Below are 57,050 nucleotides of genomic sequence, written 5' to 3' on the forward strand. Positions count from 1 at the left end.
GGTCCGCCCACAGCGCGTCGACCTCGGCCAACACCCGGTCAGGCGTGCCGGAGTTGTCGAGCCAGACATCAGCCACCCGCCGGCGCTGCCCGTCGTCCGCCTGCTTGGCCATCCGACTGCGCGCGTCCTGCTCGTCCAGACCCCGCCCTTTGAGCCGTTCGACGCGCTGCTCGACCTCGGCGTGGACGATCACGACCAGGTGGTACATCGGGGCGAGCCCGCCTTCCACCAGCAACGGGACGTCGTGGACGACGATCGCGTCCTCCGGCGCGGCGGCAATCAACTCGGCAGTGCGCGCGCCGATCTTCGGATGCGTGATGCCGTTGAGCGCGGCACGGGCTTGGTCGTCACTGAAGACCTTCGCCGCAAGCGCGGCCCTGTTCAGAGCGCCCGACTCGTCCAGAACCTCAGACCCGAACGCCTCTTCGATCTCACGAAGCCCTTGCGACCCAGGCTCGACCACCTCACGGGCCAGCCGATCAGCGTCGATGACTATCGCGCCATGCTCAGCCAGCCTGCCGGCAACCGTCGACTTACCCGACCCGATGCCCCCGGAGAGGCCCACGCGCAACATGGCCAACAGTCTGCCCGTGATCACCCGAGGTACGCGACGCCTGCGCGAGCACACCGACCGACCGGAAGCCTGCGCGAGCACACAAGAGGGGCCTCGTGTTCTCCCCGTATGGCCTGCCCGCAGGGCTACCGCGCTTGTCCAGGGAGCGCAAGCACGCTTTTCGCTTGCGCTCCCTGGACAAGGGTGGTGGTCTTTGACCAGGTCATGCGGGGAGAACACGACGCCTTGCCCTTCCCTCCCCGGAGGCCTGCCCAGCGGCGAGCGTCGCTTTTGATCTTTTAAGACGAAGAGCGGTCGCGACCGCTTCAAGACCACAAGCTACAAGCGTCCTCGCCGGACAGGCAGGCCGCCAAGGATGATCACAAAAGCAGGACCAGGGCGTCGTGCCATCCCCGCATGGCCTGGTCAAAGACCACCACCCTTGGGTGGGGAGCGCAAGCGAAAAGCGTGCTTGCACTCCCCACCCAAGCGCGGTTCCCTGCGGGCAGGCCATACGGGGATGACACGCAGCCCACCGACCGGAGTGCGCGCTGCGCGCGCCGACTGCGAAGAGCGTGAAGCGCGCCACGGCTGAGAGCGCGGAGCGCGCCGGGGTGAAGAGCGCGGAGCGCGCCGGGTGACGAGCGCGGAGCGCGCCAAGGGCAAGAGCGCGAAGCGCGCAACTGCGAAGAGCGCGGAGCGCGCTTCGGCGTTGGGTGCGTGGGGGCGTTGGGTGGTGCTTGGGCTGACGAGGTTCTCAGATGCCTTCGATGGGGGTCATCGATTGGGCGGCGAGGGTGGTCAGGAAGGCGCTCATCTTGTCGTCCGGTACGAAGCCGGTCTTTGCCCTGGCCACGAACGTCGTCTTGCCCAGGGAGCCGATGACCAGGCGCTCTGCGTTGGTGCTGACCAGTTGGCCCTTCTGCTTGCCGACGTCGACCTCGGCCACCGACGCGCCTTCCTGGCGTTCGGCGTTCACGCTGTCCGCTACCCGGTTCTTGGCGGTGGGCTCGTCCACGTAGGTGGCCAGGCCGATGATCAAGGGCGCGGCGGTGAGGGGTTGGCGTTCGGGGACCTCGTAGTAGCAGTCGATCTTCTTGGTACGGCCCAGGGACGGTTCCGGGACGCCGATGATGTGCTTCAGTTCGCCCTGAAGCTCTCGGCCCAGGTGTTGGTTGACCAGTTCGACCGGGAGGATCAGCTCGCAGTCGTCCAGCAGTTCCCGGTCGGTCATCACGGGGGTTCGGGAGGCCGACGTGGGCGCCACGATGGTCGGGATCTGAGGTGGCGGGGCGGCCGGGTCCTGCTCGGGTTGCGACGAGCAGCCCGATAGGGCCGCCGACGCGGCCAACACCATTGTCACCAGCCGAGTCCGCGTGCCCATAGGACACTCAATTTAGCGCGCGAACGACGGCCCCGCACCGGAATCGGTGCGGGGCCGTCGGCCTGGCTGTCTGCTATCGGTCCCGAGGGACCTCTGCTGTCAGGCGCCGCCCGACAGCTTCTCGCGGAGCGCAGCGAGCTGCTCGTCGCTGGCCAGGGTGCCGCCGGCCTGGGCCGGGGCGCCGCCGCCGGTGCCGGCTGCCGGTGCCGGGGCCTCGCCGCCGGAGGAGTAGTTGGTCTCCCCCGCCGCCTCTTCCTCGGCCGCCGCCGCCTTCGCGACCTGCTTCATGTGGGCCTCGTAGCGCGTGTGGGCCTCGGCGTACTGCCGCTCCCACTCCTCGCGCTGCTTGTCGAAGCCTTCCTGCCACTCCTGGGTCTCCGGGTCGAAGCCCTCGGGGTAGATGTAGTTGCCCTGGTCGTCGTACTCGGCCGCCATGCCGTACTGGGTCGGGTCGAACTCCGAGTCGACCGTGAAGCCCTCGTTGGCCTGCTTGAGCGACAGCGAGATCCGGCGACGGTCCAGGTCGATGTCGATGACCTTGACCATCACGTCGTCGCCGACCTGGACGACCTGCTCCGGGATCTCCACGTGGCGCTCGGCCAGCTCGGAGATGTGGACCAGGCCCTCGATGCCCTCGTCCACCCGGACGAACGCGCCGAACGGAACCAGCTTGGTGACCTTGCCCGGCACGATCTGGCCGATCGCGTGGGTCCGGGCGAACTGGCGCCACGGGTCTTCCTGGGTCGCCTTCAGGGACAGCGAGACGCGCTCGCGCTCCATGTCGACGTCCAGGACCTCGACCGTGACCTCCTGGCCGACCTCGACCACCTCGGACGGGTGGTCGATGTGCTTCCAGGACAGCTCCGAGACGTGCACGAGGCCGTCCACGCCACCCAGGTCCACGAAGGCACCGAAGTTGACGATGGAGGACACGACGCCCTTGCGGACCTGCCCCTTCTGGAGCTGGTTGAGGAACTCGCTGCGGACCTCGGACTGCGTCTGCTCCAGCCACGCACGGCGGGACAGGACCACGTTGTTGCGGTTCTTGTCCAGCTCGATGATCTTCGCCTCTAGCTCGCGGCCCACGTAGGGCTGGAGGTCGCGGACGCGCCGCATCTCCACGAGCGAGGCGGGCAGGAAGCCGCGCAGGCCGATGTCCAGGATGAGGCCGCCCTTGACGACCTCGATGACGGTGCCCTTGACCGGCTCGTCCTTCTCCTTGAGGGCCTCGATGGTGCCCCACGCGCGCTCGTACTGGGCGCGCTTCTTGGAGAGGATCAGCCGCCCTTCCTTGTCCTCCTTCTGGAGAACCAGGGCTTCGACCTCGTCACCGACCTTCACAACCTCGTTGGGGTCGACGTCGTGCTTGATCGACAACTCGCGCGAGGGGATGACGCCCTCGGTCTTGTAGCCGATGTCGAGCAGGACCTCGTCCCGGTCGACCTTGACGATGGTGCCCTCGACGATATCGCCATCGTTGAAGTACTTGATGGTCTTGTCGATGGCGGCGAGGAAGTCCTCCTCCGTCCCGATATCGTTGATAGCGATCTGCTTCGGCGCGGTAGCAGCCGGGACAGTGGTGGTGTCGGTGGACATTAGGTAGGTGGCTCCGGTACGGATTGGGGTTGTCTGGCCTTGGGTGCAACGCTGCGCGGGAGGCAAGGCTTCCCCCGACGACCGATCCCGTGACGTGCATACCGATCCTGGGCAGCGCGAACCCACTACGCGGGCGGTATCGTACGCGGATTCACGACCGGCGGGCAAACCGGTCCCCCCGCGGGTAACCCTGAAGGAGCAGTGTGTCCGACCAGCACGCGAGCGCCGAACTGGCTCTCGGCACGACCGGCATCGCGAAACGGGGCGCCGACGCGGCCGAGTCGAGGGCGGCGAACCGGATCTGGTGGGACGCCGACGCGGACGACTACCACGTCGCGCACGGCGCGTTCCTGGGTGCGGCGGACTTCGTCTGGTGCCCGGAGGGGGTGCGCGAGGAAGAGGCCCGCTACCTGGGCGAAGTGCGCGGCCGGCGGGTCCTGGAGGTGGGCTGCGGGTCGGCCCCGTGCGCCCGGTGGCTGAAGTCGCGGGGCGCCGACGCGGTGGCCTTCGACATCTCCGCCGGGATGCTCCGGCACGCCGTGGCGGGCAACACCGGGACCGGGATCGACGTGCCGCTGGTGCAGGCGAGCGCGGACCAGCTCCCGTTCGCGGACGCGAGCTTCGACGCCGCGTGCTCGGCGTTCGGCGGGGTGCCGTTCGTGGCGGACGTGGGCGAGGTGTTCCGCGAAGTGGCCCGCGTATTGCGGCCCGGCGCGCCGTGGGTGTTCTCCGTGACTCACCCGATCCGGTGGATCTTTCCGGACGATCCTGGGCCGAACGGCCTGACCGTGACGCAGTCCTACTTCGACCGCACGCCCTACGTCGAGGTGGACGACAGCGGGCGGGCGACCTACGTCGAGCACCACCGGACCATGGGCGATTACGTCCGCGCGCTGGTCGGGGCGGGGTTGGAACTGGTGGACGTGGTGGAGCCGGAGTGGCCCGCCGGGCACACCCGGACGTGGGGCCAGTGGAGCCCGCTGCGCGGCCGGCTATTCCCCGGCACCGCGATTCTGCGGACACGAAAGCCGTAACCTGCGGGCATGACCGTCAGTCGGGGACTGGTGGAGGCTCAGAGCACCCGCTTCGCGTGTGTCGACCCGTTGCTGCCGGCGGTGGCCGCGCCGCCGGACGGGGACGTGATCACCGCCGCGCTGCCGGACGGCTCGCGGGTCGCGGGGGTGCTCCAGCGGCAGGTGCACGACCGGACGTCGGCCGCGCGGCTGTGGTCGGCGACCGAGGTGTGGGAGCTGACGCCGTTGTTGGGCAGCGCGGGTGCGGCCGGGATGGACGCTCTGCTGCGCGCGTGGCGGCGGCGGATGGACCGGGCGGGGCCCGCCGAGCGGGACTCGGCGTGCGTGCTGACCTGGCCGAGCCGGGACGCGGAGGCGACCCAGGCCCTGCTGGACCACGGCCTGGTGCCGCTGTCGGTGATCGCGGTGCGCCCGAACACGCCCGCGACTCCCCCGGCCGGCCGCTCGTCATCCGGGACCACTCCGTCGGGCTCGAACACGCCGACGGGTAGGAACACGCCGACAAACGCGAACACGCCCCTGAACCGCAACACGCCGAGCGCCGACAGGCCGTCAGGCTCGAACACACCGCCGGGTAGGAACACACCGACGGGCGCGGACACGCCGACCGGCAGGAACACGCCGTCGAACGCGAACACACCGACGGGCAGGAACGCACCGTCGAGTGCAGACGCACCGGCCGGCGCGAACATGCTGGCCGGTGCGAACACGCCGCTGCGCGCGAACACGCCGTTGGTCCCAGGCTCGTTGGTGATCCGCCGGGCCACGCCCGCCGACCTGGAGACGGTGCTCAACCTGGCGCTGTCGGAGCTGCGCTACTCGGCCATGGTCGGCTCCACCGTCAACCGGCCGGAGGCGGTCGAGCTGAAGCGCCGCACGCTGGCCGAACGGCTGGCCGCGGGCGGTCCGGCGTGGTTGGCCGAGCGGGACGGGATCGCGGTCGCGTTGGCCGAGTGCGCGCTGGTGACGTCGGAGCCGGGCAACTGGACGTCGACCCGCTTACCGGTCGGCCGCTGGGGTTACGTGAACTGCGTGTCCGTGCTGCCGGGCGCGCGTGGGAGCGGCATCGGGCAGCGGTTGATGGCTCACGCGCACCGTGAGTTGCAGCGGCTCGGCACGGTTGGCAGCTACCTCTACTACAACCCGCCGAACCCGCTGTCTTCGGTGTTCTGGCCGCGACAGGGCTACCGTCCGTTGTGGACGGTCTGGGAGGTCCGCCCGGCGGGAGCGTTGCGCTAAGTCACAACCGCTCCGGTTGCGAGCCACTCCCGGCCGCGCCACTATTTGAACTGACCGGTCAGTTCAAAGGAGGGGTTCCGCCGTGGAGATCCGCGCCCTGCGCGTCGGCGTCGTCGGACCGCACGGTCCGCTGCTCAAGCCGACCAGCCTGCGCGTGCCGCCGGGCGAACTCGTGCTGGTGGCGGGTCCGCCGGGAGCGGGGCACACGGCACTCGGGCTGGTGCTGTCCGGGCGGCTGCGGCCGAGCACCGGGACCGTCACGCCGAATCCGGTCCTGCTGCGCAAGCACGTCGTGGTGGTGGACGCGCCGGATGTGAACGAGCCGGAGGCGTCCTGGTCGCTGGCCGTGGTGGTCGGCGAGGAGCTGGCCATGAACGGGCGGCGCGTCGGGCGCAAGGCGGTGGCCGACTGGCTGGTCGACCGCGGGGCGGGCGAGCACATCGACACGCGGTTCGAGTACGTGCCCGCCGACGTGCGGTGCCGGCTGATGCTGGAGCTGGCCGCGGGCCGGCCCGATGTCCGCGCGCTGGTCCTGGACACCCCCGACCGCTACCACGGCGACCCGAAGGGCTGGTGGCAGCTCGCACGGAAGCGCGTGAGGCCCGACCTGTCCGTGGTCGTGCTGTGCACCGAGACGTCCGCCGCGGTGCTGGGTGTGCCCGCCGCGCGGCTCGGCGAGGACAACACCGCCGTCGGAGACACCGCTGTCGGAGACGGAGACGACACCGCCGTCGAGCACGCCGTCGTGTGGCCCACCGAGCCGATCGCCACCGAGCCGGCCACCGAGCCGGCCGGCACGCGGTCGATGGTCGACAGCTCCGGTTCGACCGCTGTGTGGTCGGCGGCCGACTCGACCGGTCGGGTCAAGTCCGCCGAGTCCACCGTCGTGCTCCCGGCCGACTCCGAAAACTCCGAGGAGACCTCGTGACCGCCCTGCGGATGGCGTTCAACGAACTGCGCCGCATCACGGCCGGGAAGCTGCCCAAGCTCGCCGTGGTGGCGCTGGCCCTGGTGCCGCTGTTGTACGCGGCCCTCTACCTGTACGCCAACAAGGACCCGTACGGGAACCTCAACCAGGTCCCCGCCGCGCTCGTCGTGGAGGACAAGGGCGCGACCGCGAGCGACGGCACCGTCAAGCACGCCGGCGAGGACGTCGCCACCGAGCTGATCTCCGGCCACCGGTTCGACTGGCAGCGGGTCGACGCCCGGCAGGCCGAGGAGGGCGTGCGCAACGGCACGTACACGTTCGCGCTGACCCTGCCCGAGGACTTCTCCCAGGCCCTGCTGTCCTCCGGCGAGTTCAAGCCCCGGCAGGGCGTGATCATGCTGACCACCAACGACGCCAACAACTACCTCGGCTCCACCATCGCCAACCAGGTGGTCACCGAGGTGCGGCGCTCGGTGTCGGTGAAGGTCGGCGCGGAGGCGGCGGACAAGCTGCTGCTCGGGTTCTCCACGATCCGCCAGAAGACCGTGGAGGCCGCCGACGGGGCCACCAAGCTCGCCACCGGCCAGCAGGACGCCCTGAACGGCAGCCAGCGGCTGGTGGACGGCGCCGGACCGCTGGCCGACGGCTCGGCGCAGGTGTCCGACGGGCTGCGGCAGCTACGCGACCAGACCAAGGACCTGCCGGTCAAGTCGCAGCAGCTCGCCGACGGCGCGAAGCAGGTCGCCGACGGCAACGAGACCGTCGCGCAGACCGCCGAGAACTACGCGGCCAAGGCCCAGGCCCTCATCACGCGGCTCGACCAGATCAACGGCGACGTCGCCAACCGTTTGCGCGCCGCCGGTTTCACCGAGGAGCAGGTGCAGCACGTGATGAGCGCGCTGAAGGACGTCCGCACACCGCTCGACGACGCCAACGGCCGGGTGCAGGGCACCACGGGCCAGCTTCGGACCCTCGCGAACGGCGCGCACCAGGTCGCCGACGGCGCGGCGCAGCTCGCCGCGTCGACGCCCGCGCTGACCGACGCGATCATCAGGCTCAACGACGGCGCGCAGCAGGTCGCGGACGGCAACGCCCAGCTCCGCGACGGGGCGACCGCGTTGCGGGACGGCGAGCAGGAACTCGTGACCGGCGCGAACCAGCTCCGGGACGGCCTCAACGCGGGCGTACAGCAGATCCCGAACCCGGACGACCCGACCCGCGAGTCCACCGCCAACACGATCGGCGACCCGGTGAACGTGCGCGGCGTCAGCCAGACCTCGGCGGGCAGCTACGGGGCGGGGCTCGCGCCGTTCTTCCTCGGCCTGGCCACCTGGATCGGCGCGTTCGTGCTGTTCCTGCTGCTCAAGCCGTTGTCCCGGCGCGGCCTCGCGGGCGGGCAGAACGCGCTGCGGGTCGCGCTGGGCGGCTGGCTGCCGGGTGTGCTGCTGGGCGCGGCGCAGGTGGTGATCATGTTCGCGGTGGTGGCGCTGGTGGTCGACATCCGGCCCACCCACACCTGGGGCACGGTCGGCTTCCTGCTGCTGACCTCGGCGACGTTCGTGGCGGTGCTGCACGCGCTGAACGCCCTGTTCGGCGCGGTCGGCAAGTTCATCGGCCTGGTGCTGCTCATCCTCCAGCTCGTCAGCGCGGGCGGCACGTTCCCGTGGCAGACCATCCCGCAGCCGCTGTACCCGCTGCACTACGGCCTGCCCATGGGGTACGCGGTCGACGGGCTGCGGCACCTGATGTACGGCGGGCCGCTGGGCAGCGTCGGGAAGGACGCGCTGATCCTGCTCGCCTACCTCGTCGGGGCCCTTGCCTTGTCGACGTTCGCCGCGTACAAGCAGCGGGTGTGGACCCCGTCTCGTCTCAAGCCAGAGCTGGTGCTGTGACACCCCCTGTGTCAACCTCACGATCGAAATCAGGCCGCGGCAGGTGTGGCAGTGGCGTTCTGACGGGCTCCGCCGTGGAGTTCAGGGTCGTAGGGCGTGTTGTTCTGCCAGCAGCGCCAGATGACGCGGGTCCAGGCGCGGGCCAGGATGCGGATCGCGTGGGCATGGTCCTTCCCGGAGGCGCGGGCCCGGGTGTAGATGTCGGCGGCCCAGGGGCTGGCACGGCGGCTGTTGTCGGCGAACGTGGTCAGGGCCTGGCGCAGGCGTTTGTTGCAGGCCCAACGGAAGGACACGCCGCGTTGCCTGCCGGACTCCTTGGTCACGGGGGTGATGCCGGCCAGCGCCGCGACGGCGTCGGGATGGGTGTAGGCGGCGCGGGCGTCGCCCCACTCGGCCAGGACCTGGGCGGCGTTGACGGTCCCGGCACGGGGCAGGGACCGGAAGACGGCCCCGTCGGGGTGGGTGTCCATCTTCTCGCCGATCGAGCGGTCCAACGCCTTGATCGCGGTGTTGAGTGCGGTCAGGACGCCGACCTGGGCGAGCACGGCGTCACGGACGCCCTCGGACAGTGCCGGGTCGGTGACCCCGGCCGGGGCTTGACGCAGACGGGTGAGCAGGTCGGCGGCCGGTTTCTTCCCGGAGTAGTGCTGCCGCCGCAGGAACGCGGCCAAGCGTTTCTCGGTCAGTCCGGCGGCGGAGGCGGCGGTGGGGTACTCGGTCAGGAACGCCAGGGCGATGCCCGAGGTGAGACGCGCGAAGATTTTTCCGGCGCCGGGCCAGTGGGCATCCAGCAGGGCGGCGAGCTGGTTGGTCGCGGCGACGCGGGCGTGGACCAGGTCGGTGCGGGTGCGCACCACCGCCCGCAGCGCCTTGGTCGCGCCGGTGTAGGGGGTCGCGGGTCGCAGTCGGTGGTGACGAACGCGCAGGTAGTCCGCGATCACGGCGGCGTCACCGCGGTCGGACTTGGCCCCGGAGAGCACCTCGGACTCGCGCCAGGTCTTGATCGCGTTGGGTTTGACCGGCATCACCGGGTGCCCGGCGGTCAGCAGCGCGTCGACCAGGCGGCCGTCCGGGCGCTCGATGGCCACCGCGACATGTTCGGGCTCGGCGAGCCGGCCCAGCCTGTCCGCCAACGACCCGAACCCGGCGGCGGTGTGGCCGACCGTGAACGCCGTCACCCGCCTGCCTGCCCGGTCCAGGACGCACACGGCGTGCTCGGCCGTGGCCCAGTCGATCCCGACGAAGAACAACGGCTCGTTCTGCAGCGACACCCCGGTCGCCTTCCTGCTCGCAGCGCGAGGCGGTCACCAGGCGGAGGCGAGGGAACCGACAGTCGAGTGGTCACTAACCGGCGCTCTGCGGCGCGTCCCTCTGTCATCGATCAACGGTTCCGGGGAAGCCGGGGGCGGCAGTGTCACAGAGGCCCTCGAAGGGCGACCGACATGGGCCGTCACCCCGACTTCCGCCTGGTTCCTACCACAAACGCCATCCAGGCGCCTGCATGGAAGAGGGTGCACTAGTGACCAACACCCGCCCCGCCCGCACCGCGGCCACCAAGCAGAAGCTGTTCGACGCCGCGCTGAAGCTGGTCGGCGAACGCGGCGCGGCGAGCGTGACGGTGGACGAGATCGCCGCCGAGGCCGGGGTGGCGAAGGGCACCGTGTACTACAACTTCGCCAGCAAGGACGCCCTGGTGGACGCGCTGCTGCGGCACGGCGTGGAACTGCTGGCGGGACGGCTGCGGGTGGCCGAGGGCGAGGCGGAGACCGGGCGGGCGATGGAGTCGCTGGTCGACGGGATGCTGGGGTTCTTCGCCGAGTACCCGGCGTTCGGACAGCTACTGGTCAGCGAGCTGTGGCGGACGCCCGGACAGTGGCACGGCACGCTGAGCCTGTTGCGCGACGACATCGTGTCCATCGTGCGCGGGCAGATGCAGCGGCTGTCCGACGAGGGCAAGCTGCCGGCGGGCGTGCAGGTCGGGACGGCGTCGGCGGCGTTGTTCGGCACCCTGCTGGTGATCGCGCTGGACTGGCAGGTGTTCCAGCCCGAACGGACCTTGGCCGACGTGCGGGAAGCGGTGTTGCTGCTGGTCCGGGGACTGCGGGTCTAAGGCCGCACGGCCCAGGTGTCGATCTCGCCGACCTGGTGCACGGACGACTGCCGGCCCGCCAGCGCCCGGTGCACGGCCTCCAGCACGCCGACGGAGGTCTCCTCGTGGCTGAGCCAGCGGGTGGCCCCGCCGTGCCGGACGAGGCCCAGCACCACCTGCTGGGTGGGGTGGCCGGGCAGGACCGGGTCGGGGACGCCCTCCCGCGAGTTGATGCCGCAGCTATCGTGCACCTCCACCACGGGGGCGTGCGGCGCGAGCAGCGGCGCGACGGCCCGCAGCACCGGCGCGCGGTAGCTGAGGTGCACCCAGGCCACGAGCAGGTCGGCCGGCGCGGTCAGGACGTCGCCGACGAGTCCGGCCAGCTCCTCCGGGTGGGCCCAGTCGGCTCTGACCCAGATCGCGCCGTCCCGCGGGGCAGTCCCGGACGCGCCGCGCGAGCCGGCCGGGGCCGCGGTTCGCGATACGTTCCGCGACTCGTCCTGCGGCAGTTCCGAGGGTGCGGTCTGCGGCACGTGGCCGCGGCGGCCCAGGGCCGCGCGGGCCGCCATACCCGCTCTCGGGGGCCTGCGGGACGGCAGCACCACTCGCCAGCCCTGCGCCAGCAGGTCGTCCGCGCAGCCCTTCAACATGCCGGTGCCACCGAGCACCAGCGCCGTCCGCCCACTCATCGCACCGACTCCTCGCCGCGCTCCGCCGCACGCCGGAGGGGACCGGCGCGCCACTGGTCCACTTCACGCTGCCCGCGCAGCCGCACCACCGCCAGTCGGGCCCCGTGCTCGCCGGCCAGCACCGCCGTGATCCGGTCGCGGGTGCGGCCGTGCGACTTCCACGCCCACCGCAGCAGGTGCTCGCGGTCGGTGAACACGGTGTGCAGGGGTGGCTCGGTGTTGCCGTTCCACAGCTCCTGCCGGCGCACCCGCCGCACCACCGTCCGCACCGCGACCCTGCGCAGCACCGTGTGCTTGGCGTGGTCCAGCCAGACCAACGTGTCCGCCCTGGCCAGCAGCAGCGGACGGGCCAGCGTGTACTGCCATTCGGTCGCCCACGCGTCGCGCTTCACCAGTTCGCGCACGTCGGCCTCGAACCCGTCGCGTGGAGTCCACTGTGGACCCTGGAACAGCGAGTCCATCTCCACATAGGACAGTCCCAGGGCGTCCGCGATCCACCTGGCCATGGTCGACTTGCCCGCGCCCGAGGTACCCGCGACCAGCACCCGCCTCGGCGAGTGCGGCAACTCGTCAGTAGGTCCTAACAGCGGCACCGGGAAAGGCTACCGTCGCCCCGCAAGCCCCCTCCGGCGCACGAGGGGTACCACCCGATCGGGCAAGGCAACGTGACGAGCGTTCCGCTGAACGCGCGGCCGTCCACAGTGGATGTCAGGGGCGCACCGCGGCGAGGTGCCTGCGCAACACGGCGCGCATGACGTCCGGCGTCGTCAGGTCGGGCTGGAGCACGGCGTTCACCGCCAGGCCGTCGAGCAGCGCGGCGAGCCGTTCGGTCTCCACCGGCACGTCCGGCACCCCCGCCCGCTCCAGCACCTTGCGGACGAGCGTCCGGATGCCGTCGTGCAGCTTGCGGGCGGCCGGGCGCAGCGCGGGACGGGTGCGGGCGGCGTTGGAGAACTCCAGCCAGATCACCGACTCGTCGTGCCGGTCGGGGTCCAGTGGCAGGAGTTCACCGAGCAGGTCCTCCACGGCGGTCCGGCGGTCTTCGGGGGTCGTCGCCGCGTACACCTGCGCGACGCGGGCCAGGAAACGGTGCTCGACCCGTTCGATGAGCGCTTCGAGCGCGAACGTCAGCAGCTCGTCGTGGTCGGTGAAGTAGTGCCGCACCGATCCGATCGCCAGGCCGGCCTCCTCGGCGACGTTGCGCAGCGACGCCTGCTCCAGGCCCTGCGCGCGGACCACCCGGAACACCGCCTCGGCGACCTCGCGGCGGCGGGCTTCGGCGTCGACGACCTTGGGCACGCCTCTTTGTAGCACAGTCGTGCTAGCTTAATTAGCACAGCCATGCCACAAAGAAGGAGGTTCGTGTGTTGATCTGGGGGTTGGTCGCCGTCGGTGTGGCGGCGGTGGTGGTCAAGCGGTTCCTCGGTGAGCCGCTCAGCGCCCGTGACCTGGTCGGGCCGCCGGTGGTGCTGCTCGGCTTCGGGATCTACGGGCTGACGAAGACGCCCCTCACCGCCGTCGACGTGCTCTGGCTGGCGGTCGGGTCGGTGGTCGGCGTGGCCCTGGGCGTGCTGCGCGGCACGACGATCCGGCTGTTCACCCGCGACGGCGTGCTGTGGCAGCGGTACACGCCGTGGACGCTCGCGGTGTGGGTCGGGTCGTTCGCGGTGAACGCCGGTCTGGGGTTCGTCGCGGTGTCCGCCGGGATGCACGCGGAAGCGCGACCGATGACGTTGTCCATCGGAGTCGGACTACTCGGCGAACTCGTGCCGATCGGTTTGCGCGCGGTCCGTTCCGGTGTCCCGTTCGCGCGTGGATGAGACGCAGTTCATGTAACGCCGGCGGATTTCGGAAAACCGGGAAATTGCTGTGTGAAAGTGCGCCGGCAGGCCTCATACTGTGGCGAGCTGATAACAGGGGGAACAATGACGTACCCGGACTCCGAACGCCCGGACAACCCGCCACCGCCGAGCGTACCGGTGCTGGAGCCGTACGGCCTGCCCGGCGAGACACGGGCCGACCAGTCCACGGCCGCGCACCAGCCCGGCGCGGACCAGGGGTTCCAGGTGGGCTCCTCGGCCTACCGACCCGGAGCCGAACAGTCGTTCCAGCCCGCCGTGCAACTGCCGACGACATCGGAGTTCACCCCGGCCACCCCGCCGGACGCCGAACCCGAACCGCCGCGCAAGAAGAAGACCGGACTGGTCGTGGCGACCGTCCTCGCGGTGCTGTTCTTCGCGACGGCCGGTGTGTTCGGCGTGCTCTACTCCAATGAAGTCGGGCAGAACGACCGGCTGACCGGCCAATTGGCCGACAAGGAAAAGCAGCTCACCGATTCCGGCAAGCAGTTGAAGGACGCGCAGGACGAGGCGTCCAGGGCGAAGGACGCGGTCGAGGTCGCCGAGAACGCCCGCAAGCGCGCGGAGGACGACGGCGCGGCGATGGTCAAGTGCCGCGACGCCGCCCGCGCCCTGCGGGAGGCGGTCTTCGCCAACGACGACCCCAAGGGCGAGCAGGCGTTCCTGGACGTCTTCGCGAACTGCTGAGCCGCGAACCGCCGAGTCGTCGCGAACCGCCGAGTCGTCGCGAACCGCCGAGTCGTCGCGAACCGCCGAGTCGTCGCGAACCGCCGAGTCGTCGTGAGCCGCTGGGCAGCGGCTACGGGCAGGGCGGGAACATCCGGCGGGTGCCGGTGCCGTAGGCCTCGGGGTCGCTGAACCGGCACCCGTAGTCCGGAGCCGCCACGGCGGCGGGGTCGTCCACGACGTCCGCCGCCGGGCGCTTGCCGGTGTCCACCCAGGTCACCAGGTCGTCCCAGGCGCGGCCGACCTCGTCCGGGCTGAACTCGCAGTGCTGGGCGGCCCGGATGGCGCGCTGCGCCAGCAGGTGCGACCGCCCGTTGAGCCGCACGTCCCGCTGGTACTGCTGCTCCATGGAGAACGGCACGAACAGGTCGCCCAGGTCGTGCAGGGACAACACCGGCACGGTCGGGCGGCCCGCGATGCGCGGGATCTCGGTCAGCGCGGGCGTGAGCCGGGCTTTCAGGTTCTCCGGGAACACCCGCTCCACCCGGCGGTTCAGGTCGACCGGCGTGTTCGGGGTGTACCGGGTGGCCACGTTGGTGGCGAGTTGGAGCGGGTCGGCGGCCAGGCGGTCGCCCCGTCCCCCCGCGGCCAGGTCGAACAGGAAGTCCTTCCACAGCCCGAACGCGGCCTGCGCGCCGGGCCGTGCGCCGCCGGTCCGGTTGATCACGACCTGGGCGAACTGCGCGCCGCGCTCGTTCGGGACGCCGTCCAGCCCCAGCTCCGCCTTGAGCCGCGGCACGACCGCCGAACCGTAGTCGGCGGGCAGCGGGTAGGCGTCGACACCGGCCAGGGCCTGGGCGGTGAGCTGGTAGTCCAGCAGGAAGTCGAACAGCTCCTGGTCGCCGAGCACCCCGCAGAGCGGCAGCGCGCCGCGGTAGAAGCCCGGGTACTGCTCCAGGGAGCGGCCGGTCACGTGGCCGCCCATCGAGACGCCGGCCAGGAACACGTCCGTGGGCCTGCCGACCAGCGTGGTGAAGTGCGTGGCCAGGTCGTGCGTGCTCTCGACGCCGGCCTTCACGTCGTAGTCGTTGGCGTAGTAGGTGGACGCCGCCCACGCGAAACCCTGGTCGAGCAGGCGTTGCCGCAGCTCGTAGGCGGGCGGCTCGACGGTGAGGACGGTGCTCGCGCCCCGGTGGCCGTGCGCCCACATCGCCAGCCGGCCGTTCCAGCGCGGCGGGACCTCCACGATGTAGCCGGCGTGCTCGTGCACGCCTTGCAGCACGCGGCTGGGCGCGCCGCCGACGGAGGCGGGAGGGAGCGGCGGGTTGGAGATCGTGTAGCCGGGCAGCGGCTGGTCGTGCGGTGGTGTCGCGGCGGCCGAGGTGGCGAACAGCAGGATGAGGACCGATGCCAACCCCAGCGCTCGTCGCATCACTCGATTGTGGTCACCAGCGCAAGTCCGCCACCAGCTCCTCGTGGGTGAGGGTGGAGGTGAGCGGGTAGCTGATCCGGATCACCTCGTCCTCGGACGGTTCGAGCCGGGCTCCGGGGAACGCGCGGCGCACCAGCCGCAGCACCGGCAGGTTCTCGTACAGCACCTCGCCGGTCAGCCCCGGGTAGCTCAGGTCGGTGGCGAGGTTGCCCAGGGCAGTGATCAACCGGGTGCCGACACCCTTGCGCTGCCACCGGTCGACCACGGCGATCGCCATCTCGGCCGTCCCCTGGTCGGTCGCGGCCAATCGGGCGATTCCGACGGTCTGCCGCCCGCACTCGGCGACGACGGCGGCCCTGCGGCGGCCGTCCAGGTCGGTCAACTGGCGGCGCATGGCGGCGGTGAGCCTGGGCATCGGCGCGTGGAATCGCAGGTAGCGGCTCCGCGCGGACAGGCCCTCGAACACGGCGTCGACCGCCGCCCCCGCGCCTTCCCGGTCGAGCACGCGGACTCTGGTCATGGCACCGGCCCCCTAAGTTCGGAATCCGAACCGTAGCTGGGTCTGTTTTCCGAATGCAAGGGGTATTCTCCGGGTATGTCGCCTGTGAAGGTCGCCGACGAGCTGTGCACCGTGTCGTTGCCCGCCGCCCTGCTCGGCGAGCGGTGGACGTTGCTGCTGCTCAGGCAGGCGTTCCTGGGTACTCGGCGGTTCGAGGACTTCCAGTCGGCGATGGACATCTCGCGCAGCGTGCTGACCGAGCGGCTGGCGAAGTTCGTGGAGGAGGGCATCCTGCGCCGGGTCGCGTACAAGGACGTGCGCACGCGGTACGAGTACCGGCTGACCGAGAAGGGGCTCGACCTCTACCCGGTGCTGATGGCGTTGCGGAAGTGGGGCGACAAGTGGATGGCGCCCGAGGAGGGGCCGTCGTTCGGCCTGCACCACCGGGAGTGCGGCGGGCAGGTCGACGTCCAAGTGGGGTGCGCCGCGTGCGGTGGTGAGCTGACCGCACGCGACGTCCGGGTCACGCCCCTGCGTTGAGTGGCGCGTCCCGCCTTGTCCGCTCCACAGCAGGCCACGCCGATCCGCTGCTAATAGGCCGAACCGACCTGCGCTAGTGGGCCGCGTCGTCCCACGACCGGCCGACGCCCACCGAGACCTCCATCGGCACGGACAGTTCGTAGGCGCGGCCCATCTGCTCCCGCACGAGGGCTTCGACCGCTTCGCGTTCCCCGTCGGCGATCTCCAGCACGAGTTCGTCGTGCACCTGGAGCAGCATCCGGGACCTGAGCCCCGACTCCTGGAGCGCGCGGAACACCCCCAGCATCGCCACCTTGATGATGTCCGCCGCCGAGCCCTGGATCGGCGCGTTCAACGCCATCCGCTCGGCCATCTCCCGGCGCTGCCGGTTGTCGCTGGTCAGGTCGGGCAGGTAGCGGCGGCGGCCGAGGATGGTCTCGGTGTAGCCCTTCTTCCGGGCGTCCTCCACGATCGCGTGCAGGTAGTCGCGCACGCCGCCGAACCGGGCGAAGTACGCCTCCATCTGGTCGCGGGCCTCTTCGGCCGAGATGCGCAACTGCTGCGCCAGGCCGTAGACGGACAGCCCGTAGGCCAGGCCGTAGGACATGGCCTTGACGCGGCGGCGCTGCTCGCCGCTCACCTCGGAGGTGGGCACCGAGAAGGCGCGCGAGGCCACGAAGGTGTGCAGGTCCTCGCCGGACCGGAAGGCCTCGATCAGGCCCGCGTCCTCCGACAGGTGTGCCATGATCCGCATCTCGATCTGGCTGTAGTCGGCGGTCATCAGCTCGGCGTAGCCGGGGCCGACCACGAACGCCTCGCGGATCCGCCTGCCCTCGTCGGTGCGGATCGGGATGTTCTGGAGGTTCGGGTCCGTCGAGGACAGCCGGCCGGTCGCCGCGATCGTCTGGTGGAACGTGGTGTGGATGCGGCCGTCGTCCGCCACCGACTTGAGCAGGCCGTCCACCGTGGACTTGAGGCGGGTCACGTCCCGGTGCGCCAGCAGGTGTTGCAGGAACGGGTGCTCGGTCTGCTCGAACAGGTTCTGCAGGGCGTCCGCGTCGGTGGTGTAGCCGGTCTTGGTCTTCTTCGTCTTCGGCATGTTCAGCTCGTCGAACAACACCGCCTGGAGCTGCTTGGGCGAGCCGAGGTTGATCTCCTTGCCGATCACCGCGTACGCGTCCTGCGCGGCCTGCTTCACACCGGCCGCGAAGTGGGCCTCCAGCGCCGCCAGGTGCTCGGAGTCGATCGCGATGCCCACCGCCTCGACCTCGTCCAGCACGTTCATCAGCGGGAGTTCGAGGGTGGCGAGGAGGGTGTCCTGGCCGGTCTCCACCAGCCGCGCGTCCAGCGCGTCGGCCAGCTCGGCAACGGCGAAGGCGCGGACGATCGCGGCCTGGGCGGTCTTCTGGCGGTCCTCCTCCTCGTCGGCCAGGAGGGAAAGCTGCCCGTCGTCCGGCTCCTCGGCCCGCAGCTCGCGCTGGAGGTAGCGCAGCGCCAGGTCGTCGAGGGCGAAGCTGCGCTGGCCGGGGCGGACCAGGTAGGCGGCCAGCGCGGTGTCGCTGGTCAGGCCCTTCAGCCGCCAGCCCCTCGCGCGCAGCGCCCGGAGCGGGAGCTTGAGGTCGTGGCCGGCCTTCTTGACGGCCTCGTCGGACAGCCACGCGGCGAGGGCGTTCTCGTCGCCTTCGGTGAGGGCCGCGACCTCGACGTAGCCGCCCTCGGCACCGGCGAACGCGATGCCCTCCAGGTCGCCGGACGCCTCGCGGAACGCCAGCCCCACCCGGCCGCCGCTCGCGTGGGTCGCCAGCCAGGACGCGAGTTCGCCGGGGCCCACCGCGCCGCCGGAGACCTCGAAGCCCTCCTCGGCCTCGGGCTCGGCGGTGGGGAGCGTCGCGAACAGCCGGTCCCGCAGCACGCGGAACTCCAGCTCGTCGAACAGCCGGTGCACCGCGTCCCGGTCCCACGGCCGGGCCTCCAGGCCGGCCGGGCCGATCGGCAGCTCGACGTCCCGGACCAGCTCGGTGAGCTGCCGGTTCATCATGATGTTGGTCAGGTTGGCGCGGATCGCGTCGCCGACCTTGCCGGGGACCTCGTCCACGTGGTCGATCAGGCCGTTCAGCGAGCCGAACTGGTTGAGCAGCTTCACGATCGTCTTCGGGCCCACGCCGGGAGTGTTGGGCAGGTTGTCCGACGAGTCGCCGCGCACCGCCGCGTAGTCCGCGTACAGGTCGGGCGGGACGCCCTGCTTCTCCAGCACCAGCTCCGGCGTGTAGCGGGCCATCTCGGACACGCCCTTGACCGGGTAGAGCACCGTCACCTTGTCGGTGACGAGCTGCAACGCGTCCCGGTCGCCGGTGCAGATGAGCACTTCGAAGCCGAGGTCCGTGGCCTGCGTGGTGAGCGTCGCGATGACGTCGTCGGCCTCGTAGTTGTCCTTCTCCAGGGTGGGGATGTTGAGCGTGCCCAGCACGTCCTGGATGAGGCTGACCTGGCCGCGGAACTCGTCCGGTGTCGCGCTGCGACCGGCCTTGTACTCCGCGTAGGTCTCGGTGCGGAAGGTCTTGCGCGAGACGTCGAACGCCACCGCGATGTGCGTGGGCTGCTCGTCGCGCAGGAGGTTGATCAGCATCGAGGTGAAGCCGTAGACCGCGTTGGTGGTCTGGCCCGTGCCGGTCTGGAAGTTCTCCTTGGGCAGCGCGAAGAACGCCCGGTAGGCCATCGAGTGGCCGTCGACCAGCAGCAGACGGGAGGCTCCTGAAGTGCTCACGGGGCGAGTCTAGGGTGAGGGTCCGACAGTCCTGCACCTAGACAGTCATGCACCGAGTGGAGCAGCGCGTGAGCCCAATGCAAGATGACGTGCCCGGGGTCGACATGCCTGGCGCCGATCACGAGGTCGCCCATGAGCAGCTAATCGCCCGGATGGGTATCGAAGTCACCCAGTGGGATGCCTCCCGGATGGTCGCCACCATGCCGGTGAAGGGCAACCGTCAGCCTTACGGGTTGTTGCACGGTGGGGCGAACGCGGTGTTGGCCGAGACTCTGGGGTCGATGGCGGCGGCCATGCACGCTGCTCCCTCGCGGATCGCGGTCGGGGTGGAGCTGTCCTGCACGCACCATCGGGGTGTGTCGGAGGGGGTTGTCACCGGGGTCTGCACGCCTCTCCACCTGGGGCGGTCCACGGCTACGTTCGAGATCGTGATCAGTGATGAGCAGGGGCGGCGGAGTTGCACTGCCCGGCTCACGTGTTTTTTGCGGGATGCGCCGCCTAAGGGCTAGGGATGCCGCCTAAGGTCTAGGGATGCGGTGGGTTCTGGCGGTGGTGGCTGTGGTGGCTGTGGGTTGTACCAGCGCGCCGGCTGCGGTGGATCCGGTTGTGTCCGCCTACCCGGTGCCCACTGTTCCGGTGCGGCCGGATGAGCGGGTGCTTCGGGTGTCCACCACTGCTGACGGGGATACCGCGTTCACCTTGCTCGGGCTTACCACCGGGATGCGGGCGCTGATCGGCAGTCACGCCGAGTTCGAGGCGCAGGGGCAGTTCGTCCGGATTCGGATGTCGGTGATCAACAACGGGCGCAGTGGTGTTTCGTTCGATGCCCGTCGGCATGTGTTGTTGGATGCCCAGCGGGTCGAGTACGTAGTGGATTCCCAGGCTATGACCATCAAGCGGCAGCCTGAGGTCATCGATCTCGGGGCTAATGTCCGGTTGGAGTACGACGTGTACTACGACCTGCCGTTGACTGCCTCGCCGTCGGCTTTGCGGGTGTTCGGTGGGCCCACGTTGACGGATCTCAAGGACGAGTCCGGCACGGAGATCTTGCTGGGTCAGTGAGGTTGGGCGTCTCGCTCGCTTCGGTCGAACTGCCAGGGACGGCCTACAGGTGTGTGCGGCGCGCTGGAGCTGAAGGCTGCGCATGAGGAAAGGCCCGCCGGTGGTGCCGGCGGGCCTTCCGTGGTTAACGGGGTGTTCGTCTTGGTCTTCGCCTTTTCAGTGGCCGCCCAGGTAGGCCGCGCGCACTTGCGGGTCGTCCAGTAGTTCCAGGCCGCCGGCCGACTTCACCACCCTGCCCGTTTCCAGGACGTAAGCCCGGTCGGACAGTTTCAGTGCCTGTTGGGCGTTCTGCTCGACCAGCAGCACGGTCGTGCCGCGCCTGTTGATTTCTTTGATGATGTTGAAGATCTGTGCGATGAGCATGGGCGCCAGGCCCATTGACGGTTCGTCCAGCAGGAGGACCTTCGGCTTGGTCATCAAGGCTCGGCCGATGGCGATCATCTGCTGTTCGCCGCCCGACATGGTGCCGCCGAACTGGGTTTTGCGTTCCGCCAGTCTCGGGAACAGCTCGTACACCTCGGCCAGGTCCGCGCCCAGGTCGTCCTTCCTGGTGTACGCGCCCATCAGGAGGTTTTCCTGCACCGTCATGCCGGGGAACACGCCCCGGCCTTCCGGGGACTGGCCGATGCCCAGTTGGACCCGCTTGTGGCCCGGCATCCGGGAGATGTCGGCGCCGTTGAAGATCACCTTGCCGCTGGTCAGCGGGCGCAGGCCGGAGATGGTCTTCAGGGTGGTCGTCTTGCCCGCGCCGTTCGCGCCGATCAGGGAGACGATCTCCCCCTCGTTGACCTGCAGGCTGATGCCCTTGATCGCGGCGATCTTGCCGTAGTGGACGTGGATGTCCTTGATCTCAAGAAGCATCTTCGGACACCCCCAGGTAGGCCTCGATGACCTTCGGGTTGTTCTGCACCTCGTGCGGCAGCCCTTCTGCGATAAGCTGGCCGAAGTCGAGCACCGCCACGCGGTCGCTCACGCCCATGACCAGGCTCATGTCGTGCTCGATCAGCAGCACGGTCCGGCCGCTGTCGCGGATCTTCCTGATGAGGCGCTGCAACGCCTCCTTCTCCGCCGGGTTCATGCCGGCGGCCGGCTCGTCGAGCAGCAGCAGCTTCGGGTCGGTGGCCAGGGCGCGGGCGATCTCCAGCCTGCGCTGGTCGCCGTACGGCAGGTTCTTCGCCGTCTCGGTCATGCGGGCGGAGATGCCCACGAAGTCGAGCAGCTCCCGCGCCAGCTCGCGTCCGCGCTTCTCCTCCTTGCGGTGCCACGGCAGGTTCAGCGTCGCGGCGACCGCGCCCGTCCGGTGGTGCGCGTCGGCGCCCACCATGACGTTCTCCAGGGCCGACATGTTGTGGAACAGCCGGATGTTCTGGAACGTCCGGGCGATGCCCTGCTTGGTGATCTTGAACCGCTTGGTGCCGTCGATCCGCTTACCCTGGAACAGCACCTGGCCCTCGGACGGCTGGTAGACGCCGGTGACCACGTTGAACACCGTGGTCTTGCCCGCGCCGTTCGGGCCGATCAGGGCGAAGATCTCGCCTTCCGCGATGCTCATCTTGGCCTCGCGCAGCGCCACCACGCCGCCGAAGCGCATCGTCACGTTGTCCAACTGAAGGGCGGGGGGAGTGCTCACTTGGCCGCCTCCGTCGTCGCGACGTCCGTGTCCGGACCCAGGACCTCCGCGCCCATGGTGCCCATTCCGCCTGTTCCCTCGTGTAGTTCCGCTTTGCGCCGCCGCGACGGCAGCAGGCCCTCCGGCCGCAGCGCCATCATCAGCACCAGCACGCCGCCGAAGATCAGGATGCGGTACTCCGCGAAGTCGCGGAACCGCTCCGGGAGCCAGCCGATGAGGAACGCGCCCAGGATCACGCCCGGCAGGTTGCCCGAGCCGCCCAGCACGACCGCGGCGAGGATCGTCGCGGACAGGATGAACGGGAACGTGTTGGGGTCGATGAAGTTCGCCTTGCCCGCGTGGATGCCGCCCGCCAGGCCGCCGATCATGGCACCGATCGCGAACGCCAGCAGCTTGAACTTGAACGTCGGCACGCCCATCAGCTCGGCCGCGTCCTCGTCCTCCCGGATCGCACCCCACGCCCGGCCGACCCGGCTCTTCTGCAGCCGCACCGAGAAGATGATGACCAGCACGATGGCCGCGACGATCAGGTAGTAGTACGGCGCGGCGAGGATCGAGAACTTCGTGCCGAACATGGGCGGCGGGTGCGGGATGCCGGAGATGCCGCGCGCGCCGCCGATCTCGTCGGTGTTGTTCGCGGTGATGCGGACGATCTCGCCGAACCCGAGTGTCACGATCGCCAGGTAGTCGCCGCGCAGTCTCAGTGTCGGAGCGCCGAGGATGACGCCCGACACGGCCGCGAGGATGATGCCGAAGGCGACCGTGGCCCAGTAGTTCCAGCCGAAGTTGGTGCCGTAGTAGGCGACGGAGTAGCCGCCCATCGCGAAGAACGCGACGAAGCCCAGGTCCAGCAGGCCCGCTTGGCCGACGACCACGTTGAGGCCGACCGCCAGCAGGATGTAGACGCCGATCGGGTAGACCAGCACGGTCGTCCAGTCCGAGCCGGGCGACATGAATGTCCCGATGGCGGGCGCGGGCAGGATGAGCGCGCCGACCACCAGGGCGATGTAGACCAAGTACCGCTGCCAGACCTTCGCCTGCTCCCACCAGTCCCGCAGCCGGTCGATCCCGTGCCCCACGACCGCGAAGCCGCGGCGCTTGCCCGGGTTGTGTTCCGTCGCCACTTCGTCGCCTTTCATGCGCGTGCCTTCTGCAGCGTTTCGCCGAGGATGCCGGTCGGGCGGAACATCAGCACGACCACCAGGACGGTGAACGCGATGACGTCCTTCCACTCGGAACCGAGGAAGATGGCGCCCCAGTTCTCGATGAGACCGAGCACGATGCCGCCCAGCAGCGCGCCGCGCAGGTTGCCGATGCCGCCGAGCACGGCCGCGGTGAACGCCTTGATGCCGAGCACGAAGCCGATCAGGTAACTGGTGTTCTCGACCTCCATGATGTACAGGGAGCCGGCCACGCCGGCCATCGCGCCGCCGAGCAGGAACGTCACCCGCACGACGTTGTCGATGCTGACGCCCATCAGGACGGCGGCCTCGGGGTCCTGGGCGGTGGCCCGGATGCCGCGGCCGATCCTCGTCTTGTTCACCACCCGGTCGAGCGCGACCATCACCAGCACCGCCGCCACGACGACGATCACCTGGTCGAGCCGCACGTCCACGTTGCCGATCGAGAACAGGGTGTCGCGGCCGACGAACCGGGGCGCCGACGCCTGGTTGCGGCCCGGCTTGTCGATCAGCCACTCGATCACGAGCAGGCCGAACAGCTCCTGGAGGAACAGCGACGCGCCGATCGCGGAGATCAGGGCCGCGAGCCGGGTCGCGCCGCGCTTGCGCAGCGGCCGGTAGGCCACGGCTTCGAGGGCCACCGCGGACACCCCGGAGACGACCGCGGAGATCAGCATCAGCAACAGCAACATGCCGACCAGGGCGAACCCGGTGAACGGCGCGGTCGGCGCGAACGCCAGCAGCGTCACCAGGGACGCGAAGGTGCCGATCATGAAGATCTCGGAGTGCGCGAAGTTGATCAGACGCAGGACGCCGTAGACCATCGTGTAGCCCAGGGCGATCAGCGCGTAGATCGAGCCGATCACCAGTCCACCCACCGTGCTGGGTAGGAACTGGCTGAGGAAATCATCAAGCATGACAGGTTTGCCTCACGAGACGGGGCGGGGGGACAAACTTCTGCGCCATAGGGGTGGGGAGCGGGAGCCGTCGACGTTCGACGACGCTCCCGCTCCCCAGCGCGACCTAACTCGGTGAAAAACCGTCTCGGAGATCAGCCCTCCAGCTTGGCGCTGGCCGACGGGCCGAGCAGCTTGAGGACACCACCCTTGACCTGGTAGACGAAGATCGACGCGTTCTCCGGCTCGCCGTTCGACTTGAACTTGATCGGCTTGGAGACGCCCTCGAAGTTCACCGTGGACAGGAAGTTGTTGATGTCCTCGGACGTGGTCTTGCCCGCCTCGATGGCCTTGATGTACGCGGTCGCCGCGTCGTAGCCCTCGGTCGCGTAGATGGCCGGGTCGGTGCCCGCGCTCTTCTTGTAGTTGTCGAAGAACGTCTTCAGCGTGCCGGTCACACCCGAGGTCGGGATGTTGCACGGGCAGGCGAGCACGGCGCCCTCGGCCTTGTCGGCGCCGGCGCTGGTCACCAACTGCTGGTCGAGCGAGCCGTCGCCGGAGGCGAACATGGTCTTCACGTCGTTGTCACGGAGCTGCTTGAGCAGCCGGCCGCCCTGGGCGTAGTAGCCGCCGAAGAAGATCACGTCCGGGTTGGCGGCCTTCACCTTGGTGACCGTGGACGAGTAGTCCGACGCGTCCTTGGAGAACTTGTCGGTCTCGACCTCGACGCCCTTGTCCTTGAACGTCTTGACGACCGCTTCCGCGATGCCGACGCTGTACTCCTGGTCGTCGGACAGCACGAACGCCTTCTTCGGCGACTTCGCGGTCACCAGGAACTCGGCGACGCGCGGACCCTGGTCCTCGTCGTTCGCCACGACGCGGTGCCAGTACTTCCAGCCGTTCTTGCCGAGGCCGGGGCCCGTGGCGGACGGCGAGATGCTGGGGAGCTTGCTCTCCTCCAGCGTGCCGCCGACGGCCTTGGACTCACCGGAGAACGCCGGCCCGATGAGGGCGACGATCTTGTCCGTGTTGACGGCCTGGGCGAGCAGCGAGGTGGCCTGCTCGGGCTTGCCCTGGCTGTCGTACTTGATCAGTTCGATCTTGACCTTGGGGTTCTTGGCGTTGTACTCGTCGATCGCCATCTTGGCGCCGTTGTACGGCGGAATGACGATCGCGGAGTTCTCACCGGTGAGGTCACCCATGAACCCGATCTTGACCGACGTGACGTCGCCGCCTGTCGTGCCGCCGCCACCGCCGCCGGCGCAAGCCGCGAGCGCCAGCGACGAAGCCACCGCCAGCACCAGAACTCGGCCGAGTCGTGCTCCTGACACCGGAATACCTCCCATGACCAACCAGCCCGCCGGTAGGCGGCGCCCTCACACGAGGGCTTGGGTTAGGGCAGGAACGTAGCTTCAGTCGTGTTCGGTGAACAGGTGGTCTTACTGCTCTGTGTCCACATTGTGACGGTACTTACAGGCAAATGCGCGGACGTTCACACCCTTAAATCCAGCTCAAATCGCCGCAGGTCACAAGGTCAATGCGGGCAGTAACCAACAATGTGCCGGCGGTGTGTCCGATTTCCGAACAGGTATCTCAGCCGAAGTTTTCGATGACCGCTTCGGCCACCGCCTTCATGGTCGTGCGGCGATCCATCGCGGTGCGCTGCACCCAGCGGAAAGCCTCGGGTTCCGACAGACCTTGTTCCGTCATCAGCAGGCCCTTCGCGCGCTCGACGACCTTGCGCGTCTCCAGCCGCTCGGTGAGCCCGGCGACCTCGTTCTCCAGCGCCTGCAACTCGGCGAACCGGCTCATGGCCAGTTCGATCGCGGGCACCAGGTCGCGCTTGGCGAACGGCTTCACCAGGTAGGCCATCGCGCCCGCGTCACGGGCCCGCTCCACCAGGTCGCGCTGGCTGAACGCGGTGAGGATGACGACCGGCGCGATGCGCTTGGCCGCGATAGCGCTGGCCGCCTCGATGCCGTCCACCTTCGGCATCTTCACGTCCATGATGACCAGGTCGGGCCGCAGCTCCTCGGCCAGCGTGACCGCCTCGTCGCCGTCGGCGGCCTGCCCTGCCACCTCGTAGCCCTCCTCGCGCAGCATCTCGACGAGGTCGAGGCGGATGAGGGCTTCGTCCTCGGCCACGAGCACGCGACGCGGCGCGGCTTGGCCCGCGGACTGGGCCTCGGCAGCCTGTTGGGTCACCGGGGTCCTCCAAACGGTTTCGGCACTGGCGGCACTCGACGCGAACGCACCGGGTGAAAGGGCAGTCTACCGGCGCGTGGTGTGCGCACAGTCCGGTCGGGCCGTGATCGCGGCCACCGGCGGCACTCCGTGGAATCGGGGTGCCGCCGGCCCGGTCGGCGCGGTCGCCACCCGGGGGAAACCCGGGTCGCTACCGGACGGTCTCCCGCTGCGGTGGCTCCCACCAGCCCGTGACGCCCTCCGGCCAGTCGAACGCCCCGAGCGCCTCCTCCTTGGCCGGGTCGGGCGGGTCGACTTCCCGCAGGTAGAGGTCGTGCCAGCCGGTGGTGAGGCCGAGCCCGCCGGACGGGCTGGGCGTCTCGACGGCGTTCGGCAGGCCGAACACGGGGTGCAGCAGCCGGTCGGCCACCTTCGGCACGCCGAGGCTCTGCGGCCACTCCAGCCACCACTGGTCGCGCTGAGGCAGCGACCGGAGCCACGGCGCGGCGGTGAACAGGCGGTAACGGCGGAGCACCGCGCTGCCGAGCCCGGTCGGCCGCGGGAACTCCGCCAGGTGCTCGCGCTCGGCGGGGCTCAACGGCCCTTCGATGAACGTCCTGGGCAGGTCACGGCCTTTGAGGAGGTTGTGAACGTAGTTCATGCCGAGTTGCCAGGCGGCCTCGTCGACGTTGGACAGGACGACGCTCGCGTCGAGGTCCAGCAACCGGATCTCGACCGACCTCGGGTGCCGTTCGACCCGGAACCCGGCGACACCGGCGATCCACCGGTCCTCGTGCCTGGGCAGCATCTCGTAGAGCAGCGGCCCGAGGGCGTGCTCGGCGAGGTGCAGGCGCGGGGTGTCGGCCGGCTCGACGGCGTGGAACACGTGAGCCGGGCGCAGCATCGACGCGGGCGGCCGGAGCTGCAGGTGGACCGAGGCGTCGGTGGCGCTCTGGAGGACCACGCACTCCAGGGTCCGCTGGTCGTCGGACGGCGCGTCGGGCAGGAACAGCCCCCGCACGTCGGCCCGGCCGTTGAGCGCGTCGACCACCCGTTCGCGCCGGTCGTCGGGCAGCGCGTGCAGGACGGTTTTGACCGCCGGGACGGCCTGGCTCAGGTTTTCGCCGGTATAGCCGCGGCGCAGGTCGACCAATTGTTCGGTCAATGACGAACGTGCCATCGCGGTCCTCGCTCCCGCCGCCCGGCTCGGCGCACAAGGACGCGTACACGCGTCAACGGTGTGGTTTGTGGTGTTGCCTCATGGTCAGGGGTGCCTACACCCTGCGGCGGATCACGCCACCCGGCTGCCGGGGAGTGGCTCCAGCCTCACGTCTGCCCATACACGCCGTGCTCCAGGGTACCAGCGTTGGCCTCCGGCCCCGATTCCATTGTCGCATGGCACACCGACGGTCCTTCGGGGGTTATCGGGCCGGCAGGTGGTTTGCCGAGAACTGATCTGGGGTTCGCTGGGAGTTGCTCTGGGGTTCTCGGCTTCGGCTCTCAGGCCCCTCAGCTTCGCGACGAAGAACTGTCGGCATCAGGTGGGACAATCGAGATGGGGGCCGGAGGCCACGAGCCGTCCGGAGGCACGGCCGTCCGGAGGCGTCGAAGAGTGCGGTTCGGCGACGACGGTGAGCGCCCGGAGGTCTGGCCGCGTCGAAGTGCCCGACCAGTCGAAGCGCCTGCCCAGTCGAAGCGCCTGCCCAGTCGAAGCGCCCGAGCGATGTCGTGTATCCGGTGCTCATTCAACGACGCCGCGACGGGAGCCGCGTGCGAACGCCAGGCCACGCGAACCCAGACCGCGCGAACCCAGACCGCGCGAGATCCCAGGTCACGAGCGGACCCGTCCGAGGTCGGTATCGCCCGTTCGAGCGCACCCGACAGCCCCGTTCGGACGTTCCCCCGACTGATCCCGAGCACAGCACCAAGGCTCATTGCCCCGGCAATCCGGAGTCCATAACTTCAGCCCCATGACGAACGGCGCGGAGAGGTTGCTGGAGGTGTTGGGCGCACACGGCGTCGAGGTCGTCTTCGGGCTGCCCGGTGTGCACAACCTGCCGGTCTGGGAGGCGTTGCGGACGTCCGGCATGCGGCTCATCGGCTCCGGCACGAGCAGACCGCCGGCTACGCCGCCGACGGGTACGCGCGGACCACCGGGAGGCTCGGGGTCGCGCTCGTCACGACCGGGCCGGGGGCGGCCAACTGCCTCGCCGCCACCGGGGAGGCGATGGCGTCCGGTTCGCCCGTCCTCGTCATCGCCACCGACATCCCCTCCGCGCTGCGCCGTCCCGGCGCGTACCGGGGTGTCCTGCACGAGACCCGTGACCAGCGCGCGATGTTCCTCCCGGTGGTCAAAGGCGGCTGGACGGCGCGCAGTGCCGACGCCCTCGGCGCGGACGCCGACCGCGCCGCCCTGCTGGCCACCACCGCCCCGCACGGGCCGGTCTACCTGGGCATCCCGACCGACTTCCTGACCGCCGACGCCGGTCCGTGGAGCAAGATCCCGACCAGCCCCCGGGCCGTGCCGCCGCTGGACGAGGCGCTCGCCCTCCTCACCGCCTCGACCCGGCGGCTGGTCTGGACTGGAGGAGGCGCGCAGCGGGCACGGGCCGGGCCGGCGGTGGGCGCGTTGGCGGACCGGCTCGACGCGCCGGTCGTCACGACGTACGGCGCGCGTGGGCTGGTGGACCACCCCCACGTCGTGCACGGGCCGGTGCACCTGCCGGCGGTCGGGGCGTTGTGGGACGACGCGGACCTCGTGGTCGGGATCGGCAGCGACTTCGACGGCATGATGACGCAGAACTGGCTGCAGCCCGCTCCGCGCAGGCTCGTCAGCGTCAACGTCGACGCCATCCGCAACTACCCGCCGGACGTGACGCTGCGCGGGGACGCCCGGCTGGTCACCGAGGCGCTCGTCCGGGCGCTCCCCCGGCGTCCGGACCGCATCGCCGCCGCGCGGGTCGCGGAGTTGAACGCGGTGGTGCGCCGGGCGGTCGCCGACGACGAGCCGCAGGCCGTGCCGCTGCTGGAAGCGTTGGAGGGCCACCGGGTGGTCGCGGACATGTGCGTGGCCGGGTATTGGGTCGGCGGCTTCCTGAAGGTCACCGCGCCGCGCCACCTGGCGTACCCGGTGGGCTGGGGCACGCTCGGCTTCGGGTTTCCGGCCGCGTTGGGCGCGGCGGTCGCCGGGCGGGTCGTCGCGGTGTGCGGGGACGGCGGGTTCCTGTTCGGGTGTGGCGAGTTGGCGACCGCGCACCAGGAACGGCTGCCGGTGACGGTGGTGCTGGTGGACGACGGCGGGTACGGGATGTTGCGCCACGACCAGGTGAGCGCGGGGCACCCGGCGTACGGCGTGGACCTGCACACGCCGGATTTCGTTGCGCTGGCACGGAGTTTCGGGGTCGAAGCGTCCGAAGTGGACGGTTTCACCGGAGAATTCGCGAAGAAGCTCCAGGAGTTCACGGCGCGGGACGGGCCGAACCTGCTGGTCGTGCGGGCGGCTTTGCGCCCCCCGCCGAACACCTCGCCGCGGTGGTACCGTAGGGTTCGAACATGAGTTCGACTAGAGTGTGGCCGGCCGCGGCGGCGGACGACGAGCTGCGGCTGCTGACGGACTTCTTGACGTTCCTGCGGATCACGGCGGTGTCGAAGGTCGAGGGGCTGAGCCGGGAACTGGCGGCGGCCACCCCCATCCCGACGTCGCCGGTGGTGAGCGCGCTGGGCGTGCTCAGACACCTGACGGCGGTCGAGCGATGGTGGCTGTCCATCGAGGCGGGTGGCGTGGAGCTGCCGTCGCTGTGGGGCGCGGACGCCGACGCGTCGTGGCAGTTGCACGACGAGGACACGGTCGACTCCGTGATCGCGGAGTACCGCGCCGAGTGGGAGCTGTCCGCCAAGGCGCTGGACGGGCTCCGGCCCGGCGACCGGACGCGCGGCGACCACGACGGCAAGGGCCGGACCGTGCGGTGGGTGCTCGCCCACCTGATCCAGGAGACCGGGCGGCACGTCGGGCACCTGGACTTCCTGCGCGAACTCGCCGACGGAGAGAAGGGCGAGTAGCTCACACCCGCGCCAGGTGCTCACCCGCCACCTGGTCGCACGCGGAACCCAACGCCGCCAACGCGCCCCGCAGCAGCGGGTTCGCGTTGGCGGTCCGGTGCACCGCGAACACGTGCCGCCGCAACGGTTTCCCCCGCAGCGGACGACCGACGATCCCGGCCAGCGGCTCGAAACCCAGCGCGGGCACCAGAGCCACCCCCACCCCGGCCTGCACGAGGCCGCGCACCACGCCGTAGTCGCTGCTGCGGAACGCGATCCGGGGCGTGAACCCGTGCGCCGCGCACAGCCGCACCGCGCACGTCGCGCCCGGCGTGCCGTCCCGGCTGGAGATCCACCGCTCCTCGCGCAGCTCCTCCACCCGGACCTGCGGCCGGTTCGCCGGGTGGCCCTCGGGCAGCACCACCAGCACCGTCTCGTCCAGCAGCGGCAACACGGTCAGCTCGGCCGGCCACGTCCGGGGCACCAGGTCGTAGGCGTACACCAGGGCCAGATCCAGCGAGCCCGCCAACACCAGCGGCAGCACGTCGTCCGGCTCGGCCTCGTCCAGCAGGATCTCCGCGTCCGGCCGGTCGGCCGCCAGCCGCGCCACGGCGTGCGGCACCACGCGCGCCGACGCGGTGGGGAACGTGCCCAGCCGCAGGCGTCCGCGCAGGCCCTTCACCAGGCCCGCGATCTCCCGCTCGAAGCCGTCCAGCGCGGCCAGCAGCTCCGCGCCGCGGTCCGCGATGTACCGCGCGGCCCACCCGGGCCGGATGCTGTGCGCCCCGCGTTCGAACAGGGTCACGCCCACCGCCCGCTCGAACGCCGACACCTGCTGCGAGACCGCCGACGGGGTGCACCCGAGCGACCGCGCCGCCCCGGCGAACGAACCGGTCTTCACGACCTCTACCAGGGTGCGCAAGTGAAGGGGGTTGAGCACCAGTTCACCTTATGCTGGCAGCACCGAGGTTTCACCCTGCGGGGCCTTGGCACCCCGGCGGCGGCCCACCACGCTGAGGGCCATGACCTACGTGTCCACGAATCCGGCCGACCTCAACGATGTCGTCGCACACGTCGAACTGGTCGGCGCGGAGGAGTTCGCCGCCGCCGCCCGCCTCGCCAAGCAGGCGCAACGCGAGTGGGCGCGGGTGCCCGCCCCGGTGCGCGGACAGGTGGTCGCCGACATCGGCAGACTCGTGGAGGCCAACGCGGAGGCGCTGGCCCGGATCGTGACCCGCGAGATCGGCAAGCCGCTGGCCGAGGCGCGCGGCGAGGTGCGGGAGATCGTGGACACCTGCGCGTTCTTCCTCGGCGAAGGCCGCCGGCTGTACGGGCAGACGGTGCCGTCGGAGATGCCGGACAAGCAGCTTTTCACGTTCCGCAACCCGGTCGGCGTGACGGCGTTCATCACCGCGGGCGACTTCCCGGTGGCCGTGCCCTCCTGGCACATCGTGCCCGCGCTGCTGTGCGGGAACACCGTGGTGTGGAAGCCCGCCGAGTACTCCGCCGCGTCCGCGCAGGCGTTCTACGACATCCTCGTGTCGGCCGGCCTGCCCGAGGACGTGCTGAACGTCGTCTTCGCCGAGGGGTCGCAGACCTTCCGGGGGCTGGAGCTGGCGCTGGAGGAGCGCCTGGTGGACAAGGTGGGCTTCACCGGGTCGTCCGAGGTGGGCGCGCTGATCGGCGAGCTGTGCGGGCGGCACCTCCAGGCGCCGTGCCTGGAGCTGGGCGGCAAGAACCCGATGGTGGTCACCGAGGACGCGGACCTCGACCTGGCCGTGCGGGGCGCGTTGTCCTCCGGGTTCGGCATGGGCGGGCAGCGCTGCACGTCGTTGGGCACCGCGATCGTGCACGAGTCGGTGCACGACGAGTTCCTGCGCCGGTTCGCGGCGGCGACCGAGAGCGCCGTGGTGGGCGACCCGTCGGGCGACGTGCTGTACGGGCCGATGCTGGACGGCAAGTTCGCGGTGGCCTTCGAGAAGTACCTCGGCTGGATTCGCGACCACCACTCGGCGCACGGGTCGACCGGCGTCGGGCGGATCACGGAGTCCAACCCCCGCAAGGGTTTCCTCGGCGACCCGGACGGCGGGCTGTTCTACCACCCGGTGATCGTGGCCGGCGTGCGGCCGGACGACGAGGTGTTCCGGCAGGAGACCTACGGGCCGCTGGTCGGCGTGACGGCGTACCGGACCCTGGACGAGGCCGTCGAACTGGGCAACCTGCCCGGCTACGGGCTGTCCTGCTCGATCTACACCACCGACCCGAACAAGGTGTTCGCGTTCCGGAACGGGATCGCCGCGGGCACGGTGAGCGTCAACAACTCCACCTCGGGGGCCGAGGCGCACCTGCCGTTCGGCGGGAACGGCAAGTCCGGCAACGGTTCCCGCCAGTCCGGCATGTGGGTGCTCGACCAGTTCACCCGCTGGCAGTCGATGGACTGGGACTACTCGGGCTCGGTGCACAAGGCGCGGGTGGGCGGCCCGGCCATCGACGCGGACCTCGACTTCCGGCTGGACGCGTGACCGCGGCGGACCCGCGGGTGCCGGTGATTCGCGCTTACCGGTGAACCCGACTCCTGGCCGTAGCGTGTCGGGCACTGAGAGCGACAAACTGCTGGTTGGATGCCCCGTACTTCGGAGGAGGATCCAACTGATGGCCAAGCGTTTGCCAGGCGCGGTGCTCGCTGCCGTGCTCGTCCTGACCGTGTTCGCGGCGCCGGCCCGAGCCGCGGCGGTGGACTTCACCGGGATCGTGGCGTTGAACAACTGCTCGGGCTCCGTGGTCCGGACGCCGACGGCGCAGTCGTCGGACCGGGCGCTGGTGCTCACCAACGGCCACTGCGTGAAGCTCATGGCGGACCGCGAGGTGATCGTGGACCAGGCGGTGAGCCGCTCGTTCTCCCTGCTCGACCGCAACGGCAGCGGCTCGCTGGGCACGTTGCGCGCCGAACGGCTGCTGTACGCGACGATGACCGGCACGGACGCGGCGCTGTACCGGCTGACCGCGACCTACGCGCAGGTCGAGGGCATGGGCACGCGGGCGTTGGAGCTGTCGCCGCAGCACCCGGCGGTCGGCATCGACATCCGGGTGGTGTCGGGCTACTGGAAGCGGATCTACTCGTGCCGGGCGGACGGGTACGTGTACCGGCTGCGCGAGGGCAACTGGACGTGGCAGGACTCGATGCGCTACACCGCGTCGTGCAACGTCGTCGGCGGCACGTCCGGCTCGCCCGTGGTGGACGTGGCGTCCGGCAAGGTGGTGGGCGTGAACAACACCGGCAACGAGAGCGGCGGCCGGTGCACCACCAACAACCCCTGTGAGGTCGACCAGTCCGGCACGGTCACCGTGCGGCGCGGCATCGGGTACGCGCAGCAGACGTACCAGATGGTGCCGTGCCTGCCAGGGGGCGGGCGGATCGACCTGACCGCGCCCGGCTGCGGGCTGGCGCGGCCCTAGCGTTCGACGGGCCACTCGGACCGCTGCCACCGCCGCCGGGGTGGTAGTGGTCCACGGCCGGGCGGTCCGGCGGCCGGCGCGCGGGCGGCCCTCCACGCGATCCGGACCTACCCTGGTCACATGACCGAACCGTGGGGCGACACCGAGAAGATCCGGCGGGTCCTCGCCGACTGCGACACGTGGGCCGTGGTCGGCCTGGCCGACCACCCGCACCGCGCGGCCTACGGCGTGGCCCGCTTCCTCCAGCAGCACGGAAAGCGCGTCGTCCCGGTGCACCCGGACGCGGAGACCGTGCTGGGCGAGCAGGGCTACCCGTCGCTGGCCGACATCCCGTTCCCGGTGGACTGCGTGGACGTGTTCCGCCGGTCCGAGGCCGCCGGTGAGTTCGCCGACGAGGCCGTGAAGATCGGCGCGAAAGCCGTGTGGTTCCAGCTCGACGTGATCGACACCGCGGCCTACGAACGCGCCACCGCCGCCGGGCTCGACATGGTGATGGACCGCTGCCCGGCCATCGAATGGGCGGCTAACGGGCCCCGCGCCGGGCGGTGACCTCGATCTCGATCCGCATCCGGGGGTCGGACAGGCCGCACACGAGCATCGTCGCGGCCGGCCGCACCTCGCCGAACGCCTTCCGCAGCACGGGCCAGCACGGCTCGAAGTCGGCGGCGTCCGGCAGGTAGTACGTCACCCGCAGCACGTCCGCGAACGTGCAGTCGGCCTCGGTGAGCGCCGCGCCGATGTTGGCCAGGCACTGCTCGGCCTGCGCGACGACGTCCTCCTGGATCGTCATGGTCGAGTAGTCGAACCCCGTGGTGCCCGAGACGTGCACCCAGTCGCCGTCCACCACGGCCCGCGCGTAGCCGACCTGCTCTTCGAACGTGGAACCGGAAAGGATCGCGCGCCTCATGGTCACCGACCCTAGACGTCGTCGATAGCGAACGCATAGACGAGGTCGCTAACCTGCGGGCCATGCCAGTAGCCGCCCTCAACGGGATCAACCTCAGCTACCACGTCGAGGGCGACGGCGATCTCGTCGTGCTGGTGATGGGCACCGGCAGCCCCGGCCGCGTGTGGCACCCGCACCAGGTGCCCGCGTTGCGCGCCGCCGGTTTCCGGGTCGCGACGGTCGACAACCGGGGCATCCCGCCGACCGACGAGTGCGCGTCCGGCATGAAGATCGAGGACCTGGTCGGCGACACGGCGGCGTTGATCGAACACCTCGGCGGCCCGGCCCGGGTGGTCGGCACGTCCATGGGCGCGCGGGTGACGCAGGAGTTGGCGCTGGCCCGCCCCGACCTCGTGGAGCGCGCCGTGCTGCTGGGCACCGCCGGCCGCAACGACCCGGTGCAGAATGCCCTGTCCCAGGGCGAGCGCGCGTTGCACGACCAGGCCATCACCCTGCCCGGCCGCTACTTCGCGGCGGTCAACGCGGTGCTCAACCTCTCCCCCGCGACCCTGCGCGACCCGGTGGGGGTCCGCGACTGGCTGGACGTCTTCGAGTTCACCGGGTCCGCGGTCGGCGCCGGCGTACGCGCCCAGATGGACCTGAACGAGTTCGACAGCCGCCTGGAGGCCTACCGCGCCATCACGGTGCCGTGCCTGGTGGTGGGCTTCGCCGACGACCGCATCCTGCCGCCGCACCTGGCCCGCGAGGTGGCCGAGGCCATTCCGGGCGCGCGGTACGAGGAGGTGGCCGACGCCGGCCACTACGGCTTCCTCGAACGGCCCGCCGAAGTCAACCGGCTGCTCGTGGAGTTCCTGACCGGGTAGGCGGCGAAACCCGCCCCCCGCTGTCGGCCATCCGGGTCAATCACGGATCGTCACCGCCCGGCCACGGGAACTTCCCTACCACGGGACCGCAAACGCCGTTACCGTCGTTGCGACCTGCGGAGGGGGGAGATGGACCACCGACGACTCGCCCGCACCTCGCGCCAGATCGCTCTGATCGGCGCGGGCGGTGTGACGTGTCTGGTGCTCCTGCCGATCGCCATCAACGCCGCGACCGGCGGCTCTGCACCTCGCGTGCTGGGGCCGTACGCGACGTGGGTGTGGCCGTCGCTGGTGCTCCTGTCGGCGGTGACGGCGGCCCTCGCCGCGTGGGACGGGCTCAGCGCCGTGCTCGTGCAGCGGCGTCCCGCCCACCCGGCCAACCGGACGGCCGCGCTGGAACGCGTGGAGCGGTACGTCCTCGCCCGGCAGGCGGGCTCGCTGGCCGAGCAGGTGCGGCTGAAGCTCGGCGTCGCGCCGCGCATCGGCCCGCGGCTGCCGACCCGCATCAAGGCGCCGCTGGTGGTGACCGGCGAGCCGGGCGCGGGCAAGACGTCGCTCCTGCTGGAACTGGCCGAGACGCTGCTCAACCGGGCCAAGTCGGACGACGGGCGGCCCGTGCCGGTGCTGGTGGACCTGGGCACCTGGCGGCGGGACGAGGACTTCGGCGAGTGGCTGCTCAAGGCGTTGGCCCGGCGGTACCGGATCGGCGTGCGGCTGGGCCGGACGTGGCTGCGGGACCGGCGGCTGGCGGTGCTGTTCGACGGCCTGGACGAGCTGCCCGGGGCCGACCGCGCCGAGTGCCTGGCGTGGATCACCGCGCTGAAGCTGCCGCAGGTCGCGCTGTGCTGCTCCACCGACGACTACGAGCGGCTGCCGCGGTACGACGTGGTGCACGTGGAACCGTTGCGGCGCAACGACGTGCTCGACCTGATCGCCGCGTGCGGGCCCCGGCTGGACGGGCTGCGCGAGGCGTTGGACAAGGACCCGGACCTGTGGGACGAGGTGCGCACGCCGCTGGCGTTCGGGCTGCTGGCGCTGGCCTACCGGGCGGGCCGGGCCGAGTACCGCGGGGTGCTGGACACGTACCTGGTCGAGTCGGCCGCGCGGGGTCCGGGGCGGGCCGAGCGGACGTTGCGCGCGCTTCGGTTCCTGGCCCGGATCGCCCGCCGCCGCACGGACCTGGTCGCCCGGCACCGGCTGCCGCCGCGGGAGGTGTGGCTGGACTTCGTCGAGCCGGCGGCGGTCTGGCGGCTGTTCCGGCGGGCCGGGCCGGGGGTGCTGGCCGGTGCGGCGACCGCGCTGTGCCTGGTCGTCGGGCTGCGGTTCGGTCTCACCGCAGGCGTGGTCGCGGCGGTCGGCACGATCGCGTTGCGGCACGGGCGGTTCGCCGCTCCGGTGGCCGGCCGGGCACGCGGGGCGCGGTGGGCGGCGACGGGTTTCGTCACCGGGGCGGCGGTCGTGGGCGTGCTGTCCGCGGTGGGCGGCTGGCTGGGCGCCCAGGTGGCGCGGTGGCCGGCGTACGTCGCGTTCGGGCTGGTGCTCGTCGCGACGTTCCTGGTGGCGCTGGGCGTGACGCGGGACCGGTACTGGGCGGTGGCGGTGGCGCTGGCACCGACGGCCGTGATGATCCGGACCGGTCCGTCGGCGGACCTGGTGGCGGCGTTGGGGATCGGGCTGTGCGCGGGCGCGGCGGCCGGTGTGTTCGCGGGCGGTCTGGCCAGGGTGTGGGAGAGCCTGCGCGACCTGCCGCCGGCGGGGCGCGGGCCGCGCTGGTTACCGGTGGCGGGCCTGGTCGGCGTCGGGATCGCCGCCGGCCTGGGCGCGCCGCCGCAGTGGCAGGCGGTCGGGCCGGTGACCGGGCTGCTCATCGGGCTCGCCGTGACCCCGGTGGCGGCCCGGCCGTTCGAGCCGGTCGCCGAACTGCTCGCGAAACCCCTCGCGCTGGACGAGTTCCCGTTGCGGCGCAAGGCGGTCCTCCAGTCCGCCCGGGACCGGGTGCTGCTGGTCGGCGACCACCGCTTCCCGCACGGCGTGGTGCGCGACCACCTCGCCGAGTGCGACCCGGTGGAGCTGGGCGCGACCGTCGAACGCCGCCGGGAAGGCCTCAGCCCCACCGGGTCCGACCCCACGGCTTGAAGATCGACAGCACCGTGTTGACCGTGTAGATGGTCAACGAGACGCAGGACGCGACCAGCACGTCCGTGCCCGCCGTGCCGACCTCGCCGTCCGCCGCCTCGTGCAGCCCCGAGCGCAGCGCGAACGTCGTCGCCACCACGGCGATCACCGTCAGCACGAACTTCACCAGCACCCAGCGGTGCTTCACCAGGCCCCACTTCGTGCCCACGGACACCAGGACGCCGGTCGCCAGCGCCAGCAGGCCCATCGGCAGCACGACGACATCGCCCAGCAGCGCCATCGCGCGGTAGAGCACGGGTTCGCCGAAGGCCGCCAGCGCCAGGACGAGGTTGCCGACCGTGACGCCGAGCCAGCCGACCGACGAGATGACGTGCAGCAGGACGACGAGTTTTCGTGCGGTGGGCGGTAATCTCATGGGGTGGAGCGTGCCGGTGCGGTGCTTGTCGCCACGTCCGTCGTGCGGCGGCTCGCGGGCCTACGCCCGGCGGCGTAGTTCCACCGACGAGAGGTTGCCGTCCTGGTCCAGCAGGCCGCGCCGCCGCCGGTTCCAGCGCAGGAAGAGCAGCGCCAGCACGCCGACCAGCGCGGGCAGCAGCATGTAGACGCCGGACACCACGAGCAGCAGCAGGACACCGGCCAACGCGAGCACCGCCGTGTAGCGGGCCTTGCTGCGCCGGGGAAGCAGCCGCACGGCCGCCGCCGCGCCGATCACGTACACCGCGACGAACTGCCCGGTGGTCAGCAGCACCAGCAGCGTGGTGCCCGCGCCGGTCACCACGACCACCATGAGGATCACGAACGACAGACCCACCAGCAGCAACAGGCTCCGCCGCGGCACCTCGCCCGCGACGCTGCCGCCGGACAGCTTGCGCGGAAACGCCCCGTCCCGGCTCAACGCCGCGCCGAGCTTCGCGCCGCCCGCGTAGTAGGCGTTCATCGAGCCCACGGTCAGCAGCACGGCGGCGATCGCGGCGAACACCTTCAGGTCGCCGCCCAACGCGCGCGCCAGCAGCTCGCCCAGCGGCGCGTCCGCGGCGACGTCCGAACCGAGCACCGCGACCGTCGCGAACGCGACCGACAAGTACAGCAGCGCCACGATGAGCACCGCGAACCCGACCGCGCGCGGCAGGTCCCGCTGCGGTTTGCCGAACTCCTGGGCCAGGTGCGTGATCGCCTCCCACCCGGCGAAGCTCCACACCAGCAGCGCGGCGGCGGGGCCGATGGCCGTCCACCCGTTGGGCGCGAACGGCTCCAGGTTCGCCGGGTCCATCATCGGCACGGACAGCGCGACCGCGCCGAACACCAGCAGCATGAGCATCCCGGCCAGCGCGCACTGCATCCGTCCCGACGCACGCAGACCCGCCCAGTTGGTCGACGCGACCAGCGTCATCAGCACCACGGCGGTGCCGACCTGCGCGACCCGCCCACCGCCGACGGCGTCCGCCACGTACGAGCCCGCGAACAACGCGGACGCCGTCGTCCCCGGCGGGACGGCGAAGAAGAAACACCAGCCCACGATGGTGGCCGCGCGTTCGCCGAACGCCAGCCGGGCGTAGGTCGACACGCCGCCGGCGTCCGGGTGGCGTGCGCCCAACGCGGCGAAGGTCGCGGCCAGCGGCGCGGACACCATTACCAGACCGAGCCAGGCGACCAACGACGCCGGACCGGCCACCTGCGCGGCCAGCGCGGGCACGGCGATCACCCCCGTGCCGAGCACGGCGCCGACGTACATCGCGGTGCCCTGCGCGACGGTCATTCCGGTGATCTTCTTGCCCACAACGGAAGAGCTTCCCAAATTCCGACCGGTCGCGGATAGCCTCGCGGCCCCCTTCCCGGCGTGTCGGACCGACTACGCTCGGACCACGTGGGCAGGCCACGGGGTTTCGACGACGCGGCGGTCGTGGACGCCGCGATGGAGGTGTTCTGGTCGAAGGGGTACGAGGCCACTTCGACGGAGGACCTGTGCGCTCGCACGGGTTTGGGGCGAGGCAGCCTGTACAACGCCTACGGCAGCAAGCACGGTCTGTACGAGCGGGTGCTGCGCCGCTACGCCGAGATCGGGTTCGGCGGGCAGCTCGCGATCCTGGAAGGCCCCGGCGCGGCGAAGGACCGGCTGCGGGCACTGATGCTGACCGTCATCGACACCGACCTGGCCGACCCTGACCGGCGCGGGTGCCTGGCCATCAACGCCGCCGTGGACGCCGGCGGCACCGACGGCCTGGTGGCGGAGGCGGTGCGGCGGCAGTTCGGGCGACTGGAGGGCGCGGTGTGCCACCTGATCGCGTCGGGGCAGCGGGCCGGCGAGTTCTCGTGCGACGTGGATCCGTTGGTGAGCACGCGGTTCTTCCTCAGCGCTTATTACGGGTTGCGCGTGCTCGGGAAGGTCACGCACGACCGGCAGGAGTTGGAGGACGTGGTGGACGGGGCTCTGGCGCGGCTCTAGGCCCGGTGCAGTGGGTGGCCAGGGCCGTAGATCGCGCTAGGCCCAGTGCGACGGGCGGGTCAGGGCCGGCGGCAGGACGGTGCCCGCGTCGCCCTTCGCGGCGTCCACCTGCGCCTGCGTGAGGAACAGGGCGTCGGTCAGGTCCGCGCCGCCCAGGTCGGCGCCCCGCAGGTCCGCGCCGATGAGGTCGGCCAGGCGCAGGTCGGCGTGCGTCAGGTCGGCCCCGATCAGGTAGGCGCCCCGCAGATCCACGCCCCGGAGGTCGGCCTTGGCGAGGTTCTTGCCGATGAGATCCGCGCCCCGCTTGGACTTCCGGCTCTTCGTCCGGGCGCGGGCGTGCTCGCTGGCCTGGTCGAGCAGCCCGCTCACGGTGCGCCACCGCGGCCCGACGTCCAGCCGCGCCAGCTCCTCCGGCGGGCCGGCGGTGAGCTTCTCGATGTCCCCCTTGGCTTCGGCGAGTTGCCCGCGCAGTGCCGGCGGGACGCGGAGGTCGAGGGCTTCGGTGAGGTACCAGAGCAGTTCGTGCAGCTCGCGCACCACCGGGAAGACGTCGAACATCAGCTCGGCCGTCTCGGGGGCGTCCCGCCAGCTACGCCCGCCGAACGTCACCTGGGCGACCTGCTGCCCCGCGCCGAAGCAGTCGTAGACCGTGCAGCCGCGGAAGCCCCGGTCCCGCAGTTGGGTGTGGATGCCGCAGTGGAAGTCCTCGCCCAGGTTGCGGCACGGCGTGCGGGCGGGTTTGTCGATCGCGAAGTCCGACGACCGGGCGAAGGCCGGCACCACGCAGCACAGGCCGAAGCACCGTTCGCAGTCGGCGCGCAACTCGGTCATGAGGCCAGCGTGTCCAGGATCTGCTGCCCGTACTTGGCCAGCTTGTTCTCCCCGACGCCGTTGACCGTGCCGAGCTGGGCCAACGTGCTCGGCGCGCTCGTGGCGATCTGCCGCAGCGTCGCGTCGTGGAAGATCACGTAGGCCGGGACGCCCTGCTCCTTGGCGGTGGCGGCCCGCCACGCGCGCAGCTTCTCGAAGACCGGGGCGGCCTCGGCGGGCATGTCCACGGGTTCGCCGCGCTTGGGCTTGGCTGTCTTGACCTTGGCGGCGCGCTCGGGCTCCCGCCGCAGGAGCACTTTCCGGCCCTGGTAGAGGACTTCCTCGCTGGCGGGGGTGAGGACGAGGGTCGAGTACTCGCCTTCGACGGCCAGCAGGCCTTGTGCCAGTAGCTGCCGGACGACACCGCGCCAGCCGCTCTCGTTCAGCTCGGCGCCGATCCCGAACACCGACAGCGCGTCGTGGTCGAACTGGATGACCTTGGCGGTCTTGCGCCCCAGCAGGATGTCGATCGTCTGCCCGGCCCCGAACTTCTGCCGCCGCTCGCTCTTGAGGCGGAAGACGGTGGACAGCACCTTCTGGGCGGGCACCGTGCCGTCCCAGGTCTCCGGCGGCACCAGGCAGGTGTCGCAGTTGCCGCACCGCTCGCCGCTCTGGCCGAAGTACTCAAGCAACTGCACGCGGCGGCACTCGACCGTCTCGCACAGCCCGAGCATCGCGTCCAGGTGCGCGACGAGCCGCCGGCGGTGCTGCTGGTCGCCCTCCGAGTCGTCGATCATCTTGCGCTGCTGCACGACGTCCTGGAGCCCGTACGCGAGCCAGGCGGTCGACGGCAGCCCGTCCCGCCCGGCGCGCCCCGTCTCCTGGTAGTAGCCCTCGACGGACTTGGGCAGGTCGAGGTGGGCGACGAACCGCACGTCCGGCTTGTCGATCCCCATGCCGAAGGCGATGGTCGCCACCATCACCAGCCCGTCTTCCCGCAGGAACCGCGCCTGGTGCTTGGCCCGGGTGCCCGAATCCAGGCCGGCGTGGTAGGCGAGCGCTTTGATGCCGTTCTGGTTCAGGAATTCGGCGGTTTTGTCCACGGAATTGCGGGACAGGCAGTAGACGATGCCCGCGTCGCCGTTGTGCTCGTTGCGCAGCAACTCCAGGAGCTGCTTCTTCGGCTCGTTCTTGGGCACGATCCGGTATTGGATGTTGGGCCGGTCGAAACTGGCCACGAAGTGCTTGGCGTCCCCGAGCTTCAACCGCTCGGCGATCTCGGCGTGGGTGGCTTTGGTGGCGGTGGCCGTCAACGCGACCCGAGGCACGTCGGGCCACCGTTCGTGCAGGTGGGAGAGGGCGAGGTAGTCGGGCCGGAAGTCGTGCCCCCACTGCGACACGCAGTGCGCCTCGTCAATCGCGAAAAGCGCGACCTTCCCCCGCTCCAACAACCGGACGGTCTGCTCCACCCGCAGCCGTTCGGGGGCGAGGTAGAGCAGGTCGAGTTCTCCGGCGAGGAACTCGGCCTCCACCAGTGACCGTTCGTCGGGGTACTGCGTGGAATTCAGGAAACCGGCCCGCACACCCAGGTCGCGCAACGCGTCGACCTGGTCTTGCATCAGCGCGATCAGGGGTGAGACGACCACCCCGACCCCGTCCCGGACGAGCGATGGTATTTGATAACACAACGACTTCCCGCCACCGGTGGGCATGAGAACGAGCGCGTCACCACCACCGATGACGTGCTCGACGATCTCCTGCTGGTCTCCGCGGAACGAGTCGTAGCCGAAAACCCGACGCAGAACCTCATGCGACCCCACCCGGCGATCCTAACGACCCCCACCGACACCCCGCCGCCACCCCACTGGACCGTTCGGTGGAACAACCCGCCACCGGCTAACAAGCCGTCCGACGTGGCCGACTTCGAGGTACCGAGGCGGGGAGCGACGCCATGACACTCGACCAACGCCGCAGGCACCAGCCGGACACCGCGCCGGAGTACCGGACGGCGTTCCAACGGGACCGCGACCGGGTGCTGTACTCCTCCGCGTTCCGCAGGCTCGCGGGCGTGACCCAGGTAGCGGCCGTCAGCGAGCAACGCGTGCTGCACAACAGGCTGACGCACAGCCTCAAGGTCGCCCAACTGGGCCGGCGGGCGGCCCAGCACCTGGTCGCCGCGCGCCCCGACCTCGCCGTGAAGGCGGACGTCGACCCCGACGTCGTGGAGACCGCCGGGCTGGCCCACGACCTGGGCCACCCACCGTTCGGGCACGTCGCCGAGGTCGTGCTCGACAGCAGGCTCGGCGACACCGGCCTCGAAGGCTTCGAGGGGAACGCCCAGTCGTTCCGCATCGTCACGAAACTCGCGCGCCGCAGCAAGGGCCACCCCGGCCTCGACCTCACACCCGCGAGCCTGAACGCGATCCTGAAGTACCCGACGGCCCGACCTCGGCGGTACGACGCGAAAGCACCCGCCGCGCACCCGTGGACGGACCGGAGCCGGGGCCCGAAGTGGGGCTGCTACCTCAGCGAACTGCCGGACTTCGTGCGTGCGCGCGGCGGATGCCCGCCGAAGACCCGGTGCGCGAACGCCGTGCTGATGGACTGGGCCGATGACATCACCTACGCGACCCACGACATCGAGGACTACTTCCGCGCGGGCCTGATCCCGCTGCACGACCTGACCCGCAACAGCGCCGACATCAGGCAGCACGGGATCGAGCGCCTGAAGGACAACACCGGCTTCGACCAGGACGAGTTCGTCAAGGCGCTGGACCGGGTCCTGGAGCAGATGAACGGCCGACAACACCGTTCGCACTCCTGGGAGACCCGCGAGAACCGGGCCTGGCTCAACGGCGTCACCTCCGCCAACCTCACCGACCTGATCGGCGCGACCGAGGAGTCCGACGACTGGCCGTACCTCGCGATCGACCGGGGCGCGCAGTACACCATCGAGGCGTTGAAGGAGCTGACCTGGTTCTACGTGATCGACAAGCCCGCGCTGGCGATGGCACAGGAAGGCCAGAAGAGGATCATCGGCTCGCTGTACGACAGGCTGTTCGAGCGCTTGAGCCACGACCCGTCCAGCAGGAAGCTCCCGACCCTGTTGCAGGAGATGTACCAGGACGCCGTGCGCGACCCGGACGCGAACGGCGCCTTCGCCACCGACGAGCCGGCGGCATGCGCCCGCGCGGTCGTGGACTACCTCTGCGTGCTCACCGAGGGGCAGGCCATCGACCTGGACGAGCGGCTGAGCGGCACGACCCGGAACTCGATGTTCGGCGTCTGGTTCCACTGAGCCCTGATCCGTTCGTTGGAACAACCCACCGGCGCGGTGCGGTCCTGGTAGTTCTGGATCATGCACGTGTACGGAGGCACTGTTCGGGACGCGGGCGAGGCGCTGCGGTCCGACCTCGACGGTTTCGTCACCGGGTGCGTCGACCGGTTCCGGCGCAGGCGGGGTGAGCCGCCCGAGGACGGTGAGGTGGCGAGCTGGCGCAAAAGCTGGCCGGTGTTGGTGCGTGCGTTGCTCAAGGCAGGGTCGGCGGACTTGGGCTTGTTGCTCGAGTTCGAGCTGCCCGGCACCGGTGAGCGGGTCGACGCCGTGGTGATGGGTGTCCGACCGGACGGCGGGTTGACCGGCGTCGTGGTGGAGCTCAAGCAGTGGGACCGGTTCCGGCGGGCGGACTCGACGGAGGTCGAGATCGCCCGGGGCGTCGAGCGGGTGCACCCGTGTCGCCAGGCCGCCGGGTACACCAGCTACCTGGAGACGTGGCTCGAGGACGCCACGCTGGACTTGCGGTTCCGTGGTGTCGCCGTGCTGCACAACGCCGGGACCGACATGGCTGCGCGGTTGCGGGCGGAGGTCGCGGGCCGGCCCGGCAGTGGTGACGTGCCGATCGTGTCCGCCGGTGACCTGACGGACACCGCGCCGCACGAACTCGCCGCGCTGTTGAGGTGTGACGACCTCCGGTCGCCCGCGGAGGAGCAGTTGGCGCGGTTCCTCGCGGTCGAGCACCGGCCGTCGCCGAAGCTGTTCGCCGAGCTCCGCGCCATCCTCGCGCAGAAGTCGGAGTTCATCCTGGTGGGCGCTCAACAGGCCGCCCAGCTCCGGGTGGCCAAGGCCGTCGCGGAAGCCTCGCCAGACCGGCGACGCGTCATCGCGGTGACCGGCGGACCCGGCACCGGCAAGACGGTGATCGCGCTGCGGCTGCTCGCCGACATCCCGAACCTCGCTTCGGCCGCCGGCCCGCTGTCGGCCCGTCTGCTCACGCCGTCCGGCACGCTGATGGACCAGCTCGAGCGGGCGCTCGAAGAGCAGACCCGGACGAGAGGGCTGTTCGCCTATCCGGACGCCCGCCTGGGGGAGGACACCGTTCCGCTGGTGGACGAGGCGCAGCGGCTCAGACGCGATCCGCGGCTGGTCACGGCGCTGATCAGGAACGCTCCGGTCAGCGTCTTCCTGCTGGACGAGCGCCAGGTGATCCGACCGAACGAGGGCGTCACCGTCGAGGAGCTGCGGCACATCGCGGACCGCGAGGGAGCCGACTTCCGCCACGTCGAGCTGACCGGCCAGTTCCGCTGCGGCGGCTCCCAGGCCTACCTCAACTGGCTCGGCAAGCTGCTGTCCGCCGACGACGTCGCCGAACCGTGGACCGGATCGGACTACGACGTCGGCGTGGCGAGCGACCCGGATGACCTGGAGCGCTGGATCCGACGCCACGGGTCGGCGGGCCACACCGCGCGGATCGCGGCCGGCTTCTGCTGGCCGTGGCCCAAACGCGCGGCCGGCCGACCGCTCCACGACGACGTGGTGATCACCTGGACCGACGGCGGCGAACGGACCTGGCGGCGGCCGTGGAACGCGAGCCGGGTCCACCGTGGACCCGACGGCGAGGTGCTCGCCCCGAAACGCACGTTCTGGGCCACCGACCCCGGCGGCCAGAACCAGGTCGGCTGCATCTACACCAGCCAGGGCCTCGAATACGACTACGGCGGCGTGATCCTCGGCCCGGACCTGGTCCGACGCGACGACCGCTGGGTCGCCGACCCCGACCAGAGCCACGACCAGGCCTTGAACGGGCTCCCACCCGACCGCTACCTGCCGCTGGCGCTGAACACCTACTGGGTCCTGGCCAGCCGCGCGACGCTGGGCTGCCGGTTCTACTCCACCGACCCGGAAACACAGCGCTTCCTGGCCGGCCTGTGCTGAATTGTCGGTGTGCCGCTCTACGCTCGGATCATGGGGTATGCAGACGTGCGCCGACAGGACGTGTCGGCCGCGATCGAGGAGTACGACGAGTCGGGCAAGGACGCGTTCCTGGCAGCCTACGGATATGCCGAAGCGCGCCAGTACGTGCTCGTCCACGACGGCCGGCGGTACGACTCCAAAGCGATCGTCGGCGTCGCGCACAAGTACCTGTCCGGCGCCGCGCTGACAGCCGACATGTTCAGCGGCGGCCGGGCCACCGTCGGACGACACCTGACCAACCTCGGCTTCCAGGTCGAGGGCATGGACGCACCCGCGCGGCTGTTCCTCCAGCCGCGCGGTCGTCAGGACGGTGGGGCCGAGCACTTCGCCAACACCGTCGTGGAGGGCGTCGTGCTCGCAAAGCACGCGGAAGCGCTCGGGGCGGATCTCGCCGCGCTCGAAGCCCTCTACCCCGACGGTGTCGCGAAGCTGTGGGGCAACACGCCTCCGGCGTTCGAGTACCACGCCAAGGCCAAGGCGCTGAAGGCACGTCGGGTCGGGGACCGGGTGCTGTTCTACGCCGACCACAGCTTCATCGCGGAAGCGGTGATCCTGCGCCTGTTCGACAACGAGCGGGCCGCGCGGTCGATCTGGGGAGCGGACCGGCAGGGCCGGACGTTCGCGCACATGGCCGCGTTGGGCGACGTGCGGATCTACGACCCGCCCCTCGACGCGCGCCCCGCGCTGCAGGCGATCGGGCTGGGCACGGTGCGGCACTTCATGCAGGCCCCGCAAGGCTTCCGGGTCGACCCGGCGGCCTCCGACCAGACGGCCGCGGAGCCGCCGGTGTTCTCGGTCGAGGACCTGTTGGACCGGCTGGTCACCCTCGACCCGCAGCAGCGGGCCGAGGACGCCAGGAGGCGTGAAGCGGTGGCGTTGCTGTGGGCGATCGGCCAGAAGGTCACGCGGCAACGGAGGTGGCACACCGAGGAGGACTTCCGCCACGGCGTGGGAGACCTGCTCCGCGACTTCGACGGTGAACCGGACCCCGAGGTCGCCAAGGACCTGTTCTGGCACCTGGAGGGCACCGACGTGTGGGCGGTGGAGCTAGCGGATGCCCAGCCGCTCGCGGGTTTCAACGACGTGTGCGACACGTTGCTGTCGTCCGTCGTGGTGCGCACGAAGGCGATCTCCGCCCTGCGCAGCCGCCACCTGAACGCCATCACCGAGGACGAAGAGCTGTTGAGCCGCCTGGGGCTCGGCGGATACGCACGGGTGGGCGGCGGCTCCCGGGCCGCCGGCGACCGGAACGAGGCGGCGCCCCGTCGGAAGCGGAACGGGGACGCCGTGGGGCGGCGCCGGAGCGTCGCCGAAACCGTCACTTCGCTGCACGACGACAAGTGCCAGTTCTGCGACACACGGCTTCTCACCGGTGTCGGCTTCTACAGCGAGGCCGCGCACATCAGGGGGCTCGGAGCCCCGCACGAGGGGCCGGACCACGTCGGCAACGCGCTGTGCCTGTGCCCGAACTGCCACGCGCGGTTCGACCGGTTCGGGATCTACATCGACCACGAGGACGTGGTGCGGCAGGCCCACAACAGCGAGGAAGTCGGCCGGCTGCGTCGCCATCCCGAGCACGCCATCGACGATGAGCACATCCGGTACCACCGGAGCCTGTGCCGCATCACCCCGCCGCCGGACCCGTCGGCCTGATCGGGTCTACTCGGGGAAGTCGTTGTTCCACACCGGCGACATGTGGGCGCGGCGGGCGGCCGGGGCGGTGATCCGCTCGAACTCGCCGGGGCGTGTGCGGTGCACGCAGTCGATGCCCACGCTGTGCAGCAGCTCGATGTCGGCGGCGTCGGGGCGGGCCGGGAAGAGGGCGGTCAGGCGGACCACGCGGTCCCGGCAGCGGGGTGCGTAGTGCAGTAGCTGCGCCACGGCCTGGCGGACGCGTTCCCGGCCGATGCCGCCCTTCGCCTCGATGACCTCCGCACCGTCCGGCCCGATCGTGTACATGTCCGAGATCCCCGCCTCGGAGGTGATGCGCTCGAAGCGCGCGTCCGGATTCGCGTCGGCGTATTCGTGCACCAATAGCGACTCGGCCCGGCGGACGGTGATGGATCGCGCAGGGCGTGAATAGGTGGCCTCGGTGGTGTGGATTCGTTCGAGTTCGATCGCCAGCCCTTGTTCGAGCTGGGAGCGGATGTACTCCTCGCGCGCGTTCTCGAGCGCGGCGACGCTCGACCTCTCGACGCCGAGATCGCTGATCACCTGGTGCACGACCGTCTGGTCACCGATCACGCGCCCCTGCAGGAAAGGGCCTTTGAGCACTCCGTTCGACGCCATGGCAAGGGTTCGGTACGGGATGACCACAGTGTCGTCCAAGCCGATCAGGCTGTAGACGTTGACGAAGCTGTCCTCGTCCGGGCTTTCCTTCCACAGCGTGTCGGCGAACGCCTGGTTGCGGAAGTTGGCCCCCACTTCGCCGATGGCCCTGATGTGGCCGGCCCACGTGAACAGCGCCACATCACCCACCCCGACCTCGGCCATGCGCCGGTCGAGGAAGGGGCGGGTGCCCCAGAACGGGGCCGTGCCACCGGGGTGCAGGCCGGTCAGCAGCGCGCGCTGGTCACCGGTCAGGGCCGACCAGTGCCGCGCCGCCCGGAAGTCGACCTCGTGGTGCAGGGTCTTCCGCCGGTTGCGCGCGGCTGTGGCGTCGGCCACCGGCTGGATCAGCAATCGCGTCACTGCGCACCCCCGGTCCGATCGAACAAGCGAGTGGAATAATCGCACACCGGACGATCACCCGTTGGTCCCGGCGGCGTCCACAATGGACTCACCACCCGCATTGCTGCGGCAATCGGGTGAATTCGGCGGAACGCCCGACGCCCGATTCCAGCCCGGCTATCCTCGCGATCACTCGTCTCGGCAACCACGCCAGGAGTAATGGATGCGTCCGCCGGAAAGCGCACCGAAAGGCGCGACCGCCAACGAGGTCAACGCCGTCGTGCTCGGCGCCGCCGTGCAGGCCGAGACGATCTCCGGCGGGGTGCACCTGCACGTTCCCGCGTCGCCGGCGCGGCTCGTGCCGCGCCAGCTCCCTGCCCGGCCGCGCGCCTTCACCGGGCGCGACACCGAGCTGGCCACGCTCACCGCCGCGGTGGACGGAGGCGTACGGGCGACGGTCGCGATCTCGGCGATCGGTGGGATGGGCGGCATCGGGAAGACGTCGTTGGCGTTGCACTGGGCACACGAGAACCGGGACCGGTTCCCCGACGGGCAGCTCTACGTCAACCTCCGGGGGTTCGACCCGGCGGACAAGCCGCTCGAACCCGCCGTGGCGGTGCGGGGATTCCTGGACGCGCTCCACGTCGCGCCGGCGTCGATCCCGTCCGACCTCGACGCGCGGACCGCGCTCTACCGCACCCTGGTCGCCGACCGGCGGCTGCTGGTCGTGCTGGACAACGCCGTCGACGAGGAGCAGGTCACGCCGCTGCTGCCGGGCAGTGAGACCTGCACGGTGCTCGTGACGAGCAGGCACACGCTCGAGGGCCTGGCGACGGCGTACGGCGCGCGGCTGATGTCGCTGGACGTGCTCGCGGCGGACGCCGCGGAGCAGGTGCTGGCCGGCTACCTGGGCCGGGACCGGGTCGACGCGGAGCCGGACGCGGTGCGCGACCTGATCCGGCTGAGCGGGCGGCTGCCGCTGGCGCTGAGCATCCTGGCCGCGCGGGCGAGCCAGTTCCGGGACTTCCCGTTGGAGGTGTTCGTCGCCGAGTTGCGCGAAGCGGGACAGCGGCTGGACGCGTTCCAGAGCAGGATCCGGCAGAACGACCTCCGCGCGGTGTTCGACTCGTCGTACCGCGCCCTGGCCGAGCCCGAGGCCAGGCTGTTCCGGATGCTCGGCGAGGTGACCGCGCCCGACACGACGGTCCCCGCCGTGGCGAACCTGGCACGGGTGGCCGAGGCGGACAGCCGACGGCTGCTGCGCGACCTGGTCGACGCGCACCTGGTCGAGAACCACGCGCCCGGCCGGTACCGGATGCACGACCTGGTCCGATTATGGGCGTCGGAGAAGGCCCAACAGGTCGACAGCGCGGCCGAGCGCACGGCGGCCCAGCAGCGGTTCGTGGACTTCTACGTGCACAGCGCGGTCGCCGCGTCCGCCCGGGTCGACGGGCGGCGGAGGCCCACCCTGGTCGCCGAGCCGACGCCGGACTGCCGTCCGCTGGGCTTCCCGGACCGAGACGCCGCCTTGGCCTGGCTCGACGCCGAGCACGCGTGCCTGCTGGCCGCCGGCAGGCTGGCGGTGGCCCGCGACTGGCATTCGCGGGTGTGGCAACTGGCCTACGCGCTCGACACGTTCCACTGGCGGCGCGGCCACGTGCACGACCACTTCACGATGTGGCAGGACGCGCTCGGCGCGGCGGAGGCGTTGGGCGACGACGGGCTGCGGGGCCGGGCGCACCGGTACCTGGGTTACGCCGCGTCGAGGAAGTCCCGCCACGGCGAGGCCATCGAACACCTGACCGCGGCGCTGCGCCTCGCCGAACAGGTCGGGGACATCCGTGAACAGGCCCGTGCGCACCAGGACTTCGCGTGCGCCTGGGAAATCCGGAACGACTACGAGATGGCCTTGAAGCACGCGATGCTGGCGGTACCCCTGTTCCGCCGCGCCGACATCCCGATGTGGGAGGCGCGGGCGCTCAACCTCGCCGGCAGCTACCAGGCGCGGCTCGGCGACCACGCGACGGCACGTGAGTTGTGCGAACGGTCCCTTGAGCTGTCGAGGGAGTTCCAGGACCTGGACGGTGAGGCGGCATCGCTGGACTGCCTGGCGGACGTCCACTTCCGTTCCGGCGAGCACGTCAAGGCGGTCGCGTTGTTCCGTGACGCGCTCGGCCTTCGCCGGCGGCTGGGCAACGCCTACGGCACCGCCGACAGCCTGGCCGGGCTGGGCCGCTCGCTGACCGCATCGGGCGAGCACCGGGCAGCCCTTGAAACCCTGGCCCAGGCCGAGGCGCTCTACCGCTCCCAGAGCCGACTGCCGGAAGCCGACGCCGTGCGGGACCAGTTGGCCGCCCTCGCGGCGCTGTGACGGTGTATCTGTGCACGGGAGGTCGGCTCTTGTCGACTGTGAGCGACTTGACCGTCCGCGACCTGCGCCGTGCCCTCGACCTGGTCCGCCTGTTCAACGAGGACGACGGCGACGACGAACTGGCGCGGAGTGGGTTGGCGGGCTTGGGGCGGTTGGTCGGGTGTGAGTTGGCCGGTGTGGTCGGCAGTGACCACGTCGCAAGGAGGTTGACCGCGGTCGACATCACGCTGCCTGACCGGAACATGGTGGGGCGGCCCGGGTTTGCCGAGGCTGTTGGGCAGCATCCCGGGTTTTCGGCTTATCGGGCTGGGCGGTTGCCGGTGTGGACCGCCGTCGCGTTGACCGATCTGGTCGATATGGCTTCGTTGCGGCGCTTGCCGCTCTACGTCGACTTCTACCGTCCGGAAAGGACGGTCGACCAGTTGCTCTGCGTGTTGGAGCTCAAGGGTCGGCAGAGCAGTGTGCTGGTGTTCAACCGGTCGCGGCCCGGGTTCTCCCGGCGGGATCGGGAGATCGTGGAACTGCTGGCTCCCCACCTGTCCCAGGCGATGGCCCGGCGCGAGCGGTATGCCGCGTTGTCGGCCACCGCGCGGCACGTCTCCGTGCTCGGGGAGCAGCGGGAGCGGGCGTTGGCGCGGTTGCCCGAGTTGACCTCGCGTGAGCGGCAGGTGGCTGTGCACGTCGCCGGCGGCGCCACCGATCGGGAGATCGCGCGGAACCTGGGGATCAGCACGCGGACCGTGCACAACCACCTCGGGCACATCTACCGGAAGCTCGGCCTCACCAATCGGGCCGGGCTCAGCGCGTTGATCCACCGGGGCTCCTAGCGCGTCGGTGGGGGCGAGCAGGTGCGGACCCGGCTGCTGGCCAGTCGAGCAGGTCCGGACCCGGCCGGTGGTCGGCCGAGCAGGCGCGGACCCGGCCGGTGGCCGGTCGAGCAGGTCCGGACCCGGCCGGTGCGCTAGCCCGGCGGCATCAGGCGCAGGTGGAGCATCGCCGCGAACCTCGCGTCCGGGTCGCTCAGATCGATACCGCCGACCTCCGCCAGGCGGCGCAGCCGGTAGCGGAAGGTGTTGGGGTGCACGTACATCGCCGCCGACGCCGCCACCACGTCGCCGAACGCGTCGAGCCACGCCCGCAGGGTCTCGACCAGGTTGCCGCCGTGTTCGCGGTCGTACGCCAGCAGACGCGCGATCGGGCCGGCCGGCGGGTCGCCCTGGGCCGCGATGAGGTCGCGCAACTCCAGCAACAGCACCTCGACCTCCACGTCGGCCAGCCGCGCCACCCGCCGTGGGCCCGCGCCGGAACGCAGCACCCGCAGCGCCCGGTCGGCGGCCGTCCGCGAACGGTGCAGGCCGGCCACGTCGGCCGCCGCGCCGCCGATGCCGATGCGGGCGTGGACTCGGGTGCCCACGCGGTCCAGGAAGTCCGTTGCCACGCGGGCCGCGTCGGGGGTCTCGGACACCGGCACGATCGCGTAGGCCACGTCGCCCAGCAGCGCGACCGCCGACCTCGGGTGGACCGCGCCCAGGTGCATCGCGAACGCGTCGCAGACCCGTTGGCGTTCGGCGATCAGGCGGGCGTGTTCGGCGACGCTCGGGTCCGCGCCGTACGGGTCCGCCGGCGACATCGCGAGCACCACCGCCGGCCGCCCGAGCAGGCCCAGCCTGCTGACCGCCTCCACCGCGCCCGGACCGCCTTCCAGCGCCTGGCCGACGAGGTCCGCGCGCAGCCGCCGCTGCACGTCCGCGCCCGCCCGCAGCCGCAGCATGTGCAGCGCCACGAGTTTGGCCGCGTCCCGGAACGTCCGCGACCGGTCGGGGTCCAGCGGCGCGCGCACGGCGGCCCAGATCGAGCCCAGCACCTCGTCACCCGCCCGCACGGCGATCGCCACCCGCGGCAGCACCAGGTCGGTCCCGTCGGTGGCCGGCGGGTCGAAGTACACCGGCTGGTCGCCCCGGTACAGCTCGCGGAACACCCCGCGCTCCTCCAGCATCCGGGTGAACCGGTCCGGCACCTGCCGGCCGAGGATCGTCTCCACGCGGGACGGGTCGGCCTCCTCCTGCCGTCCCGAGAACGCCAGCACCCGCGAGCTGCGGTCCTCGATGGTCACCGGCGCGTCCAGCAGCGCCGCGACCGCGTTGGCCAGCGCGAACAGGTCCCCGGACGGTGGGCCGCCGAGCGTTTCCGGGCCCGCGCCGACGTCTCCGTCCGCCAGCAGCGACCGCAGCAGCGCCGCCAGTTGCGCCCACGACGCGCCCCTCGTCAGCCCGAGCAGGACGACCCCGGACGACCGCACCGCCGCCGCGAGCCGTTCGTCGGAGGGCACCGGGGAGCGCACCACGAGCGCCGCCGCCGACTGCGCCCCCAGCTTGTCGAGCGCGCCGGCGATCGCCTCCACCCCGTGCAGCCCCACGCCGAGCACGAGCGCGTGGGGCGGCAGCACGGGCTGGTCCAGCGGGTCGTGGATGGCCACGCCGTCGATCTCGTCCACGCCGTCCGGGTCGCCGTGGGCGAGGTCGAGCAGGGTCGTGCCGAGGTCCTCCAGGACCCGGCCCAGGCCGGTGCGCGGACGGGCGCTCATCGGACACCCCGCCAGTGCAAGCAGGTGCTCATCCGATCCTCCGCCGGGGTGAACGCGGCTTCACCGCAGGACTTCCGCCATCAGCGCCACCAGCAGCGCGGTGCGGCCGGGGATCTCGTCCACCAGCACGTGCTCGTGGTCGGCATGAGCGCCACCACCCGCCGCGCCGAGGCCGTCGAGCGTGGGCGTGCCGACGCCGGCGGTGAAGTTGCCGTCCGACGCGCCCCCGACGGCCGCGCCGGTGACCGGAGCCAGCCCCAGTTCCCCGCCCAGCCGCCGCGCGAGCGCGAACAGCCCGGCGGACGCCGACTCGGGCAGCGGCGGGCGGTTGGGGCCGCCCAGGATCTCCAGCCGCGCGCCGGGCAGCGCCGGCGTCAGCGCGTGCATCCGCCGGTCGACGCGTTCCTGCTCGGCCTCGGACGTCACCCGCACGTCCACGGCGAAACCGCCGCTCGCGGGCACCGTGTTGCCGGTGGTGCCCGCGTTCAGCAGGGTCGGCGTGACGGTCGTGCCCACCGCGGGCTCGGACAGCGCGGCCACCGCCAGCAACTGGTGCGCCAGCTCGACCGCCGCGTTGACGCCCAGCTCGGGCTCCAGCCCGGCGTGCGCGGCCTTCCCGAGCGCCCGCACCTCGTACCGCGACACGCCCTTGCGGGCGATCTTCACCGCCGTGCCCGCCGCCGCCTCCAGCACGAACGCCGCCGCGCAGCCCGCCGCCTCCGCCTCGACCAGCCCGCGCGACGACGGCGAGCCCAGCTCCTCGTCCCCGGTCACCAGCAGCGTCACCCCGGCCGGGTCGTCGAGCGCCGCGATGGCGTGGAAGGCCATCACCACACCGGTCTTCATGTCGAAGCAGCCCGGCCCGCGCAGGATCCCGTCCCGCACCGAGAACGGGTGCGTGCGCAGCGAGCCGATCGGCCACACCGTGTCGTGGTGCCCGACCACGAGCACCCGCGCCGGCCCGTCGCCCAGCCGCCACCGCAGGTGCGGCCCGATCCGGTCCGGCGCGACACCCAGCAACCGGGTTCCCAGCCCGGCCACCAGATCCGCGCTGGACGCCACCGCGTCCTCGACCGCGGACGGGGACTCCTTGCGCACCAACAACTCTATGTCCGCCAACAGTGCCGGCAGCGCGTCCGTGAACCGCCGCACCAGCCCGGCCCTCACGCGCGCAACCAGTCGATCGCGCGGGCCGCCGCGAAGCCGATGAACGCGTCCCGCTCGGGCACCTGCACCCGCGTGTCGAACGCCTGGGTGAACACGCCGACCGCGTACCGCCCGCCGTCCGGGTACTCCACGACGCCGGCCTCGTTGCGCACCATGGGCAGCGTCCCGGTCTTGCCGGACACCTTGATGCCGTCCTCGTGGAACCCGGACCGCAGCCGGTGCGGCCACACCTGGTGGCCCAGCCAGTACCGCACGTCGGCGCACGCCTCGGCGGGCGCGGCCTCGTCCCGCCACACCATGCCGAGCAGCCGGGTGGTCTCCTCGGCGGTCGTCCGGCACGTCCGCGCAAGCTGGAGGATGCGCAGTGCGAGCAGGTCCGCCCGGCTCAGCCCGGCGAAGGACTCGTCGGCGAGGTCCTCGCCGAGGTCCTCGCCGACGGTCGCGAACAGCCCCGCGCAGTCGTACGGCACGGCGGTGTGCGTGAACCCGAGCCCGGCCAGCAGCTCCGCCACGGCGGGCAGCCCGATCCGGTCCGCCACCAGGTCCGTCGCCACGTTGTCGCTGACGCCGATCATCAGCACCGCGAGGTCGTGCCACGAGATGGTCACCTCGTGCCGGTAGGTCGCCAGCCCGTACGGCGACCCGGTGCCCGTGCCCGGCAGGTAGGTGATCCGCTCGCCCAGGTCGACCCGGCCCGCGACGGCCTGCCTGGCCGGCTCCACCGCCACCGGCACCTTGAAGACCGAGGCGGACACGACCGGCTCGTCGCCGTCGATGTCCACCCGGCGCGGTCCGTCCAGGTCGGCGGCGTGCAGCCACACTCGCACGCCGACCTCCTCGGCACGTCTGAGGATCTCGCCGACCACCTCGTTCGCGGTCTCCATGTTCGCTCCGTTCGTCGCGGGCCGGCCACCAGTTGACGACCATCGTGGCCCCTCGCGCGTCGTCGTGGCCGACGAACCGGGCCACCGGCAGTTGTCGGTTCCGACGAAGCCGCCGCCCCGGCACGATGTGAAAAATCCGCGCGCGGTCGGACCGGCGGGGCCTGCTATCTGTGGAAGGGGGCCCGCCGGCCTGCGCGCCGTCCGACCCGATCCCGGACGCGCCACTCCACGCCGAAGGAGAAACGCATGTCCCGCAGTGCAGAAGTCGCCGCCTGGCTGCCCGGCCGGCTCGCCGGGCTGATCGCCGAGCACGGCGTGCCCGGCGCGCAGGCCGCGGTGCTGGTCGACGGCGAGGTCGTGGACGCCGCCGCCGGCGTGCTGAGCGTGGCCACCGGTGTGGAGACGACCACCGACTCGGTGTTCCAGGTCGGCTCGATCACCAAGGTGTGGACCGCGACGCTGGTCATGCAGCTAGTGGAGGACGGCCTGCTGGACCTGGACGAGCCGGTGGTGAAGTACCTGCCGGAGTTCCGGGTCGCGGACGCCGGCGCGACCTCCGTCATCACCGCCCGGCACCTGCTCGACCACACGGCGGGCTTCGACGGCGACCTGTTCCACCGCACCGGACGCGGCGACGACGCCGTGGAGAAGTACCTGGCGACCATCACCGACGCGGCGCAGATCCACCAGCCGGGCGCGATGTTCTCCTACTGCAACAGCGGGTACGTGGTGCTGGGCCGGCTGGTGGAGGTGTTGCGCGGCAAGCTGTTCGGCGCGGTGCTGCACGAGCGGATCGTGCGCCCGCTCGGCCTGCGGCACGTCGCCACGAACGCCGACGAGGCCATCCTGTTCCGCGCCGCCGTGGGCCACCTGCCCGGCGACGACGGCCCCGTGCCCGCGCCGGTCTGGGGGCTGGAGGCGTCCAACGCGCCCGCCGGGGCGATGCTCGCCATGCGTGCCCGCGACCTGCTCGGCTGGGCCAAGGCGCACCTCGACGGCGGCGGGCCGATCCTCGGCGAGGCGAGCGCCCGCGCGATGCGGGTGCCGCAGACCGACGTGCCCTTCACCGCCCACCTGGCCGCGAAGTGGGGCCTGGGCTGGGAGCTGTTCGACTTCGGCGCGGACGTCTTCGGCCACGACGGCGCCACCATCGGGCAGACGGCGTTCCTGCGGATCTCCGGTGAGACCGGCATCGCCGTCGCGCTGCTGACCAACGGCCAGAACGGGGGCGCGCTGTACGGGGACATCGTCGCCGGGGTGCTCCGCCAGTACGCGGGCGCGGACGTGCCCGGGTACCCGACGCCGCCCGCCGACCCCGGACCGCTCGACGCCGCGCGGATCACGGGCACCTACGAGACCCCGGTGATCGGGTAC

Annotated in this window: 50 protein-coding genes and 1 pseudogene (2 of these 51 running past the window's edge); 24 read left to right on the forward strand and 27 right to left on the reverse strand. The window is 71.1% G+C overall.

Features of this window, described 5'->3' with window-relative positions; all coding sequences use genetic code 11:
• The 3 genes from coaE to rpsA form a co-directional block, all read right to left on the reverse strand.
• Positions 1–574, reverse strand: partial view of a dephospho-CoA kinase gene (gene coaE, locus ACQPZF_RS31800; RefSeq protein WP_433263289.1) — the 5' portion only. The gene continues 596 nt to the left of window position 1, outside the view; the window shows 574 of its 1,170 coding nt (coding positions 1–574); its start codon is at positions 572–574; its stop codon lies off the left edge, out of view.
• Between the two features lie 736 nt (positions 575–1,310).
• Positions 1,311–1,937, reverse strand: coding sequence for a hypothetical protein (locus tag ACQPZF_RS31805; protein WP_433263291.1), 627 nt, complete (start codon positions 1,935–1,937; stop codon positions 1,311–1,313).
• Between the two features lie 99 nt (positions 1,938–2,036).
• A complete protein-coding gene (rpsA, locus tag ACQPZF_RS31810; protein WP_433263293.1) occupies positions 2,037–3,533 on the reverse strand; it encodes a 30S ribosomal protein S1 in 1,497 nt (498 codons plus the stop codon).
• Positions 3,534–3,736: 203 nt separating this feature from the next.
• Between rpsA and ACQPZF_RS31815 the strand changes: the two genes are divergently transcribed.
• From ACQPZF_RS31815 to ACQPZF_RS31830, 4 genes are all read left to right on the forward strand, one after another.
• Positions 3,737–4,567 (forward strand): class I SAM-dependent methyltransferase, encoded by an 831-nt coding sequence (locus ACQPZF_RS31815; RefSeq protein WP_433263295.1) that lies wholly within the window; start codon positions 3,737–3,739, stop codon positions 4,565–4,567.
• A gap of 9 nt (positions 4,568–4,576) precedes the next feature.
• Positions 4,577–5,806: a GNAT family N-acetyltransferase gene (locus ACQPZF_RS31820; RefSeq protein ID WP_433263297.1), complete on the forward strand. Its 1,230-nt coding sequence runs from the start codon at positions 4,577–4,579 to the stop codon at positions 5,804–5,806.
• Positions 5,807–5,888: 82 nt separating this feature from the next.
• Positions 5,889–6,734: a hypothetical protein gene (locus ACQPZF_RS31825; protein ID WP_433263299.1), complete on the forward strand. Its 846-nt coding sequence runs from the start codon at positions 5,889–5,891 to the stop codon at positions 6,732–6,734.
• Positions 6,731–8,626: a YhgE/Pip family protein gene (locus tag ACQPZF_RS31830; protein ID WP_433263301.1), complete on the forward strand. Its 1,896-nt coding sequence runs from the start codon at positions 6,731–6,733 to the stop codon at positions 8,624–8,626. Before ACQPZF_RS31825 ends, ACQPZF_RS31830 begins: the two co-directional genes overlap by 4 nt.
• Positions 8,627–8,655: 29 nt before the next feature.
• Here the strand turns inward: ACQPZF_RS31830 and ACQPZF_RS31835 are convergent, their stop codons facing one another.
• Positions 8,656–9,897, reverse strand: a complete 1,242-nt coding sequence (locus ACQPZF_RS31835; protein WP_433263303.1) for an IS110 family transposase — start codon at positions 9,895–9,897, stop codon at positions 8,656–8,658.
• Positions 9,898–10,127: 230 nt separating this feature from the next.
• Between ACQPZF_RS31835 and ACQPZF_RS31840 the strand changes: the two genes are divergently transcribed.
• On the forward strand, positions 10,128–10,736 hold the full coding sequence (locus ACQPZF_RS31840; protein WP_433263305.1) for a TetR/AcrR family transcriptional regulator: 609 nt from the start codon (positions 10,128–10,130) through the stop codon (positions 10,734–10,736).
• Here the strand turns inward: ACQPZF_RS31840 and ACQPZF_RS31845 are convergent.
• The 3 genes from ACQPZF_RS31845 to ACQPZF_RS31855 form a co-directional block, all read right to left on the reverse strand.
• On the reverse strand, positions 10,733–11,404 hold the full coding sequence (locus ACQPZF_RS31845) for a hypothetical protein (protein WP_433263307.1): 672 nt from the start codon (positions 11,402–11,404) through the stop codon (positions 10,733–10,735). The two genes, ACQPZF_RS31840 and ACQPZF_RS31845, sit on opposite strands and share 4 nt — an antisense overlap.
• Positions 11,401–11,997, reverse strand: coding sequence for a shikimate kinase (locus ACQPZF_RS31850; RefSeq protein ID WP_433263309.1), 597 nt, complete (start codon positions 11,995–11,997; stop codon positions 11,401–11,403). The genes ACQPZF_RS31845 and ACQPZF_RS31850 overlap by 4 nt, the downstream gene beginning before the upstream one ends.
• A gap of 115 nt (positions 11,998–12,112) precedes the next feature.
• Positions 12,113–12,703, reverse strand: coding sequence for a TetR/AcrR family transcriptional regulator (locus ACQPZF_RS31855; protein ID WP_433263311.1), 591 nt, complete (start codon positions 12,701–12,703; stop codon positions 12,113–12,115).
• 65 nt (positions 12,704–12,768) lie between these two features.
• Between ACQPZF_RS31855 and ACQPZF_RS31860 the strand changes: the two genes are divergently transcribed.
• Positions 12,769–13,224, forward strand: a complete 456-nt coding sequence (locus ACQPZF_RS31860; RefSeq protein ID WP_433263313.1) for a DUF1453 domain-containing protein — start codon at positions 12,769–12,771, stop codon at positions 13,222–13,224.
• A 105-nt stretch (positions 13,225–13,329) separates the two neighbouring features.
• Positions 13,330–13,950, forward strand: coding sequence for a hypothetical protein (locus ACQPZF_RS31865; RefSeq protein ID WP_433263315.1), 621 nt, complete (start codon positions 13,330–13,332; stop codon positions 13,948–13,950).
• 112 nt (positions 13,951–14,062) lie between these two features.
• Here ACQPZF_RS31865 and ACQPZF_RS31870 read toward each other — a convergent pair whose 3' ends face one another.
• Positions 14,063–15,361: a hypothetical protein gene (locus tag ACQPZF_RS31870; RefSeq protein WP_433263318.1), complete on the reverse strand. Its 1,299-nt coding sequence runs from the start codon at positions 15,359–15,361 to the stop codon at positions 14,063–14,065.
• A 13-nt stretch (positions 15,362–15,374) separates the two neighbouring features.
• On the reverse strand, positions 15,375–15,881 hold the full coding sequence (locus ACQPZF_RS31875) for an N-acetyltransferase family protein (RefSeq protein ID WP_433263320.1): 507 nt from the start codon (positions 15,879–15,881) through the stop codon (positions 15,375–15,377).
• A 75-nt stretch (positions 15,882–15,956) separates the two neighbouring features.
• Here ACQPZF_RS31875 and ACQPZF_RS31880 point away from each other — a divergent pair, with 75 nt between their 5' ends.
• Positions 15,957–16,400 carry a winged helix-turn-helix transcriptional regulator gene (locus ACQPZF_RS31880; protein WP_433263322.1) on the forward strand — a complete coding sequence of 148 codons (444 nt, stop codon included), beginning with the start codon at positions 15,957–15,959 and terminating at the stop codon, positions 16,398–16,400.
• Between the two features lie 73 nt (positions 16,401–16,473).
• On the opposite strand, the gene polA is transcribed toward ACQPZF_RS31880, so the two are convergent.
• A complete protein-coding gene (gene polA / locus ACQPZF_RS31885) occupies positions 16,474–19,143 on the reverse strand; it encodes a DNA polymerase I (protein WP_433263324.1) in 2,670 nt (889 codons plus the stop codon).
• Between the two features lie 77 nt (positions 19,144–19,220).
• Between polA and ACQPZF_RS31890 the strand changes: the two genes are divergently transcribed.
• A complete protein-coding gene (locus tag ACQPZF_RS31890) occupies positions 19,221–19,652 on the forward strand; it encodes a hotdog fold thioesterase (protein ID WP_433274786.1) in 432 nt (143 codons plus the stop codon).
• 22 nt (positions 19,653–19,674) lie between these two features.
• Positions 19,675–20,205: a hypothetical protein gene (locus tag ACQPZF_RS31895; protein WP_433263326.1), complete on the forward strand. Its 531-nt coding sequence runs from the start codon at positions 19,675–19,677 to the stop codon at positions 20,203–20,205.
• A gap of 156 nt (positions 20,206–20,361) precedes the next feature.
• Here the strand turns inward: ACQPZF_RS31895 and ACQPZF_RS31900 are convergent, their stop codons facing one another.
• The 7 genes from ACQPZF_RS31900 to ACQPZF_RS31930 all read right to left on the reverse strand — a co-directional run bounded on the left by ACQPZF_RS31900 (position 20,362) and on the right by ACQPZF_RS31930 (position 27,276).
• Positions 20,362–21,066, reverse strand: a complete 705-nt coding sequence (locus ACQPZF_RS31900) for an ABC transporter ATP-binding protein (protein WP_433263328.1) — start codon at positions 21,064–21,066, stop codon at positions 20,362–20,364.
• Positions 21,056–21,796 carry an ABC transporter ATP-binding protein gene (locus tag ACQPZF_RS31905; RefSeq protein ID WP_433274788.1) on the reverse strand — a complete coding sequence of 247 codons (741 nt, stop codon included), beginning with the start codon at positions 21,794–21,796 and terminating at the stop codon, positions 21,056–21,058. Before ACQPZF_RS31905 ends, ACQPZF_RS31900 begins: the two co-directional genes overlap by 11 nt.
• Before the next feature lie 35 nt (positions 21,797–21,831).
• Positions 21,832–22,974 carry a branched-chain amino acid ABC transporter permease gene (locus tag ACQPZF_RS31910; RefSeq protein ID WP_433263330.1) on the reverse strand — a complete coding sequence of 381 codons (1,143 nt, stop codon included), beginning with the start codon at positions 22,972–22,974 and terminating at the stop codon, positions 21,832–21,834.
• On the reverse strand, positions 22,971–23,933 hold the full coding sequence (locus tag ACQPZF_RS31915; RefSeq protein WP_433263332.1) for a branched-chain amino acid ABC transporter permease: 963 nt from the start codon (positions 23,931–23,933) through the stop codon (positions 22,971–22,973). Before ACQPZF_RS31915 ends, ACQPZF_RS31910 begins: the two co-directional genes overlap by 4 nt.
• Positions 23,934–24,067: 134 nt before the next feature.
• On the reverse strand, positions 24,068–25,243 hold the full coding sequence (locus ACQPZF_RS31920) for a branched-chain amino acid ABC transporter substrate-binding protein (RefSeq protein ID WP_433263334.1): 1,176 nt from the start codon (positions 25,241–25,243) through the stop codon (positions 24,068–24,070).
• A 262-nt stretch (positions 25,244–25,505) separates the two neighbouring features.
• Entirely contained in the window at positions 25,506–26,117 is a 612-nt protein-coding gene (locus ACQPZF_RS31925) for an ANTAR domain-containing response regulator (RefSeq protein ID WP_433263336.1), read from the reverse strand.
• 190 nt (positions 26,118–26,307) lie between these two features.
• Complete coding sequence (locus tag ACQPZF_RS31930; RefSeq protein ID WP_433263338.1) at positions 26,308–27,276, reverse strand: hypothetical protein; 969 nt, start codon at positions 27,274–27,276, stop codon at positions 26,308–26,310.
• Between the two features lie 790 nt (positions 27,277–28,066).
• Here ACQPZF_RS31930 and ACQPZF_RS31935 point away from each other — a divergent pair.
• Positions 28,067–29,652 (forward strand): annotated as a pseudogene (locus tag ACQPZF_RS31935) (thiamine pyrophosphate-binding protein).
• Positions 29,649–30,155: a DUF664 domain-containing protein gene (locus tag ACQPZF_RS31940; RefSeq protein WP_433263341.1), complete on the forward strand. Its 507-nt coding sequence runs from the start codon at positions 29,649–29,651 to the stop codon at positions 30,153–30,155. Before ACQPZF_RS31935 ends, ACQPZF_RS31940 begins: the two are co-directional and overlap by 4 nt.
• A 1-nt stretch (position 30,156) precedes the next feature.
• Here the strand turns inward: ACQPZF_RS31940 and ACQPZF_RS31945 are convergent, their stop codons facing one another.
• The gene (locus tag ACQPZF_RS31945) at positions 30,157–31,074 is read right to left on the reverse strand and encodes a LysR family transcriptional regulator (RefSeq protein ID WP_433263343.1); all 918 of its coding nucleotides are present in this window, start codon (positions 31,072–31,074) and stop codon (positions 30,157–30,159) included.
• Between the two features lie 82 nt (positions 31,075–31,156).
• Between ACQPZF_RS31945 and ACQPZF_RS31950 the strand changes: the two genes are divergently transcribed.
• From ACQPZF_RS31950 to ACQPZF_RS31960, 3 genes are all read left to right on the forward strand, one after another.
• Positions 31,157–32,656, forward strand: coding sequence for an aldehyde dehydrogenase family protein (locus ACQPZF_RS31950; protein WP_433263345.1), 1,500 nt, complete (start codon positions 31,157–31,159; stop codon positions 32,654–32,656).
• Positions 32,657–32,786: 130 nt separating this feature from the next.
• On the forward strand, positions 32,787–33,590 hold the full coding sequence (locus ACQPZF_RS31955; RefSeq protein WP_433263347.1) for a S1 family peptidase: 804 nt from the start codon (positions 32,787–32,789) through the stop codon (positions 33,588–33,590).
• 120 nt (positions 33,591–33,710) lie between these two features.
• The gene (locus tag ACQPZF_RS31960) at positions 33,711–34,139 is read left to right on the forward strand and encodes a CoA-binding protein (protein WP_433263349.1); all 429 of its coding nucleotides are present in this window, start codon (positions 33,711–33,713) and stop codon (positions 34,137–34,139) included.
• On the opposite strand, the gene ACQPZF_RS31965 is transcribed toward ACQPZF_RS31960, so the two are convergent.
• On the reverse strand, positions 34,114–34,497 hold the full coding sequence (locus ACQPZF_RS31965) for a RidA family protein (protein ID WP_433263351.1): 384 nt from the start codon (positions 34,495–34,497) through the stop codon (positions 34,114–34,116). The genes ACQPZF_RS31960 and ACQPZF_RS31965 overlap by 26 nt on opposite strands.
• Positions 34,498–34,559: 62 nt before the next feature.
• Here ACQPZF_RS31965 and ACQPZF_RS31970 point away from each other — a divergent pair, with 62 nt between their 5' ends.
• Positions 34,560–35,360 carry an alpha/beta fold hydrolase gene (locus ACQPZF_RS31970; protein ID WP_433263354.1) on the forward strand — a complete coding sequence of 267 codons (801 nt, stop codon included), beginning with the start codon at positions 34,560–34,562 and terminating at the stop codon, positions 35,358–35,360.
• Between the two features lie 129 nt (positions 35,361–35,489).
• A complete protein-coding gene (locus ACQPZF_RS31975) occupies positions 35,490–37,496 on the forward strand; it encodes an NACHT domain-containing protein (RefSeq protein WP_433263356.1) in 2,007 nt (668 codons plus the stop codon).
• Here the strand turns inward: ACQPZF_RS31975 and ACQPZF_RS31980 are convergent.
• Positions 37,465–37,911 carry a hypothetical protein gene (locus ACQPZF_RS31980; protein WP_433263358.1) on the reverse strand — a complete coding sequence of 149 codons (447 nt, stop codon included), beginning with the start codon at positions 37,909–37,911 and terminating at the stop codon, positions 37,465–37,467. The genes ACQPZF_RS31975 and ACQPZF_RS31980 overlap by 32 nt on opposite strands.
• 60 nt (positions 37,912–37,971) lie before the next feature.
• Positions 37,972–39,252 carry an APC family permease gene (locus ACQPZF_RS31985; RefSeq protein ID WP_433263360.1) on the reverse strand — a complete coding sequence of 427 codons (1,281 nt, stop codon included), beginning with the start codon at positions 39,250–39,252 and terminating at the stop codon, positions 37,972–37,974.
• A 108-nt stretch (positions 39,253–39,360) separates the two neighbouring features.
• On the opposite strand from ACQPZF_RS31985, the gene ACQPZF_RS31990 reads away from it, so the two are divergent.
• Complete coding sequence (locus tag ACQPZF_RS31990; protein WP_433263362.1) at positions 39,361–39,939, forward strand: TetR/AcrR family transcriptional regulator; 579 nt, start codon at positions 39,361–39,363, stop codon at positions 39,937–39,939.
• Between the two features lie 36 nt (positions 39,940–39,975).
• Here ACQPZF_RS31990 and ACQPZF_RS31995 read toward each other — a convergent pair whose 3' ends face one another.
• Positions 39,976–40,770: a pentapeptide repeat-containing protein gene (locus ACQPZF_RS31995; RefSeq protein WP_433263364.1), complete on the reverse strand. Its 795-nt coding sequence runs from the start codon at positions 40,768–40,770 to the stop codon at positions 39,976–39,978.
• A complete protein-coding gene (gene recQ, locus ACQPZF_RS32000; protein WP_433263366.1) occupies positions 40,767–42,569 on the reverse strand; it encodes a DNA helicase RecQ in 1,803 nt (600 codons plus the stop codon). The genes ACQPZF_RS31995 and recQ overlap by 4 nt, the downstream gene beginning before the upstream one ends.
• A gap of 131 nt (positions 42,570–42,700) precedes the next feature.
• On the opposite strand from recQ, the gene ACQPZF_RS32005 reads away from it, so the two are divergent.
• The 3 genes from ACQPZF_RS32005 to ACQPZF_RS32015 are packed head-to-tail and all read left to right on the forward strand — an operon-like array spanning position 42,701 to position 47,653.
• On the forward strand, positions 42,701–44,047 hold the full coding sequence (locus ACQPZF_RS32005) for a deoxyguanosinetriphosphate triphosphohydrolase family protein (RefSeq protein WP_433263368.1): 1,347 nt from the start codon (positions 42,701–42,703) through the stop codon (positions 44,045–44,047).
• A gap of 60 nt (positions 44,048–44,107) precedes the next feature.
• A complete protein-coding gene (locus ACQPZF_RS32010) occupies positions 44,108–45,961 on the forward strand; it encodes a DNA/RNA helicase domain-containing protein (protein WP_433263370.1) in 1,854 nt (617 codons plus the stop codon).
• Positions 45,962–45,991: 30 nt separating this feature from the next.
• Complete coding sequence (locus ACQPZF_RS32015) at positions 45,992–47,653, forward strand: HNH endonuclease (protein ID WP_433263372.1); 1,662 nt, start codon at positions 45,992–45,994, stop codon at positions 47,651–47,653.
• 6 nt (positions 47,654–47,659) lie between these two features.
• On the opposite strand, the gene ACQPZF_RS32020 is transcribed toward ACQPZF_RS32015, so the two are convergent.
• Positions 47,660–48,691: a hypothetical protein gene (locus ACQPZF_RS32020; RefSeq protein WP_433263374.1), complete on the reverse strand. Its 1,032-nt coding sequence runs from the start codon at positions 48,689–48,691 to the stop codon at positions 47,660–47,662.
• 202 nt (positions 48,692–48,893) lie between these two features.
• Between ACQPZF_RS32020 and ACQPZF_RS32025 the strand changes: the two genes are divergently transcribed.
• Entirely contained in the window at positions 48,894–51,041 is a 2,148-nt protein-coding gene (locus tag ACQPZF_RS32025) for an ATP-binding protein (RefSeq protein WP_433263376.1), read from the forward strand.
• Between the two features lie 47 nt (positions 51,042–51,088).
• Positions 51,089–51,868 carry a response regulator transcription factor gene (locus ACQPZF_RS32030; protein WP_433263378.1) on the forward strand — a complete coding sequence of 260 codons (780 nt, stop codon included), beginning with the start codon at positions 51,089–51,091 and terminating at the stop codon, positions 51,866–51,868.
• 134 nt (positions 51,869–52,002) lie between these two features.
• Here the strand turns inward: ACQPZF_RS32030 and ACQPZF_RS32035 are convergent, their stop codons facing one another.
• The 3 genes from ACQPZF_RS32035 to ACQPZF_RS32045 are packed head-to-tail and all read right to left on the reverse strand — an operon-like array spanning position 52,003 to position 55,676.
• Positions 52,003–53,625 (reverse strand): PucR family transcriptional regulator, encoded by a 1,623-nt coding sequence (locus tag ACQPZF_RS32035; RefSeq protein ID WP_433263381.1) that lies wholly within the window; start codon positions 53,623–53,625, stop codon positions 52,003–52,005.
• A 60-nt stretch (positions 53,626–53,685) separates the two neighbouring features.
• Positions 53,686–54,756 (reverse strand): M20/M25/M40 family metallo-hydrolase, encoded by a 1,071-nt coding sequence (locus ACQPZF_RS32040; protein ID WP_433274790.1) that lies wholly within the window; start codon positions 54,754–54,756, stop codon positions 53,686–53,688.
• A gap of 32 nt (positions 54,757–54,788) precedes the next feature.
• Entirely contained in the window at positions 54,789–55,676 is an 888-nt protein-coding gene (locus ACQPZF_RS32045; RefSeq protein ID WP_433263384.1) for a serine hydrolase, read from the reverse strand.
• A 246-nt stretch (positions 55,677–55,922) separates the two neighbouring features.
• On the opposite strand from ACQPZF_RS32045, the gene ACQPZF_RS32050 reads away from it, so the two are divergent.
• Positions 55,923–57,050: the 5' portion of a serine hydrolase domain-containing protein gene (locus ACQPZF_RS32050; RefSeq protein ID WP_433263386.1), read on the forward strand. It continues 240 nt past the right edge of the window; only the first 1,128 of its 1,368 coding nucleotides appear in the window; its start codon is at positions 55,923–55,925; its stop codon lies beyond the right edge, outside the window.

The sequence above is a fragment of the Actinosynnema sp. CS-041913 genome (genome assembly GCF_050942485.1).
Taxonomy (GTDB): domain Bacteria; phylum Actinomycetota; class Actinomycetes; order Mycobacteriales; family Pseudonocardiaceae; genus Actinosynnema.

Coding starts and splice junctions, on each gene's coding strand:
- ACQPZF_RS31960 (WP_433263349.1), top strand. CDS start 33,711: ATGACCGAACCGTGGGGCGACACCGAGAAGATCCGGCGGGTCCTCGCC.
- ACQPZF_RS31915 (WP_433263332.1), bottom strand. CDS start 23,933: ATGCTTGATGATTTCCTCAGCCAGTTCCTACCCAGCACGGTGGGTGGA.
- ACQPZF_RS31975 (WP_433263356.1), top strand. CDS start 35,490: ATGGACCACCGACGACTCGCCCGCACCTCGCGCCAGATCGCTCTGATC.
- ACQPZF_RS31965 (WP_433263351.1), bottom strand. CDS start 34,497: ATGAGGCGCGCGATCCTTTCCGGTTCCACGTTCGAAGAGCAGGTCGGC.
- rpsA (WP_433263293.1), bottom strand. CDS start 3,533: ATGTCCACCGACACCACCACTGTCCCGGCTGCTACCGCGCCGAAGCAG.
- ACQPZF_RS31985 (WP_433263360.1), bottom strand. CDS start 39,252: ATGACCGTCGCGCAGGGCACCGCGATGTACGTCGGCGCCGTGCTCGGC.
- ACQPZF_RS32010 (WP_433263370.1), top strand. CDS start 44,108: ATGCACGTGTACGGAGGCACTGTTCGGGACGCGGGCGAGGCGCTGCGG.
- ACQPZF_RS31880 (WP_433263322.1), top strand. CDS start 15,957: ATGTCGCCTGTGAAGGTCGCCGACGAGCTGTGCACCGTGTCGTTGCCC.
- ACQPZF_RS31865 (WP_433263315.1), top strand. CDS start 13,330: ATGACGTACCCGGACTCCGAACGCCCGGACAACCCGCCACCGCCGAGC.
- ACQPZF_RS31995 (WP_433263364.1), bottom strand. CDS start 40,770: ATGACCGAGTTGCGCGCCGACTGCGAACGGTGCTTCGGCCTGTGCTGC.
- ACQPZF_RS31895 (WP_433263326.1), top strand. CDS start 19,675: ATGCGGTGGGTTCTGGCGGTGGTGGCTGTGGTGGCTGTGGGTTGTACC.
- ACQPZF_RS32015 (WP_433263372.1), top strand. CDS start 45,992: ATGGGGTATGCAGACGTGCGCCGACAGGACGTGTCGGCCGCGATCGAG.
- ACQPZF_RS32045 (WP_433263384.1), bottom strand. CDS start 55,676: ATGGAGACCGCGAACGAGGTGGTCGGCGAGATCCTCAGACGTGCCGAG.
- ACQPZF_RS31910 (WP_433263330.1), bottom strand. CDS start 22,974: ATGAAAGGCGACGAAGTGGCGACGGAACACAACCCGGGCAAGCGCCGC.
- ACQPZF_RS31890 (WP_433274786.1), top strand. CDS start 19,221: ATGCAAGATGACGTGCCCGGGGTCGACATGCCTGGCGCCGATCACGAG.
- ACQPZF_RS31970 (WP_433263354.1), top strand. CDS start 34,560: ATGCCAGTAGCCGCCCTCAACGGGATCAACCTCAGCTACCACGTCGAG.
- ACQPZF_RS31930 (WP_433263338.1), bottom strand. CDS start 27,276: ATGGCACGTTCGTCATTGACCGAACAATTGGTCGACCTGCGCCGCGGC.
- ACQPZF_RS31805 (WP_433263291.1), bottom strand. CDS start 1,937: ATGGGCACGCGGACTCGGCTGGTGACAATGGTGTTGGCCGCGTCGGCG.
- ACQPZF_RS31900 (WP_433263328.1), bottom strand. CDS start 21,066: ATGCTTCTTGAGATCAAGGACATCCACGTCCACTACGGCAAGATCGCC.
- ACQPZF_RS32035 (WP_433263381.1), bottom strand. CDS start 53,625: ATGAGCGCCCGTCCGCGCACCGGCCTGGGCCGGGTCCTGGAGGACCTC.
- ACQPZF_RS31840 (WP_433263305.1), top strand. CDS start 10,128: ATGGAAGAGGGTGCACTAGTGACCAACACCCGCCCCGCCCGCACCGCG.
- ACQPZF_RS31820 (WP_433263297.1), top strand. CDS start 4,577: ATGACCGTCAGTCGGGGACTGGTGGAGGCTCAGAGCACCCGCTTCGCG.
- ACQPZF_RS31940 (WP_433263341.1), top strand. CDS start 29,649: ATGAGTTCGACTAGAGTGTGGCCGGCCGCGGCGGCGGACGACGAGCTG.
- ACQPZF_RS31905 (WP_433274788.1), bottom strand. CDS start 21,796: ATGCGCTTCGGCGGCGTGGTGGCGCTGCGCGAGGCCAAGATGAGCATC.
- ACQPZF_RS31875 (WP_433263320.1), bottom strand. CDS start 15,881: ATGACCAGAGTCCGCGTGCTCGACCGGGAAGGCGCGGGGGCGGCGGTC.
- ACQPZF_RS32025 (WP_433263376.1), top strand. CDS start 48,894: ATGCGTCCGCCGGAAAGCGCACCGAAAGGCGCGACCGCCAACGAGGTC.
- ACQPZF_RS31950 (WP_433263345.1), top strand. CDS start 31,157: ATGACCTACGTGTCCACGAATCCGGCCGACCTCAACGATGTCGTCGCA.
- ACQPZF_RS31870 (WP_433263318.1), bottom strand. CDS start 15,361: ATGCGACGAGCGCTGGGGTTGGCATCGGTCCTCATCCTGCTGTTCGCC.
- ACQPZF_RS31955 (WP_433263347.1), top strand. CDS start 32,787: ATGGCCAAGCGTTTGCCAGGCGCGGTGCTCGCTGCCGTGCTCGTCCTG.
- ACQPZF_RS31980 (WP_433263358.1), bottom strand. CDS start 37,911: ATGAGATTACCGCCCACCGCACGAAAACTCGTCGTCCTGCTGCACGTC.
- ACQPZF_RS31845 (WP_433263307.1), bottom strand. CDS start 11,404: ATGAGTGGGCGGACGGCGCTGGTGCTCGGTGGCACCGGCATGTTGAAG.
- ACQPZF_RS32005 (WP_433263368.1), top strand. CDS start 42,701: ATGACACTCGACCAACGCCGCAGGCACCAGCCGGACACCGCGCCGGAG.